At 43.4% G+C, this 56,841-nt stretch carries 58 protein-coding genes and 1 tRNA gene (1 of these 59 running past the window's edge); 9 read left to right on the forward strand and 50 right to left on the reverse strand.

What is annotated here, in order from left to right:
- Nucleotides 1–59: 59 nt before the first annotated feature.
- Entirely contained in the window at nt 60–1,103 is a 1,044-nt protein-coding gene (tsf, locus tag HMPREF9389_RS09350; protein ID WP_002928238.1) for a translation elongation factor Ts, read from the reverse strand.
- Between the two features lie 72 nt (nt 1,104–1,175).
- Nucleotides 1,176–1,958 carry a 30S ribosomal protein S2 gene (gene rpsB, locus HMPREF9389_RS09345; RefSeq protein ID WP_002894015.1) on the reverse strand — a complete coding sequence of 261 codons (783 nt, stop codon included), beginning with the start codon at nt 1,956–1,958 and terminating at the stop codon, nt 1,176–1,178.
- Nucleotides 1,959–2,264: 306 nt separating this feature from the next.
- Between rpsB and HMPREF9389_RS09340 the strand changes: the two genes are divergently transcribed.
- From HMPREF9389_RS09340 to HMPREF9389_RS09330, 3 genes are all read left to right on the forward strand, one after another.
- Nucleotides 2,265–2,335 (forward strand) — tRNA-Cys (locus tag HMPREF9389_RS09340).
- A 134-nt stretch (nt 2,336–2,469) separates the two neighbouring features.
- Complete coding sequence (locus tag HMPREF9389_RS09335) at nt 2,470–3,222, forward strand: hypothetical protein (protein WP_002928239.1); 753 nt, start codon at nt 2,470–2,472, stop codon at nt 3,220–3,222.
- Between the two features lie 342 nt (nt 3,223–3,564).
- Nucleotides 3,565–4,095 (forward strand): hypothetical protein, encoded by a 531-nt coding sequence (locus tag HMPREF9389_RS09330; protein ID WP_032906211.1) that lies wholly within the window; start codon nt 3,565–3,567, stop codon nt 4,093–4,095.
- A 105-nt stretch (nt 4,096–4,200) separates the two neighbouring features.
- On the opposite strand, the gene nusG is transcribed toward HMPREF9389_RS09330, so the two are convergent.
- Nucleotides 4,201–4,737, reverse strand: a complete 537-nt coding sequence (nusG, locus tag HMPREF9389_RS09325; RefSeq protein WP_002894018.1) for a transcription termination/antitermination protein NusG — start codon at nt 4,735–4,737, stop codon at nt 4,201–4,203.
- 788 nt (nt 4,738–5,525) lie between these two features.
- Between nusG and HMPREF9389_RS09320 the strand changes: the two genes are divergently transcribed.
- Entirely contained in the window at nt 5,526–5,882 is a 357-nt protein-coding gene (locus HMPREF9389_RS09320) for a hypothetical protein (RefSeq protein ID WP_002928242.1), read from the forward strand.
- 493 nt (nt 5,883–6,375) lie between these two features.
- Here HMPREF9389_RS09320 and secE read toward each other — a convergent pair whose 3' ends face one another.
- From secE to pbp2a, 3 genes are all read right to left on the reverse strand, one after another.
- Complete coding sequence (gene secE, locus HMPREF9389_RS09315) at nt 6,376–6,555, reverse strand: preprotein translocase subunit SecE (protein WP_002894022.1); 180 nt, start codon at nt 6,553–6,555, stop codon at nt 6,376–6,378.
- A 9-nt stretch (nt 6,556–6,564) separates the two neighbouring features.
- On the reverse strand, nt 6,565–6,717 hold the full coding sequence (gene rpmG / locus HMPREF9389_RS11540; protein WP_002894024.1) for a 50S ribosomal protein L33: 153 nt from the start codon (nt 6,715–6,717) through the stop codon (nt 6,565–6,567).
- 68 nt (nt 6,718–6,785) lie between these two features.
- Nucleotides 6,786–9,014 (reverse strand): penicillin-binding protein PBP2A, encoded by a 2,229-nt coding sequence (gene pbp2a / locus HMPREF9389_RS09310; RefSeq protein WP_002928245.1) that lies wholly within the window; start codon nt 9,012–9,014, stop codon nt 6,786–6,788.
- 176 nt (nt 9,015–9,190) lie between these two features.
- Here pbp2a and HMPREF9389_RS09305 point away from each other — a divergent pair, with 176 nt between their 5' ends.
- Nucleotides 9,191–10,063, forward strand: a complete 873-nt coding sequence (locus tag HMPREF9389_RS09305; RefSeq protein ID WP_032906213.1) for an RluA family pseudouridine synthase — start codon at nt 9,191–9,193, stop codon at nt 10,061–10,063.
- A 271-nt stretch (nt 10,064–10,334) separates the two neighbouring features.
- Here the strand turns inward: HMPREF9389_RS09305 and HMPREF9389_RS09300 are convergent, their stop codons facing one another.
- The 34 genes from HMPREF9389_RS09300 to HMPREF9389_RS09145 all read right to left on the reverse strand — a co-directional run bounded on the left by HMPREF9389_RS09300 (nt 10,335) and on the right by HMPREF9389_RS09145 (nt 41,839).
- A complete protein-coding gene (locus HMPREF9389_RS09300) occupies nt 10,335–11,309 on the reverse strand; it encodes an acyltransferase family protein (protein WP_002928260.1) in 975 nt (324 codons plus the stop codon).
- Between the two features lie 153 nt (nt 11,310–11,462).
- A complete protein-coding gene (locus HMPREF9389_RS09295) occupies nt 11,463–12,872 on the reverse strand; it encodes a flippase (protein ID WP_032906216.1) in 1,410 nt (469 codons plus the stop codon).
- A gap of 10 nt (nt 12,873–12,882) precedes the next feature.
- Nucleotides 12,883–13,968 (reverse strand): NAD-dependent epimerase/dehydratase family protein, encoded by a 1,086-nt coding sequence (locus HMPREF9389_RS09290; RefSeq protein WP_002928267.1) that lies wholly within the window; start codon nt 13,966–13,968, stop codon nt 12,883–12,885.
- Complete coding sequence (gene ispD, locus HMPREF9389_RS09285; RefSeq protein WP_002928268.1) at nt 13,949–14,671, reverse strand: 2-C-methyl-D-erythritol 4-phosphate cytidylyltransferase; 723 nt, start codon at nt 14,669–14,671, stop codon at nt 13,949–13,951. The genes HMPREF9389_RS09290 and ispD overlap by 20 nt, the downstream gene beginning before the upstream one ends.
- Entirely contained in the window at nt 14,668–15,993 is a 1,326-nt protein-coding gene (locus HMPREF9389_RS09280; protein ID WP_002928269.1) for an O-antigen polymerase, read from the reverse strand. Before HMPREF9389_RS09280 ends, ispD begins: the two co-directional genes overlap by 4 nt.
- The gene (locus HMPREF9389_RS09275) at nt 15,993–16,916 is read right to left on the reverse strand and encodes a LicD family protein (RefSeq protein ID WP_002907804.1); all 924 of its coding nucleotides are present in this window, start codon (nt 16,914–16,916) and stop codon (nt 15,993–15,995) included. The genes HMPREF9389_RS09280 and HMPREF9389_RS09275 overlap by 1 nt, the downstream gene beginning before the upstream one ends.
- A 5-nt stretch (nt 16,917–16,921) precedes the next feature.
- Nucleotides 16,922–17,881, reverse strand: coding sequence for a glycosyltransferase family 2 protein (locus HMPREF9389_RS09270; RefSeq protein WP_002928270.1), 960 nt, complete (start codon nt 17,879–17,881; stop codon nt 16,922–16,924).
- A 91-nt stretch (nt 17,882–17,972) separates the two neighbouring features.
- Entirely contained in the window at nt 17,973–18,806 is an 834-nt protein-coding gene (locus tag HMPREF9389_RS09265; protein ID WP_002928271.1) for a glycosyltransferase, read from the reverse strand.
- 10 nt (nt 18,807–18,816) lie between these two features.
- Nucleotides 18,817–19,677, reverse strand: coding sequence for an NAD-dependent epimerase/dehydratase family protein (locus HMPREF9389_RS09260; protein ID WP_002928272.1), 861 nt, complete (start codon nt 19,675–19,677; stop codon nt 18,817–18,819).
- A 6-nt stretch (nt 19,678–19,683) separates the two neighbouring features.
- Entirely contained in the window at nt 19,684–20,289 is a 606-nt protein-coding gene (locus HMPREF9389_RS09255; protein ID WP_002928277.1) for a sugar transferase, read from the reverse strand.
- A 15-nt stretch (nt 20,290–20,304) separates the two neighbouring features.
- Entirely contained in the window at nt 20,305–22,107 is a 1,803-nt protein-coding gene (locus tag HMPREF9389_RS09250) for a polysaccharide biosynthesis protein (protein WP_002928279.1), read from the reverse strand.
- A gap of 38 nt (nt 22,108–22,145) precedes the next feature.
- On the reverse strand, nt 22,146–22,844 hold the full coding sequence (locus tag HMPREF9389_RS09245; RefSeq protein ID WP_002905547.1) for a polysaccharide biosynthesis tyrosine autokinase: 699 nt from the start codon (nt 22,842–22,844) through the stop codon (nt 22,146–22,148).
- Between the two features lie 10 nt (nt 22,845–22,854).
- Nucleotides 22,855–23,550: a Wzz/FepE/Etk N-terminal domain-containing protein gene (locus tag HMPREF9389_RS09240; protein ID WP_002894051.1), complete on the reverse strand. Its 696-nt coding sequence runs from the start codon at nt 23,548–23,550 to the stop codon at nt 22,855–22,857.
- 7 nt (nt 23,551–23,557) lie between these two features.
- The gene (gene cps4B, locus HMPREF9389_RS09235; RefSeq protein WP_002928282.1) at nt 23,558–24,289 is read right to left on the reverse strand and encodes a capsular polysaccharide biosynthesis protein Cps4B; all 732 of its coding nucleotides are present in this window, start codon (nt 24,287–24,289) and stop codon (nt 23,558–23,560) included.
- A complete protein-coding gene (locus HMPREF9389_RS09230) occupies nt 24,286–25,794 on the reverse strand; it encodes an LCP family protein (protein ID WP_002928285.1) in 1,509 nt (502 codons plus the stop codon). Before HMPREF9389_RS09230 ends, cps4B begins: the two co-directional genes overlap by 4 nt.
- A 204-nt stretch (nt 25,795–25,998) precedes the next feature.
- On the reverse strand, nt 25,999–26,598 hold the full coding sequence (gene nrdG / locus HMPREF9389_RS09225) for an anaerobic ribonucleoside-triphosphate reductase activating protein (protein ID WP_002928290.1): 600 nt from the start codon (nt 26,596–26,598) through the stop codon (nt 25,999–26,001).
- Nucleotides 26,595–27,113 (reverse strand): GNAT family N-acetyltransferase, encoded by a 519-nt coding sequence (locus HMPREF9389_RS09220; RefSeq protein WP_002928293.1) that lies wholly within the window; start codon nt 27,111–27,113, stop codon nt 26,595–26,597. Before HMPREF9389_RS09220 ends, nrdG begins: the two co-directional genes overlap by 4 nt.
- A 9-nt stretch (nt 27,114–27,122) precedes the next feature.
- Nucleotides 27,123–27,629 (reverse strand): GNAT family N-acetyltransferase, encoded by a 507-nt coding sequence (locus HMPREF9389_RS09215; protein ID WP_002928296.1) that lies wholly within the window; start codon nt 27,627–27,629, stop codon nt 27,123–27,125.
- Nucleotides 27,630–27,638: 9 nt separating this feature from the next.
- Nucleotides 27,639–28,136 carry a GNAT family N-acetyltransferase gene (locus tag HMPREF9389_RS09210; protein WP_002928299.1) on the reverse strand — a complete coding sequence of 166 codons (498 nt, stop codon included), beginning with the start codon at nt 28,134–28,136 and terminating at the stop codon, nt 27,639–27,641.
- 52 nt (nt 28,137–28,188) lie between these two features.
- On the reverse strand, nt 28,189–28,329 hold the full coding sequence (locus tag HMPREF9389_RS12125) for a hypothetical protein (protein WP_002894059.1): 141 nt from the start codon (nt 28,327–28,329) through the stop codon (nt 28,189–28,191).
- A 1-nt stretch (nt 28,330) separates the two neighbouring features.
- A complete protein-coding gene (nrdD, locus tag HMPREF9389_RS09205) occupies nt 28,331–30,526 on the reverse strand; it encodes an anaerobic ribonucleoside-triphosphate reductase (protein ID WP_032906681.1) in 2,196 nt (731 codons plus the stop codon).
- 221 nt (nt 30,527–30,747) lie between these two features.
- A complete protein-coding gene (locus tag HMPREF9389_RS09200; RefSeq protein WP_032906222.1) occupies nt 30,748–32,295 on the reverse strand; it encodes a hypothetical protein in 1,548 nt (515 codons plus the stop codon).
- Between the two features lie 38 nt (nt 32,296–32,333).
- Complete coding sequence (locus tag HMPREF9389_RS12130) at nt 32,334–32,477, reverse strand: hypothetical protein (protein ID WP_002928311.1); 144 nt, start codon at nt 32,475–32,477, stop codon at nt 32,334–32,336.
- 177 nt (nt 32,478–32,654) lie between these two features.
- Complete coding sequence (cls, locus tag HMPREF9389_RS09195) at nt 32,655–34,190, reverse strand: cardiolipin synthase (protein WP_032906225.1); 1,536 nt, start codon at nt 34,188–34,190, stop codon at nt 32,655–32,657.
- Between the two features lie 194 nt (nt 34,191–34,384).
- Nucleotides 34,385–34,864, reverse strand: coding sequence for an SP_0198 family lipoprotein (locus tag HMPREF9389_RS09190; protein WP_002928314.1), 480 nt, complete (start codon nt 34,862–34,864; stop codon nt 34,385–34,387).
- Nucleotides 34,865–34,921: 57 nt separating this feature from the next.
- Nucleotides 34,922–36,154, reverse strand: coding sequence for a bifunctional folylpolyglutamate synthase/dihydrofolate synthase (locus HMPREF9389_RS09185; RefSeq protein WP_032906228.1), 1,233 nt, complete (start codon nt 36,152–36,154; stop codon nt 34,922–34,924).
- Between the two features lie 181 nt (nt 36,155–36,335).
- Nucleotides 36,336–36,647 carry a DUF1292 domain-containing protein gene (locus HMPREF9389_RS09180; RefSeq protein WP_002894073.1) on the reverse strand — a complete coding sequence of 104 codons (312 nt, stop codon included), beginning with the start codon at nt 36,645–36,647 and terminating at the stop codon, nt 36,336–36,338.
- Between the two features lie 24 nt (nt 36,648–36,671).
- Nucleotides 36,672–37,091, reverse strand: coding sequence for a Holliday junction resolvase RuvX (gene ruvX / locus HMPREF9389_RS09175; RefSeq protein WP_002928320.1), 420 nt, complete (start codon nt 37,089–37,091; stop codon nt 36,672–36,674).
- Nucleotides 37,091–37,357 carry an IreB family regulatory phosphoprotein gene (locus tag HMPREF9389_RS09170; RefSeq protein WP_002894075.1) on the reverse strand — a complete coding sequence of 89 codons (267 nt, stop codon included), beginning with the start codon at nt 37,355–37,357 and terminating at the stop codon, nt 37,091–37,093. The genes ruvX and HMPREF9389_RS09170 overlap by 1 nt, the downstream gene beginning before the upstream one ends.
- A gap of 177 nt (nt 37,358–37,534) precedes the next feature.
- Entirely contained in the window at nt 37,535–38,077 is a 543-nt protein-coding gene (locus HMPREF9389_RS09165; RefSeq protein WP_002928322.1) for a hypothetical protein, read from the reverse strand.
- Between the two features lie 105 nt (nt 38,078–38,182).
- Entirely contained in the window at nt 38,183–38,755 is a 573-nt protein-coding gene (locus tag HMPREF9389_RS09160; protein ID WP_002928324.1) for an SP0191 family lipoprotein, read from the reverse strand.
- Nucleotides 38,756–38,890: 135 nt separating this feature from the next.
- Nucleotides 38,891–39,289, reverse strand: coding sequence for a transcriptional regulator Spx (gene spx, locus HMPREF9389_RS09155; protein ID WP_002894078.1), 399 nt, complete (start codon nt 39,287–39,289; stop codon nt 38,891–38,893).
- 85 nt (nt 39,290–39,374) lie between these two features.
- On the reverse strand, nt 39,375–40,523 hold the full coding sequence (gene recA / locus HMPREF9389_RS09150) for a recombinase RecA (protein WP_002928325.1): 1,149 nt from the start codon (nt 40,521–40,523) through the stop codon (nt 39,375–39,377).
- A 59-nt stretch (nt 40,524–40,582) separates the two neighbouring features.
- On the reverse strand, nt 40,583–41,839 hold the full coding sequence (locus HMPREF9389_RS09145) for a competence/damage-inducible protein A (protein WP_032906230.1): 1,257 nt from the start codon (nt 41,837–41,839) through the stop codon (nt 40,583–40,585).
- Nucleotides 41,840–42,108: 269 nt separating this feature from the next.
- Here HMPREF9389_RS09145 and HMPREF9389_RS09140 point away from each other — a divergent pair, with 269 nt between their 5' ends.
- Complete coding sequence (locus HMPREF9389_RS09140) at nt 42,109–42,519, forward strand: helix-turn-helix domain-containing protein (RefSeq protein ID WP_002928327.1); 411 nt, start codon at nt 42,109–42,111, stop codon at nt 42,517–42,519.
- A gap of 71 nt (nt 42,520–42,590) precedes the next feature.
- Here the strand turns inward: HMPREF9389_RS09140 and HMPREF9389_RS11560 are convergent.
- From HMPREF9389_RS11560 to ruvA, 3 genes are all read right to left on the reverse strand, one after another.
- A protein-coding gene (locus HMPREF9389_RS11560; protein WP_155114662.1) for an IS3 family transposase occupies nt 42,591–43,945 on the reverse strand; the annotation gives its coding sequence in 2 pieces (ribosomal slippage) (nt 42,591–43,504 and nt 43,504–43,945; 1,356 coding nt in all).
- Between the two features lie 133 nt (nt 43,946–44,078).
- Nucleotides 44,079–44,633, reverse strand: a complete 555-nt coding sequence (locus HMPREF9389_RS09125) for a DNA-3-methyladenine glycosylase I (RefSeq protein ID WP_002928338.1) — start codon at nt 44,631–44,633, stop codon at nt 44,079–44,081.
- 9 nt (nt 44,634–44,642) lie between these two features.
- Nucleotides 44,643–45,233, reverse strand: coding sequence for a Holliday junction branch migration protein RuvA (ruvA, locus tag HMPREF9389_RS09120; protein ID WP_032906231.1), 591 nt, complete (start codon nt 45,231–45,233; stop codon nt 44,643–44,645).
- Nucleotides 45,234–45,402: 169 nt separating this feature from the next.
- Here ruvA and HMPREF9389_RS09115 point away from each other — a divergent pair, with 169 nt between their 5' ends.
- Nucleotides 45,403–45,909: a helix-turn-helix domain-containing protein gene (locus HMPREF9389_RS09115; RefSeq protein WP_002928347.1), complete on the forward strand. Its 507-nt coding sequence runs from the start codon at nt 45,403–45,405 to the stop codon at nt 45,907–45,909.
- Nucleotides 45,863–46,312 carry an RDD family protein gene (locus HMPREF9389_RS09110; protein WP_080560736.1) on the forward strand — a complete coding sequence of 150 codons (450 nt, stop codon included), beginning with the start codon at nt 45,863–45,865 and terminating at the stop codon, nt 46,310–46,312. Before HMPREF9389_RS09115 ends, HMPREF9389_RS09110 begins: the two co-directional genes overlap by 47 nt.
- A 35-nt stretch (nt 46,313–46,347) precedes the next feature.
- Here the strand turns inward: HMPREF9389_RS09110 and mutL are convergent, their stop codons facing one another.
- The 5 genes from mutL to argR form a co-directional block, all read right to left on the reverse strand.
- Entirely contained in the window at nt 46,348–48,294 is a 1,947-nt protein-coding gene (mutL, locus tag HMPREF9389_RS09105) for a DNA mismatch repair endonuclease MutL (protein WP_032906232.1), read from the reverse strand.
- Nucleotides 48,295–48,498: 204 nt separating this feature from the next.
- The gene (locus tag HMPREF9389_RS09100; protein WP_032906233.1) at nt 48,499–49,806 is read right to left on the reverse strand and encodes an SPFH domain-containing protein; all 1,308 of its coding nucleotides are present in this window, start codon (nt 49,804–49,806) and stop codon (nt 48,499–48,501) included.
- Nucleotides 49,807–49,846: 40 nt separating this feature from the next.
- Nucleotides 49,847–50,554, reverse strand: coding sequence for a zinc ribbon domain-containing protein (locus HMPREF9389_RS09095; RefSeq protein WP_080560737.1), 708 nt, complete (start codon nt 50,552–50,554; stop codon nt 49,847–49,849).
- 178 nt (nt 50,555–50,732) lie between these two features.
- A complete protein-coding gene (mutS, locus tag HMPREF9389_RS09090) occupies nt 50,733–53,282 on the reverse strand; it encodes a DNA mismatch repair protein MutS (protein WP_002928353.1) in 2,550 nt (849 codons plus the stop codon).
- Nucleotides 53,283–53,360: 78 nt separating this feature from the next.
- The gene (gene argR, locus HMPREF9389_RS09085; protein WP_002928354.1) at nt 53,361–53,798 is read right to left on the reverse strand and encodes an arginine repressor; all 438 of its coding nucleotides are present in this window, start codon (nt 53,796–53,798) and stop codon (nt 53,361–53,363) included.
- Between the two features lie 300 nt (nt 53,799–54,098).
- On the opposite strand from argR, the gene argS reads away from it, so the two are divergent.
- Nucleotides 54,099–55,787: an arginine--tRNA ligase gene (gene argS, locus HMPREF9389_RS09080; RefSeq protein ID WP_002928355.1), complete on the forward strand. Its 1,689-nt coding sequence runs from the start codon at nt 54,099–54,101 to the stop codon at nt 55,785–55,787.
- Between the two features lie 32 nt (nt 55,788–55,819).
- Here the strand turns inward: argS and nrdI are convergent, their stop codons facing one another.
- Nucleotides 55,820–56,308, reverse strand: coding sequence for a class Ib ribonucleoside-diphosphate reductase assembly flavoprotein NrdI (gene nrdI / locus HMPREF9389_RS09075; protein WP_002928356.1), 489 nt, complete (start codon nt 56,306–56,308; stop codon nt 55,820–55,822).
- 62 nt (nt 56,309–56,370) lie between these two features.
- On the reverse strand, nt 56,371–56,841 hold the 3' portion of the coding sequence (locus tag HMPREF9389_RS09070) for a hypothetical protein (RefSeq protein WP_002928357.1). Its footprint extends 48 nt past the window's final position; 471 of the gene's 519 nt are visible here — the last part of the coding sequence; its start codon lies off the right edge, out of view; it ends in the stop codon at nt 56,371–56,373.

The following is a 56,841-nucleotide window of genomic DNA, read 5'->3' on the forward strand; positions in this document are numbered from 1 at the left end:
AAAAGGTCTGAGATTTTTTCTCAGACCTTTTTATCATTCTATTTCTAAGCTAAAAACGATTAGTTTTGACCAAGAGCAGCAGCCATTGTTGCCGCTACTTCGTTTTCAAAGTCGTTAGCAGCTTTCTCGATACCTTCACCAACTTCAAAGCGAGCGAACTCAACTACTGAAGCATTTACTGATTCAAGGTAAGCTTCAACTGTCTTGCTGTCATCCATGATGTAGACTTGTGCAAGAAGTGTGTATGCTTGGTCAACTTTAGTGTTATCAAGCATGAAGCGATCCATTTTACCTGGGATGATCTTGTCCCAGATCTTTTCTGGTTTGCCTTCAGCAGCCAATTCAGCCTTAATGTCTTCTTCAGCTTGTGCAACGACTGCATCAGTCAACTGAGCTTTAGAACCGTATTTCAAGTGTGGAAGAGCTGGTTTACCAACCATTGCACGGCTTTCGTTATCTTGATCGATGACATGGTTCAATTGAGCCAATTCATCTTTGACAAATTGCTCATCCAATTCTTTGTATGAAAGAACAGTTGGTTTCATCGCAGCGATGTGCATAGAGATTTGCTTAGCAAGAGCATCGTCTCCACCGTCAATAACTGAGATAACTCCGATACGGCCACCGTTGTGTTGGTAAGCACCAAAGTGTTGAGCATCTGTCTTTTCAATCAAAGCAAAGCGACGGAAAGAGATCTTTTCTCCGATAGTTGCAGTTGCAGATACGTATGCAGCTTCAAGAGTTTCACCTGAAGGCATTGTCAAAGCAAGTGCTTCTTCGTTGTTAGCTGGTTTGCCTTCAGCGATTACTTTCGCAGTAGCATTTACCAAGTCAACAAATTGAGCATTTTTCGCAACAAAGTCAGTTTCAGCATTTACTTCAACAACAGCGGCAACATTACCGTTTACGTAAACACCTGTCAGACCTTCAGCGGCAACACGGTCAGCTTTCTTAGCTGCTTTTGCCATACCTTTTTCGCGAAGCAATTCAATCGCTTTTTCGATGTCACCATCAGTTTCAACAAGTGCTTTCTTAGCGTCCATGACACCAGCACCAGATTTTTCACGCAATTCTTTGACAAGCTTAGCTGTAATTTCTGCCATTTTTCTTCTCCTATTTTTTAATGTAAATAAAGGAGCTGGGCTGAGCCCTGCCCCTTTAGGTTAGTTTACTGATTATTCGTTTGAACCTTCAACAACTTCAACGATTTCTTCGATAGAATCTGCTTGAGTCTCAGTTGCAGCCAATTCTGCTTCTACTGATTCAACGCTATCTTCACCTTGACGGCCTTCGATAACTGCATCAGCCATTTTCGCAGTGATTAATTTAACCGCACGGATTGCATCGTCGTTAGCTGGGATAATCACATCGATATCATCAGGATCAGTGTTAGTATCAACCATAGCAACCACTGGGATACCTAATTTCTTAGCTTCCTTAACAGCGATTTGCTCTTTATGAGGGTCAACTACGTACATCACATCTGGGATACGAGGCATATCTTCGATACCACCCAAGAATTTTTCAAGACGAGCGCGTTGTTTGTTGAGAAGAGCGACTTCTTTCTTAGGAAGAACTTCGAAAGTTCCGTCTTCTTCCATACGTTTGATTTCTTTCAAACGAGCCACACGTTTTTGGATAGTAGACCAGTTTGTAAGAGTTCCACCCAACCAACGGTGGTTGATGAAGTATTGACCTGAACGTTCTGCTTCTTCTTTGACAGCGTCAGCAGCTTGCTTCTTAGTACCAACGAAGAGGATAACTGCATCGTTAGCAGCAGCATCACGCATAAAATCGTAAGCTTGGTCAGCATACTTTACAGTTTGCTGCAAGTCGATTACGTGGATACCATTACGCTCAGTGAAGATGTACTTAGCCATCTTAGGATTCCAGCGACGAGTTTGGTGACCAAAGTGAACACCAGCCTCAAGAAGTTGTTTCATTGAAATTACTGCCATGAGTAAATTCTCCTTTTTTGTTTTTTCCTCTTTTAGATTTCAGCTCGCAGGACCACCCGAGGGCAACAGTCCCACAATTCATCTAAAATGAGTATTTCGCCATTTACACGGCACCCACTATTATAACAAAAGCGCAGCTCTTTGACAAGGTGTTTGCCAGATTTTCTGCCACTAAGTATGAATTCTACTTCTCAGCTGAACATTTGTTCCCGAAGCGTTCAGAATGGCAGCGTCTAACATTTTCTGTTTTGACTATGAAAGACTCTTGACGAAAGCAAGTATTTACGATAGAATAATAAGAGTTGTGGCGGTATAGCCAAGTGGTAAGGCACGGCTCTGCAAAAGCTTGATCGTCGGTTCAAATCCGTCTACCGCCTTCATAAATATATTTCTAGAAGCCCACCAAAGGGCTTTTTTAATTTCATCTCCTATTGTTTCTAGCAAATTTTGCTGATATAATGTTGATTGTAAAAATATCATTCATCATCAGCGAAAGGAAAAAAGATTAATTATGAAAAAAGTCAGCTTCTATGCCCTCAGCCTTCTCTCTCTGCTAGCTCTCTCAGCCTGCATGCCTGCCAAGCAGACGCAGCAAAGAAAAAAGACACCTAGCTCCCTCAAAGCTTCGAAAAGTTCATCTTCTAAGGAAACATCCAGCAAGTCATCTAGCACCTATGAAAGTAAAGATGAGGTGTTTCGAAAACGTGCTACCTTTGATCCAGATGATGCTTCTTCGCTGCAGGATGTACCAGATGCAGCTTCTATCCCTGAATTAGAAAAAATAAGAAATTTTCATATTTCCACTGGCTTTGTCATTCAGGTAAACGGAGAGGATATCAATGGTGACAAACCTAAAACGTCTTACGATGAAGTAACAGCAGCGCTAGGCCAACCTACATTCAGCACTGATGAGAATGACCCTGGCAACTCTGTCAACATCTGGCACACAGACAACGGAGACATTATGTGCTACTTTACCAATAATGTCCTAACAAATTTGAGTTTTAGGTTAAAAGACGCTCAACCAGCCAAAAGCAGCTATTCTAGCATCACCACATCCGACACTCCCAAGACAGCTTTCGACAAGCTTGGTCGTCCGGAAATGATTATGCGTTCAGAGCGCGATACAACCTTTGTCTATAAAAATTCCAATGACGAACAGTTTAGTTTCTCTACTCAGAACAATCAAATCGTTGGGGTAATGTCTACCTATCAAATGAAACAAACCAAAGACATTATTGACTCCGTCATTAAGGATAAGTAATCTTCTAATCAGTTCCAAAAACATAAAAATCCAAGATCTTTTTCAGTCTTGGATTTTTGTAGCAAAATATCATCTGTAGCGATTGACTTAGCATTAAACTGGAGAGAGAATCAGATTAGTTCTCTCTTTTTTGACGTTCAAAGCTATGAAAATCTCAGTTTTAACGCTTTTCATTATAAGTCATACGGGACTTTTTTTGCAAACAGATAAGACCTTGTTCTCAAGGTTTCTTAACATCTTTTTCTCTTCCCATTTCCTTGCCGTCAATTCCTTGCTGTAGCTTACAAAAAGGATTATAATGCAAGTGAAAGGCCTTACTTTTCTGTAGAAAGGAAGATGTTTATGAAACGTTTCAGCTTGATCCTGACCATTATTCTATCCAGCTTTTTCCTAATTTCCTGCCAATCCCAGCGTGCCAGCACTCAAGCTTCGGATCCTAGCAAAGACTTGGCTTTGATACCGGATATGGAATCGGTAGATAAGTGGGAACAATTCCAGCAAATCCGTACTCAGGGTCAGTCCAGTACTATTCAAGAACTGGATAAGCTGCTAGGAAAGCCCAGCCAGACTAAGAAAGAGAATAAGCAAACAATACTGACCTGGAAACTGGCCAAGCACCTAGAGATTCATATTCATCTCGATGAGGATCAGGTGCGAGAAAAAGAGCTAGTCTTTGAACACACGCGGGGTACCTGTATGCTCTTTCCAAGCATAGAGGATGGCACTCCCATTGCTGAAGCCTTTGAAAAAACTGGTCAGCCCTATGCCATCCGTGAGAAGCAAGGCCAAATCATTACTTCCTGGTATATGGCTGGCAAATTCCACTACCTATGCTTAGAAAACGGGAAAGTCTATCAGATTGCCGAACCCTAAAAAGTAATCTTGCAATTCGTTCCAAAAACACAAAAATCCAAGACCTTTTCAGTCTTGGATTTTATTTTTAACGAGGATAGCGAAGAGTTCATCCTCCTTCGTCAATTAAAGCTCTGCAATCTGACTAAGATTAACTTCGGCCACGGTGTCATTGCCAAACATGGAAATAATCATCTTGACCTTGTTATTATCAATTTCCGTAATCTTACCTGTATAGTCAGTAAAGGCACCATCAATGATACGAACAGTATCCCCAACCTTGACATCCAAGTCAAACTCCTGCACTGTTTGACCCATGGAGATGAGAATGTTGCGAATCTCTTCTTCCAAGAGTGGCGTTGGTTTAGAGCGGTTTCCGTGTGAACCGACAAATCCTGTTACATTCGGAGTATTCCGCACGACAAACCAGGCTTCGTCTGTCATTACCATTTCCACCAAGACATAACCAGGGAAGCGATTTTCTTCGATTTCCTTGGTCTTGCCATTTTTCTCTACTTGCACGGTCTGAGTAGGGATTTCCACGCGCAAGATATTTTCCAGCATATTATAAGTCTGAGCGCGCTGCAAAAGATTTTCTTTTACCTTATTTTCATAGCCTGAGTAGGTCTGCAGTACAAACCAGCCTTTGTCAAAACTGTCCATGAGTTCATCCTTTCCTAAATAAAAAAGCCTGCGGGCTTCTGCTTCTTTCTAGCCCTATTATACCATAATTTCCTCAAATGCAAAGGAATTTAACAACTATTTCCCAGACAAATCAAAGCCTTGTAATTCTGCTTCAAAATCCTTGACAAGGGAAAACAAAGTGGTATAATAAATCTATAATTTAATATTTTTACTTTTCAGTTGGGTATGAGGCCTGTCGGCTTCATTCTATCTTTAAGAACTGACTTTCTAATCTTTACTGAGACTTAGATTGCTTAAGAGATAGTGCCAAAATACAGAAAAACAATCTACGAAGCTAAGGGATTGGTATTTTGAAAGATTTTATGTAACAGCTTAGACATTTATGACTATCGGTAATATTATGACTTTTCGGGCTATGGCTTGAAGAACACTAAGAAAGATTTTCTCAAAACTGACTACATAGGATGTTTTGTTATTAGAATCGGTTTTTGGTGTGCTTTGAACTTGTTTGAGAGGTCTTTTTTTGCTGAACAAATGAATGTCGAATCAGAAGGTATTTCCAGTTGGAAAAAATTCTGATTTCACAGGTGTTCAACTGGCAAGCTACAAGTGTGGCTTTTTTGTTTGGACAAATTATTAACATCTTTAAGGAGGCGAGATTATGAAGAAAGAGACTGCAGACCAGCAGCCCATCAACTAATCTTCTCCTTAGAGTACAAGCAAGCCTGACAAGCCGTTAAAGAAGACATGTATTCTTTAGCAGCATTCAGGTACATCCGCATGTCCTATGAAAGGAGACGATTGACATGCTCAATACTATCACGGACGCCATCCACTCTCTCGCTCCCAATATCTCGGTTGTTATCACCGTTGTCCTGCTCTACTTGGGCAAGAAGACGGCTGATAAGCTCGTTGACGAGGTCCTCAAGGATCTCATCGCTTCGGGAAAGAAGCTCCTGAAGAAGCGCAAGCAAAAGCGTCAGCAGAGCCTGCGGAAGCAGATCAGTCTTCTTCGAAAGGAGAATGCTGAACTTCGCAAGCTCTCCAAGCTGGACGAGCGCAAGCTCGAGGAGCTTTTGCTCAGCAAGAACGAGCAGCAGCGCAAGCAAAACCGCAGCAATAAGAAGCGGGGAAAGCACAACAACAAGCGCCGGAAGAAGTAATTCCAGTGCAACCAAGAAGCCCTCATCTACGCCAATAGATGAGGGCTTCGGCTTTATTTCAATAAGATTTTCATCAAAAAACTCTCACCTACGCCAATAGATGAGAGCCCTCGATTGTACATGCATACAACCTATCACGGAATTATATTATAACTTATTTTTTATACCTTGTCAAGTGTTTTATAAAAATAGTATGTGTCATAGATTTTGAGAAGATAAAAAATCTAAACTCATTAACAACTATTTAGAAAATTATATCCTGCCAGAATTGTTCATTAAAAAACTCTCATCTACGCCAATAGATGAGAGTTCTAGATTGCACATGCATACAACCTATCCTAGGTATACTATTTTAGCCCCTTTTTTTATACTTTGTCAAGCTTCACCCAGAATAGAATAACTACATAGGCCAAAAATCCCACCTACTCACAATAGGTGGGACTTTTGAATAATATGTTTGTCCTCGTATTCTTCTCTATTTCTACTTCAGTTATTAAGAGAAAATATTCAGAATCTGGAAAAGACCGCTTGCCACTACTTTGTCAAAGATATAGATGATGACTACAAAGAATGCAGTGTATTCCATGACAGAGATAAAATCTGTCCATCTCTCTTTTCGGGTAGGCCAAGTTGTATCTTTCAATAGTTTAAAAACATCTTTAAAGAATTTCACAACAATCTCCTATCTAGTTTCTTTATGCAGCGTATATTTACTGCAATGCTTACAAAATTTATTAACTTCTAAACGCGTTGGTTTTGGAGTGCTACTGAGCTTAACCGAGTAGTTCCTAGAACCACAGACTGTACACGCTAGACTCGCTTTTTTTAATGCCATAACGCCTCCATCTTTCTTATTATAACAGGATTCTATGCTTTTGACAAGCCGTTCAGCTCTTTTAAATCCTATTGAAACCAGCTGGTAACAGTATCCCAGAGATTCTTAGCTTTCTCAGGAATACCAGTGTCATCAATGGCTTTCTTGGCTTCATCCACCAGATTTTGAGCTCGGTCCTGAACGTCCTGCAGGAAGTCTTTGTTTTCAGTTGTAGTACCCGTTTCCTCCGTACCATAGGTGTCCACAGGGGCAATACCGTTGGCAGCATAGGCATTCTTCTGCCCTTCAAAGGAAGTTCCTTCTGTATATGGCAGGATGCTATTGGCAACATTTCGGAAAACAGCCGAGGCTTCATTTGCGCTGGTTCCAGTCAGATAGTGGGTTTCGTCAGTTTTTGGAAAACCTAGCCACTGGCTGATAACCACATCCGGCGTATAGCCAATGACCCATTGGTCGCCTGATAGATCTGGGTTAAAGTCCGTTTCAGTCGTACCGGTCTTACCAGCCATAGTATAACCATACGGAGCCGCATAGATACCTGTACCGTTCGAGAAGGTCCCCAGCATCATGCTGTTCATCTTGTCAGTAGTTGAGCCATTAAGAACCCGAGTAGAGGTTTGACGGTGGGTCTTGACGACCTGACCACTGGCATTTTCAATTTTTGTAATGAGATGGGCATCATTCATCACGCCGCCGTTGGCAAAGACTGAGTAGGCCTGAGCCATCTGCATTGGATTGGTCGTGACTCCGCTTCCTAGGGCTACTCCCAAAGTCTTATCAACCTTGTCCATATTCAGACCAAACTTTTTCCCGTATTCAAAGGCCTTGTTGATTCCCAGTTCGTCCACAGTTGAAACAGCCGGAATGTTCAGAGATTCTGCCAAGGCTTGATACATAGGAACTGTAGGTGAACTTTGGATATTGCCATAGTTGTTGATGGTATAGTCGCCAAAGGTGGTTCTGGTATTATCCAGCTCCTTATCTGTCGGCCAACCAGCAGCAACGGCCGGACTGTATGCAACCAAGGGCTTGATAGTAGAGCCGGGACTACGAGAAGACTGGGTTGCATAGTTGAAGCTTCTGAAGCTCGAGCCTTCTGCACTATTGACTCGTCCAACTAATGCCCGGACACCGCCAGTTTTTGGATCCAAGGCAACACTGCCTGATTCAGCCATAGTACCATCTTCTGCTACAGGAAAGAGAGAGACATTGCTGTAAATAACCTGCATGCTGGCTTGGTAGTTCTGATCCAGTTCAGTATAAATGCGGTAGCCATTATTAACAATCTCTTCTTCTGTCAAGCCGTAGTCATTGACTGCTTCATTGATGACCGCATCGAAATAGGATGGATAGCGGTAGTCTTCTGACTTACCAGCATAAGCATCAACTAGCTGACCACCAATTCCTACAGCGGCAGCCTGGTCGGCCGTCCCCTGATCAATAAAGCCTGCAGCCACCATGTTTTGCAGCACCGTATCGCGGCGATTGGTCGCATTTTCAACCGAATACAGCGGATTATAAATCTCTGGTCCCTTGAGCATACCAGCCAGAACAGCCGACTGGTCCAGACTGAGCTGACTAGCCGAGACTCCGAAATATTTCTTAGAGGCATCTTCCACACCCCAAACACCATTCCCAAAGTAGGAGTTATTGAGGTACATGGTCAGGATTTCCTGCTTGCTGTATTTCTTATTGATTTCCAGAGCTAGGAAAAATTCCTTGGCCTTCCGCTCAATGGTCTGGTCCTGAGACAGATAGGCATTCTTGGCCAGCTGCTGGGTAATGGTCGACCCCCCACCCGAGCGACCGGCTGTCAGGATAGCTAGGATAAAACGACTGTAGTTAATCCCGCCATTCTCATAGAAAGTCCGGTCCTCTGTTGCGATGACAGCATTCTGCAGGTCTTGGCTAATCTCGGTCAGCTCGACATAAGTTCCTTTCTGACCAGACAGGCTTCCCGCTTCATTGCCATCCTTGTCAAAGATGAGCGTGGTAGCTTTGAGGGCATTCTGCAAATCCTTGACATTGGTCGTCTTAGCCACATAAAAGAGATAGCCGCCGACTACCAGACCAAAGGTCAAACCGAGAATCAGGAATATCTTGGTCAGATGAAACCTGCGCCAAAAACGGCGGATAGGGTGCTGAGAGAGAGGTTTCTTCTTGGTCTTGCCCGAACGGCTGAGACCAGACTTAGCCTGCTCTTCTGTCAGCTCTACCTCCTCTGCTGCTTCTTTTTGAGGTTTCTGTATGGTAAAATAATCTACTAATTTTTCAAATAAATCTTTTAAATTCTTCATAAACCTTATTTTATCACCTTATTTAGGTGCAGACAAGAAAGTACCCTATTTCCCGTCTGATTTTTAGTTATTTTTAAGAAAAAGAGTATATTAAATAGCCTTTTAAAAGCCTCTGCAGCAATCCTTATCCGACACTGCCTATTTCCAAAGTTCTGGCTTTCTGCTACAATAAATGTATGAAATTTACACTGACTATCCCAGATGGACTGCCCGCCATGACGATCAAAGAGCTGCTGGAAGAACAATTTCTCATTCCACGAAAGATCCGGCACTTTCTGAGGACCAAGAAGCATGTGTCCGTCAACGGCCTAGCTATCAACTGGCAAAGCTTGGTCAAAGCCGGAGACGAGATCTGCCTGATATTTGATGAAGAGGATTATCCTCAAAAGACAATCTTGCTTGGAAATGGCGAACTCGTAGAAGAGCTCTACCAAGACCAACACCTCATTATCGTCAATAAACCTGAGGGCATGAAAACCCACGCTAATGAGCCAACGGAACTAGCCCTGCTTAATCATGTTTCTGCCTATGTCGGTGAGACCTGCTATGTAGTTCACCGGCTGGATAAAGAAACCAGCGGTGTAGTCCTCTTTGCCAAGAACCCCTTTGTCCTGCCCATCCTCAATCGACTGCTGGAAAAGCGAGAAATCAGCCGCCAATATTGGGCTCTGGTCCAAGGCAAGTTCCCAGCTAAAAATCTTATCTATAAAGACAAGATTGGCCGCGACCGCCACGACCGCAGGAAACGGCTGGTCGATCCCCGGAAAGGACTCTATGCAGAAACTCATGTGACTAGGCTCAAGCAGTTTGGACAGGCTACCTTGGTCCAGTGCCAACTCAAGACTGGCCGCACCCATCAGATCCGTGTCCATCTGGCTCATCATGGCCACCCTCTGGTCGGCGACCCACTCTATCATCCGCAACCCCAAGGGCGGCTTATGCTCCATGCCCATCGGCTGACTTTCACGCACCCTTTTACGCTAGAAAAAATCACCGTCGAAGCCCACTCTGACAGTTTTGAAAAGGTCTTAAGCAGCCTGAAATCATAAAATCTCTACTCTGAGAGATAGACTGTAACCTTATCCTAGATAAACCACGAAAAGAGGCTGAGACAAAAGTCCTAGCCTCTCAATTGTCTTTGGATCGTCGAGCAAGACGCAGTGGTTGAGTGTGCTCTACTCGCTGATTTCATCAGCTTTTACAGCCCTACTCAACTGTGTGGAGGTGGGACGACGAAATCGAATTCTAACGAATTCCCGATTTCTGTCCCACTCTCTTTTGGTTTGGAGTGAATGTGAGAATAAGCTATGCTAGCTTACATCACTGAGCCGGAAGTGCACTGATAAGTCTGGGCCTGATGGCTTTCTGAAAAGCTATGCTCAGCAAGTAAGATAGTAAGAATATGATAAAAAAGCCAAAACTGTAAATGCTATTCCGAGGCATAATCGACCTGAAAATGAAGATAATGAAAGGATGAATGATATAAATCATGGTGGCGTACTTCTTAGCGATATTATTCAAAATCGGAATATCAATATCAGTCCCATTTCTTATCGCATAGAAGAAAATTGCACTGGATGAAAAAAGAGTGCTGGGATAGAGGTCATATTCCGTACCCATGAAACAGTACTCAAGTAAAATCAAGCCTGCTATTCCCAAGCCAATAGCCCATTTCCTGACAGAAGACAAGTCGTAGGCTAAAATCCGATCCCGATGCTTAGCAAACTGCATCCCTAGAATGAAAAAGGGAAGACCCATAAACAGGAAGTTGCGATAGTAAAATTCGCTATCTGTATTGAACTCGATACAAAAGGCCAGGATCAACAAGAACAATGACACACCCAAGCTAGTTAAGCGGTGAAAATGCTTATAAAAAACCAAATAAAGCGTGTAGATATAAGAAATAGCCAGCAAATACCATGTCGGTGTAGCAGCTGAGCCAATCAAGTCTCTGGGACTGTTAAAAAGGAAAAAGTCCGCAAAATCAGATAGGTCTATAGCTGCCATCTTTTCTGTTAACTCTCTGGTCAGCACTAGGTTGACAAAATGCACAATCGTGTAAAATAGGAGACTGGCAGCTGTCAAAAGGAGCATCTGCTTGAGACGATACTTAACCTTATCTCTGGAAATATTAAAGGAAAAATAGCCCGACAGCATCATGAAAAAGGGAACTGCAAAGCGGGCCACAATTTGATAAAAAACGCCAAATTGCCCCGGCAGCAGAAAGTGTAAGGAAACAATACTAAAGCAAGCTAGGGCCTTGAAAGCGTGCAAAGTTGTGTTTTCAGTCTTCATGCAGACATTATAGCATGTTTATTATTACAGCTCATCAAGACCAGATTACACGCCCATTAAAAAACATATCAATTGATGACAGTTGAGTGCATATAAAAAGCCCAGACAGGGCTTAGTATTTAGATTGTTAAACTATTTATAATTTCTCAAGCATCAACGAGTCCGCAATTGTTGGAGCAGGCCTTTCAAACTTTGGTATTTGTATATACTGTAGGTCAGATAGACAAATCCATAGGCTGCTGCAGCAAGATAAACTGATAAAAACCAATTCGAAGCAATAAATACAAGCGTCATTAGCAACTCAACCCAGATATCTTTGACGACCTCAATCTGCATCCTCTTGGCTAAGATTAGCTCTGCCAATATACTCCTAGTCGCAAGCAACAGCACGATAGACAGCACTGTAGCATTCAGATTGCGCAGAAAAACTGCAAAAATCAAGGTAGTAGCGAAACTTAAGAGCATGGCAATTACATTTACTTTAAAAATCTGCCTCTCCATTCGTAAGGCTTTTAAGTAGGTATTGATAAGCAGAGCCATTTTTCCCTCGTAGACAGACATAGGAAAGACTAGAGCCATAAATATCAAAGACTCTCTGTAAGCCGGCAGCCAGCTGTCCAAAGCTATTTTCAGGGGATAATACAACAAAAGCACTCCAAACATAAGAACCATAAGGACATTCCGCAACTGATTATAAATCTTAGGCAACTTGCTTTCGTTCGTCCGTTTCAAAATCGGAAAGATGACCAAACCGATAGCGTTGATAAAGGTCATAAGCAGATTGGAAATACTCAGAGTCAAAGATACTTTCCCAAATGTAGCAATGTTCCATACCTTTTGAATCCCCATTCGAACCGTTCCTATAATGAGCATACTGGCTACATTTGATAGCATCAGATTGATACCAACAGCAATATTGCGAACCGTTTCCTTTATATCAAGCTTAAACTGATTGAGGGGTCGCAGGGCCATATCTCGGCACAGATACATGGCATAAAAAAGAGAAACAACTCTACCAATCAAATCTGCATAGACCATAATCTTGAAATCTCGAAAACCCACGAAAATAAAGACCAGTAAAAGCAGTAAATAGAGGAGTCGGTCTCCACTAACAACATAGGAACTTTCCTTTAGTCGATTAGTCATCTGCAGAACGTAAACAAAGAGAAAACGCAGATTGGTGACCAACGTGGTATAAACCAAAAGTGTAAAAACAAACTGACTGCTCTCATCTCTAATAAAGGCAGAAATCCCTAATAAAAATAAAATTCCAATCCCTGTCAGATAGATCAAAAGCATGAGAAACTGAGAGAAAAACTTTTCTTTATCCAGATCAGCATACTCCAAACCACCGTAGCGAAGGTAAATTCCGTCCACCCAACCCAGATGAACAAAACCGGCATAAGATAAATAAAAAATATAGAGTTGCCAGTATCCATACTCCTCTACACCCATGATCTTAGGCAAAATCAAGACAACCAGAGAAGAAACTATTACTGTCAGCAAATTGGACAAGACAACATAGGAAAAATTAGCTACTATTTTTTTAAATCCACCAGACAAATTTTCCCTCCTATTTCTTCCTATCTGCTGCCATGCTCTCAATCAAACGTAAAAACATGGTTTCTAAATCAGTATGAGCATGCCAGCCTAAACTCTCAATCTTGTCCGTATTGAGACGAATCTTAACTGTCGGATTATATCCTAGCTTTTCCACATCCTCTGCCAAATCAAAGACCAACTTCGATTCATTGCTACCGCTTAGTTCAATAACCATTTCCGCCATCTCACGGATAGAAATAGCCGTCTCTTTATTGGCGACATTATATGCTTGACCTGCTTGGCCTTTCAGCAGAATGTAAAAAATAGCTTCAATGGCATCTTTGGTATAGCAGTAGTTCCGAACAGTTTCCCCTTTAGTCCGGAGAACAATATCTCTCTTTTCAAGGATAGCACGCGCAAACTGCGCAAAAACTCTGTTGTCCTCATAGCTCACACCTGGGCCAAAGGTTTGTGACAAACGAGCCATTTTCACTGGTACCTGATACTGATGACAATAGCCTACACACAAGGACTCTGCCATGCGCTTGCTTTCCGAATAACTGCTGCGGATACTGGTTGGATCCAAATAACCGTAATCTTTCTCGCTAATGCTAGAAGCATCAGGATTTGTCGTCCCATAGACTTCCAGAGAAGAGAGATAGACCATACTGTGAACCTGCTTATTTTTAGCCAGCTCCAGTAGTTTTTTCGTTCCATTTACGGCTAGATCAATTGTCTCCACAGGATGCTCAACGAAAAAAGAGGAGTCCGTCGCACTGGCTCCATGGATAATATAATCCAAATCCTCCTCTATCTGCCAATCTGACAGCAAGTCAGCATACACTAGCTTCAAATTCTCACTATGTAAAAAATCTTGAAATAGATCTTCCGCTTTTTTCTGATTTCGTGCCAAGGCCACTACTCTGACATTAGCTTGGTACAAATCATTTAAAGCCATCAAGGCGGAAATGCAGTGTCTGCCTATAAGTCCCGTTGCTCCGGTTACCAAGACTGTGACATTTCTCAGTCCTCTAAGAATAGGACTGACAGTAGCTAGATCTACCATATCCTTTTGTAAAATTGTATTATTTCCCATATCAACCAAAAATTTGTGCATTTTCACGCGCTTCGTAAATTGCTCTAAAAATATAAAAATCAGATGGAGTCGTAATTTTGATATTTTCGCTGCCCCCCATGACTGTATGCAGAGGGAGACCAAAATAACGAGCCAGTGTCGCAGAATCCGTCATATCAAACTGATTCTCTGCCTGAGCTTTTAAATGCAGGGAGTGAATCTTCGAAAGCGCGAAGGTTTGAGGGGCGACAGCTGTCTGACAAGTGGAACGCTCGATAACCTGATTAATAACATCCGCCTCATCGACCTGAATGACCGTTTCGATAACCGGCTTAACCGTAATAGCTGCCCCATACTTTTTGGCTGTTTCAATATTTTGAGAAATAATCCCCCCGTCAATCAAGGGGCGAACACCATCATGAATCAAAACATAGTCGTCATCGTTCTTGTACTTTTCCCGTAAAACAGCGAGACCATTAAAAATAGACATTTGTCCAGTCTCTCCACCAGGAACCACTTGACTGACTTTTTTAATATTGAATCTAGCTAATAAATCTCTGCAGTAGTCCAGCCAGCCGTCTACACAGACAACTACAATGTCCGATACTGCTGGATGGTCTTCAAAGTGCTCAATCGTATGAATAATAATAGGCTTACCGTGCAACTCTAAAAACTGCTTGGGCAAGGTCTTAGTATTCATGCGGCTACCTGTGCCGCCTGCGAATATCAGAGCCGATGTCGTCATACCGATACTTTCCTTCCTCTCCTTGTAAATCGTACTCTACTCAGTAAATCAGCTGCCATATAAATCACAAAAGCATAGATAATCCGATTAATATGGGTTGTCAGCAATGACAGCAACGTTTCCTGAAAGAATGAAATGACCAAAGGATACGCAAATAAAGCGAAAACAATAACCTTTAGCGGGGTGAAATAGCGTTTTTTGATAGAATAGTAGAAACTTCCGTAAAAGAAGCCATATAAAAGCTGAAAGATAAGGACTGAAAAATAGCCAAAATCCTTGATAAAGTAGTAATAAATTGTGTAAACATTGGTTTTATCGTCGTTGAAATGAACAACAGGCAAGAAAGGTGTCAGCTCATGGCTAGACAGACCGAGGGATTTCAATGTTCCATAGATAGCAATAAGAGTATTTTCTCCAAAGACTTGATTATCGCTATAAAGAGTAGGATTTTTCAGATAGTAGTCTAAAGCCTGAATGGGTGAACCCATATATTTAACCAAGTTATCCAAAATTCCAAACTCTGCTCGACTATCCACTCGATTGAGAACAAAGGTTCCAACCGCCATGAATAAGACAAGGAATACAAAGCCAATTATCAGCAAAGAGCGAAAAAGCTTCACACCATACCTACTGTCTCTCCACGAATAATACTTCGAGAAAAATAACATATACACAATAGCATATCCTGCAACCAAGCCCAGCAACTCCGTACGTCCGGTAGACAAGAGGGAAACACCTAAAGAAAGCAGACTAACCAGCAGTAACTTGCCCTTGTAAAAAATGCCATCTTTTCCCGAAAAAAGAGACTCGCAGAAAAAGTAGAAGAAAACAATTCCTAAGGAAAAGTTAACTCGCAACAAATTAAGGCTAAGACGACTAAGAGAGAAATCATAATTTGTAGTCATATGCCGAGCCAATTCAATGGTTTTAAACAATCCCCCCGGTACCTGCTTGCTCTGCGCCGCCAAATAAAGCAAATCGGAATAAATAAATCTGACCGCATAAGCCAAAAACAAGAGAACTAAAATAATGAAAAAAGTACTCACCTTTATTTGACTAGGTTTAGCATCCAACTTTTTCTCAGCAAACAAATTCGATGACAACAGGACCCCCATTAAAAAAATGGCATTCCCAACAAAGATCACCGTGACCGTTATCAGAGAAAGTCCCTCTCCCCATTTGGATGAATAAAATGCAGTAAAAATGCTTGCTATCATCCATATTGCCAGATATATAAAAGCCGGGTTAGCATAGTCTCTTCCTACCGTTTTGATTGTCAAAAACAATAGGAAGAGGCCTCCCAAAATTAGTAAAAAAACCATTATCTTCCTTCTATTAATTCAACCCAATTATCTCTCAGTCTGACATGACGTTCTGTCTGTTCTTTTCTTTCAGGCGGTGTCATGTAATCACCGTAGCGATTAGTCAGATACTTGTCCGCATCATTAGGTCCATCGAACTCATAGCCTTCAAAGGAATACTTCTTAGCTGGATAGAAACTTTCATAGTCAATAGTCTCTCCCAGATAGCCTTTTACACCATAAGCAATTGTTATTTTTGAAGTCTTCTTATTAGACTGAATGAGTTTTTCCATCAACTTATACATATTAGCTGGCCCCATGATAAAAGAAGGGAAGCCTATCAGTCTTCTGATCCAAAGATTTTGTCTGAGTTCTTTGGATTCTTTAGCCATATAGGTCAGATGCGGAGTAAACTTCGTATAGCAGCGTGAGCTATTGTGTGACAAATCCAAGGCTCTGAATAGAAGACCCTTGAGCTTGCGAAGCATGTTATTCTCTGGGACAAAGTCAATTGGCAGCATATCAAGATAAAGATGTTTCTTTTTACTGAAACCTTCTCCCAAAACATCATAGTAAGTCAGTGACTTGCTCTGCAGCTTTAGAACCTTAAAGACACTGTCTGTCGCATCCGCAGGAGAGATCAGCTCGAAGTCCTCGCTGTCCGCAAAGATTTCCTGAAGACGATTGTAGTCCTCTCGGAACATCACTAAGTCGATATCATCGTCCCAAGGGATATACCCCCCATGTCGCAAAGAACCAATCAAGGTCCCTGCAACCATATAGGAATGAATATGATGCCGACGACACTCTGCATCAAATTTTTTATACATTTGTAAATAGGCTTTTTGCAAAACCTTTAATTTATCATCCGTAATTTTCTGATACATGGGGCTGAAGCGTTCTCCCAAAGCCAACTCCCATTCAATCTTACTGGTTCCTCTCATTTTTCTTACCTCCCAAACTTTTTCAATAATCTCCTAGCAAGTCCATTCAGTGAGTAGGTGTATACCAAATCACTGATGAAATCTTTTATTGTTCGATACTCCCTTATTTGAAACATCAGGCCCAAAGCCCAAAATGGATTTCTAGACTGTAATAATTTCAGTCTAAGATTGGTCAAGGCCAAAGCCTTAGTAACCTGGCGATGGTCCCCTTCAGAAATCTGTCGCTCCTCTGCGATTTTTTTCACGGACTCATAGCGACTGATGACCTTCTGTAAATAGTTAATCCTAGATAACCTCGTTTTGTTAAAACTGAGCGACGACGCAGACTGGGTTACATTCGCCTGATGAATGCGATGCTGATCTAAAAGCTGGTCCAAGCAAACAACTTTTCCATACAATGGAGCCAGCATACCAAATAAAACATCATGATAGTCAAATCCAGGATAATCCATATACTGCTGCTGCAAAATATCCGTCAGTACCGACTTTCTAAAAGTTGTCTGATAACCTGACGGCCATTTTTTCAGAAGCCAAGCTAGATTTCTTTCTTGCCTTTCTCCTGAAACCTTGGGCTCCTTGATGACCTGACCATTTTGATCAATCAAGTAAGACCGGCCATACACCATAGCAGCGTCCGTTTCTAACAGCACTTTCTGCAAGGCAGCTGTTTTATCAGGCAGCCATTTATCATCCTGATCAGCGAAAAAAACAATATCGTGCTCAGCTAAACTCGCTAATTTTATAAAAGTTCGATAATGGCCCAAATTTTCCTGATTTTCAATCAGCTGCCAATCAGTCAGTTGATGCTTGATGATGTAGTCCTTGATTAGCGCCACTGTCTGATCTGTCGAACAGTCATCACAGATAATGACCTGATCAGGCTTCAGCTTTTGAGTGCGGATAGAGTCTAGTTGCTCCAAAATAAAATCCGCCCCATTATAGGTCGCCATCACGACAGAAATCATTTCTCCCTCCTTCCTAAACTTTTCATCCTATATCCCCCTAACTTCTAGCTTTCTCCCTGTCTAAGCTAGACTGCTCTGTCTGGAAAGAAGATTACTTCCTTCTAAGCAGATACTTATAAATAAACGCTTTTATCCAAATAGGCGTTCCCACAAAAGCGCGAATCATCAACATATTTTGATAATATTGCCCTCGGTTCAACATACCATGTGACAGCAAAAAAGTATTGACTACTTTCCAGCTGGCAATCTGCTCTGTCTGGCTTCTTCTCGTATGCATGCCATTTCCGACGCGAGCATAAACCAAGACCCGATTAAGATTGGCGAAACGACAGCCCTGAGCAGCCATTCTCGCCCAAAGATAATAGTCTTCCACTAAAGGCAAGGGCTTGTAATTGCCTGCTTTTAAAACAGATGATTTCTTGAAAAATACCGTCATGTGACAGAAAGGATTTCTCCGCTGCAACCTTTTGATAATCTCTTCATGAGAAAGCGGCATCTGTTTCTCTGCCACTATTTGATCTGGTTCCGAATCAAATTCTATGATATTTCCCCCCAGAACATCTAACTGCGGATGCTGCTCAATATAGTCCACTTGTTGCTGGAAACGGTCCGGTGTCGCAATGTCATCTGTATCCATTCTAGCAATCCAGTCATAAGAACAAGCCTCAACTCCCCGATGCAAAGCTTCTCCCAATCCGACATTCTCCTTTAAGTGTAGAACTTTCATCTCTGGAAATTTTTCCTTGAAATCTTGAATCGTCTGATACAGCTCTTCTGTCAGCGGCCCATCCTCTACAAGGACAAGCTCATCTGGCTTGCGACTCTGCTCTATAAGAACGCTATTTAGACTCTTCCTTAAGAAATCCGGATTCTCCTTCTGATAGACAGACATCAATACCGAAAATTTCACTAACAATCCCCCCATTCATCCTAAACTAGTTTCCCTTCTCCGTCTTCTCAATAGACCTCCTAAAATCTGCCACCTGATAAGACTGAGGATAGCTAGACATCTCTTTTTCATAAGTTAAGTCTGAAAATAGCTTATTCAGAGTCGAAACATGGCGAGATAGTCTTTTTAAAATCCAGTTAAATGCAGGCAGCAAGACTACTCTCTGGCCATGAGTCCTTTTTATTTCTTTGACTAGCTGAGAGGTGTTGACATAGTCCTGATTTTGAGGATAGAAAACACCGCTGTCTTGATTCTGAACAATCAGTCTGATAAACTCACAAAGGTTATCAATATAAATCATACTACGTTCATTCTGAACCAAAGGGAAGACTGGTAGCTTCTGAGCCAACTTTGACAGTCGCTTATAATTTCCCTTAGCTTGATGACCATAAACCATGGGCGGCCGTAAAACTGCTAATTTGAAATCTTCGCTCTCCAATTCCGCTAGAAGTTGCTCAGCAGCTAGTTTGCTTTTGCCATAAAAAGAATCAGGACTCTCTTGTGTCTCCTTTGTGATAACACGATCTCCCAAAATTTCGCCATAGACGCTCATGCTGCTCATAAAGATAAACTGTTTGACACCTTCGCGTTTAGCCTTTTGAGCCAATTCATAAGGTAGCTGAGTATTGACTTGCTTATATACCGATTCCATCTCTTTTGATGGGTTGGAGATATGGACAATCGCCGCCAAATGCAAAATTACATCAAAAGACGAAAAATCTTTCTCCTTCCAGGTTTCTCCGCGGACATCCAGCTCATCAACCTGAACATCCTCCCGTGAAGAAACATACCTCTTAAAGCTCCGGCCGATATAGCTACCCTCTCCCGTAATTAATATTCTTTTCATCAGCCTTTAATCTTTCTTTTCCATATTTCTCGTGCCGCCTTCAACAACACCTTCGCTCTTGACCACACTCTTAATGGTGCCAAAGAAACAGCGGACATCTAATCCAAAAGACAAATGCTGGACGTAGTAGCCGTCCAATTCAGCTTTCTTGGAGATTGGCAACTCATCTCGCCCGTGAATCTGAGCCCATCCCGTCAGACCTGGCAAAACATCATTTGCTCCATAGCGGTCTCGCTCTTCAATCAAATCATACTGATTCCAAAGAGCCGGTCTTGGACCTATGATACTCATGTCACCAACAAAAATATTCCAAATCTGAGGCAACTCATCCAGAGATGTCTTCCTTAGAAATTTCCCAACCTTTGTAATCCATTGCTCAGGATTTTCAAGTAAATGAGTTGGAGTATCCTTAGGTGTGTCAATTCGCATCGTTCTGAATTTCAAAATATAGAAGTGTTTCTTATGCAGACCGACCCGCTTCTGTTTGAACAAAACTGGTCCTTTTGAATCCAATTTAATAGCGAGTACTAGAAGCAGAAAAAATGGTGATAAGACAAGCATTCCTAAGAATGACAAGACTATATCTAATGTTCGTTTAAAAAATTTATACATGATTATCCTAAAAACTTATTGCTGTGCAAACTTTACCAGGCTGTCCTTGAGGTCATTTGCACCAAGAGTCAGAAGAGAGTCCACATAGGAATCTACCTCGGTCTTGGGCAACGACTGAACATTCCCTACAAAAATCTTTTCATAGACTTGATCATTGACCTTTTCCTTGGCAGACAAGAGCTCTTCATAAAGCTTTTCACCCGGTCGAATGCCTGCTTCCTGAATCTGAATCTCCTCTTCAGTATGGCCACTGAGCGTAATCATCTTTTTAGCTAGGTCCAAAATTTTCACAGGCTCGCCCATATCCAAGACAAAAACCTCTCCCCCTTGCATCAAGGCCCCAGCCTGAATCACCAAGCGGCTGGCTTCTGGTATCGTCATGAAATAACGTGTCATTCGAAAGTCCGTCACGGTGATAGGACCTCCCTTGGCAATCTGCTCCTTGAACAAAGGAACAACACTACCTCGGCTGCCCAAAACATTCCCAAAGCGGACAGCTGAGAAAAGAGTCTTTCCTTCTTCATTTAAACTGGTCACGACCATTTCTGCCACACGCTTAGTTGCCCCCATAACATTAGGTGGGTTGACTGCCTTATCTGTAGAGATCATGACAAATTTCGCGACACCAGCTGCCTTTGCTGCTTCTGCTACATTTCGTGTACCATAGATATTGTTTTTGACTGCTTCTGTCGGATTGTACTCCATCAAAGGGACATGCTTGTGAGCTGCTGCATGATACACTCGATCAGGACGATAGGTTTCCATAATATGGAAAATCCTCTCTCTATCTTGAATATCTGCAATGATTGGAATTAACTCAATATCATCTTTATAACGACTTGACAGCTCCTTGTGAATCAAATAAATGGAATTTTCTCCATGACCTAGAAGCAGGAGCCTAGCTGGGCAAAATTGAGCAATCTGACGGCAAAGTTCCGAGCCGATTGACCCACCTGCCCCCGTAACTAGCACTGTCTTGCATTTAATATTGGACTTCAAACTTTGCTGATCCAGCTTAACTTCTTTACGTCCCAACAGATCTGCAATATCAATTTCCTGAAGTTTGCTGACAGATAATTTCCCCGTAATCACCTGTTCATACTTAGGCATGGCATTGACCTTGACCTCCGTCTGTTGGCAGTACTCTACGATTCGTTCGTAATCATCCGGAGCCAACGAAGGAATGGCAATGACAATTTGTTCAACTTCATAATTCCCTACAATTTCAGGTATCTGCTCAGTTGTTCCTACAACTTTTACTCCATGAAGATAAGTATTTTGCTTATTCTTATCATCGTCTACAATCGCGACTATTTTTAAATCTTTTGATTTTTGCTGGGCTGTCTTGATAAAGAGACTAGCACCATCCCCTGAACCAACAACAAGTGTCTTTGTCCCATCCACTTTCTTACCCAACAAGGCTGAAGGGTGCTGCACGAATTCATGAATTTCCCGCCAAGTCAGCCTTGAAGCAATAACCAACAAAAACGATAGCAGCATAGAAAGAACAATATATCTACTGTTTGTGGATTCGTAAAAAATTTTCTCTACAATGTATACAATCGAGTAAGCTCCTAAAATTGAGCCCCCCACTCGAAACATTGTTTTGTAATCTGTATACCTTGTAATCGTAGAAAAGACATTCGACAGTGTTGCAAATGTCAAATACAGTACAATAATCCCCATTAAAATAGAGACAAAAGATAAATCCGTTATCCCGACATATTTTGCTAAGAAGAATTTTGAAATCCCCTGACTTATACTGAGCAAAATAATATCAACAATAATTAAGATGACTCTTTTTCTCGCTCTTGTCATGTTCCTAATCTCCCAATTATCCTAAAACTCTTTATTCCCTATTTCCCATAATTGCCATAGCTGCCATATCCCCCATAAGTTCCGTAGGCACCATAGCGTTCCAAATCAATGTTATATTTATTGAGGACAACACCCAAAAAAGGAGTTCCCGTTTGTTCCAACTGCTCTTTAGCTTTCATGACTGCTTTTCGTTTGATATGGCCTGCTTGTGTCACCAAGAAGCTAGCATCGCATTTCTGAGCGATGATAGCCGCATCAATGACCAGACCAATCGGTGAAGTATCTACGATGATGTAGTCATAGCGGACACGCAGGTCAGTCAAAAGCGCTTCAAACTGCTTGCTTTGCAAAAGCCCAGTCGGATTAGGTGATACTGGACCAGATAAGATCACATCTAGGTTATCCAGATCTGTATCGTTGATGACTTCATGCAGGGCAGCCTGTCCTGACAGATAGTCCGTCAGTCCTGATACTTTTCTCTGACTGCTAAACACACCGGACATGACTGAGTTGCGGATATCCGCATCGATCATCAAGGTCTTATGACCAGCTCTGGCAAAAGCGGCCGCGAGATTCACTGAGGTTGTAGACTTTCCTTCATTTGCCGTCACCGAGCTTATTTCGACCATCTTGATATTAGCGCCGCTCAGCTGTACATTAGTACTTAGAGCATTGTAGTATTCCTCGGTTAGTTTGACAAGGTTCCTTTTTTTCCTAACTAATTCTAAGGTTGCCATTTTCTCTCCCTTACATTCTGTTCATATCTGGGATAACGCCCAACAGCGTCAAGCCCATAACTTCTTCAATGTCTTCTGGCTTCTTCACCCGATCATCCAAGATTTCTACCGCGATGATAAAGATCGACATCAGGACGCTGCCCCCTAAAAATCCTAAGATAACATTACGTCGAATATTTGGTGAAGAAGGCTCTGCTGGGACTGTTGCTTCTTCCAAAGTTGTCACATCAGAAACTTTTGTCACTTCGATAATTTTCTCAGCAGCAATATTACGGAAGGCATTGGCAATGCGAGCCGCTTCCTCCGGATTGTCATCTTTAACTGTAATCGAAACGATACGAGTATCCGCCGGAACGGAAACGGTGATGTGACGCGTCAGCTCTCTTGGTGACGTTTGCAGTTTCAACTCACTAATTGCCTGTGATAGAACCGCCTGTGACAGAATGATTTCCTTAAAGTCCTTAACGAGGTAAGAACCCGCCTGCAGGTCCTGATTAGTCAAAGCTGCCTGCGTTTCGTTCTGACGGCTAACCACATAGATGCGTGTGGTACTCTGATACATTTTCTTAGCAATAAAGACGCTGTAGCCAAAAGCCAGCAAAGAAAAGAGCACAGCTCCCAATACGATGGTAAATTTCTTCAGCCATAAGGCTCTCAGCAAGGACAGAATATCGATTTCTACGATTTGCTTTTCTTGTTTTTCCATTTTTCCCCTAAATCAATTCATTTTTCAATAATAATGCTTGGTTGCCGCCAAAGAGAGCCTCAGCCCGGCGGGAACCGTATTTCTTAGCGACGATGTCAAAGGCCTCTTTCATAAAGGGCGGTCTCTGGCTTAGATTGTGCATGTCGCTGGCAACAAAGTGGACCAAGTCCTTCTCCAAAAAGAACTGAGCCCGTTTTTTCATAAATTTATGCGAGTCTCCAAGCAGCCTAGGCTTCAGAACACTGGAGCTATTAATCTGAGTATAGCAGCCCATATTAATGAGTTCCTGCACCTTCTTTTCATCATTTTCCAGGCAGTGATAGCGCTCAATATGAGCAAGGACCGGTGTTAGACCTAAGCGCAGAATCTGAGCCAAGCCTTTATGGATGTCTTTATAAGGCGTTGCCATGCTAAACTCAATCAGCACATAGCGTGTGCCAGCTAGACTGGGGAAAATCCCCTTTTCCAACTTATCCGCCACATCACTGGTGTAATAAATCTCTGCCCCATAGAGAACCGTCAAGTCAGGCGCCACAAGCTCTGCCAGTTCTTTTACCATTTTAAAGTTAGCTCTAATGGTCTCCTCAGGCGTTTCAAACATGCCCTTTCTGCGATGAGAGGTAGAGATAATAGTCCGAACTCCCTGTCGATAGCTTTCTTCCAGCAGTTTTTTGGAATCATCAAAATTCTTAGGACCATCGTCCACATCAAAGATAATATGAGAATGGATATCAATCATGGTGTTTTTCCTTCCATTACCTGCTGAATCGCTGCCTTAGCATTGTCAAGGCTTTCTGGCTGGATTTCCATCATGTAGAGATTGGAATCTGGCATAGCATAGGATGGTAGATCCATACGACCGTTTCCGCTGATGGCTTGTGACTGAACTTGATAGCTTCCACCTGACTCCAGCTGGGTATTGACCAGATTCATAAGAACTGGCAGCTCCATATTGGTCTGGATAGAGTCCTGCAAGCCGGAAATAATCTCGTTGTAGTTCTTCAAAGCACTGGTTGAGGTCAGCTTTTTAATGACTGCTTCGATAACCTTTTCTTGATTTTTCCCGCGGTCATTGTCGCCCCCCTGAAGGGAGTAACGCTCGCGAACAAAGCCTAATGCCTGATCTGAGTTCATATGGACTTTCCCTACTGGGAAATGATGATTACCATGTCGGCTGGTAAATTCTTGGTCATTTTCAACATCAATCCCTCCTAACAGGTCTACCAGCTTGAGGAAGGAAGTGAAGTTCAGACGAACATAGTAGTCAATGCGAATGCCGTAAAGATTTTCCAGCGTGTGGACAGAAGCATCTACTCCGTAAATCCCTGCATGAGTTAGCTTGTCCATCTGCCCGGCCCCTCCATCCGCAATGGCCACATAAGAATCACGAGGAGTTGTAGTCAAGAGGACTTTCTTGGTCTTGCGATTGACCGTCATGATGATATTGACATCGGAACGTGAGACAGATGAGATAGATCCATAAGTGTCAATACCGCTGACATAGATATTGAAGACATCCGCATTGGCATCGTCGCTGCGCTTGCCGGTCTCTACTTGACGGGTGATTTTATAAGTATAGATTTTCTTTATCTTTGAAGCATAGTCAGCATCGTGAGAAGCCAGCATATCTCCAAACGAACTATTGAGGGCAATGGCCTCAGTCTCTTGATTGATGAGGGCCTTGTAGGCTGCGATATAAGACGAGCTGTTTTCTACAGTGAGCTCTGTCTTTTTAGTCTTCTTGATGTGGTCAACAAGAGCCGTCACATTGTCCTTATCCCCATTTTCAGTCGGAGCCGTCAGCTTCTGCAGCTGGGTCACATCTGATTTGTCGCTGTCTGCTCGGACATAAACCGCCATTTCAATTTCAGAGTAATTTGAAGTGGAGTTCACACCTCTAGATAAGTCCATCAATTCCTTGACCCCGTACATGGCTCCTGAAGATACCAGCAAGGTCACAAGCAAAAGCACCGTGGTCAGGACTTTGAACTTATTTTTCCATATAAAGAAGGCTGCCAGTAAAATAACAGCCGCCAAAAGAGCAGACAAAATAAGGTTCAGGTGATGAAACGCCAGAACATTATTTTTAAATATAGAAAAAACCAGCAAACCTGAGACCAAGCTTACCAATGTCAGTAAAGCTACATTAAAGAGCCTAAGCTTCTTCCCCTTTTTAGAAGCAGGCACATTTCTCCTATGATGATTCATAATTCTCCCTTTTTCTCCCCTGAGATATAAATACATTTTATTATATCATAAATGCATTATGATACACTAAAATATTTTAAAATATTTTAGTTTTTTCCAAAATTTGTTGACAAAAAAGGACAGTCTGTATTAATTTTCGGTAAATTCCTTCTTCCTTCTCGAAAAACCAATATTTTATACTGTTTTTGGCAATAGAAAAAAGAGGTGAAACCTCTTTTATATCAGTATTTTGCTTGTTTTTTAAAGCATCTTATCTCTATCAACTTGCTCATAGGCTTGCAAACCATCATTCAGCTTGTCCCAGATGACTATCTGCCCTGATTGAAGGGACTTCTGCACATCTATAATGCGCTGATTGGAAGAGCCGCGGAACTGCAGCATGAGATTCTTCTTGGTAAGGTCAAAACGGCCGTCCACTAGGATATCAATCAGACTTAGCAGCTCCAGCTTATCCTCCGTTTCCAGCATCATCTCCTCCCAGGTGTAGCCCGTCCAGGACCAGATATCCTTGTCCGGTAGCTCTCTCCGAATCCGCTTGACCAAGGGCAGGAGAATGCCTGTATTGAGAAAAGGCTCGCCGCCTAGGAGGGTCAGCCCCTGCACATAGGGTTCTGCCAAGTCTTTCATAATCTGTTCCTCCAACTCTTGGGTATAAGGAATGCCAGCGTTGAAAGACCAAGTTGCGGCATTATAACAGCCCTCACAGTGAAACATACAGCCACTGACATAAAGAGAGTTGCGGACGCCTTCGCCATCCACAAAATTAAAGGCCTTATAGTCAATGATTCGCCCCTTGCTCAGCTCCTCACTTTTCCATTCTTGAGGTTTGGGATTGTTCATGACACCTCCCCATCTAACTCTATCCAGTAGCGCTGACTTCTATCGATTGTATTTTCGTAAACACCGCCAGCGGAGAGAATGGTGCGACGGCTGGCTTCGTTGTCTTCATCGCAGGTAATCAGCACTCGTTCCAATCCTTGCTTTCGAGCCTCTGCTAGTCCTAATCTCAACTGCTCCTTCCCATATCCTTTGCCTCGTTGACTGGGACGGATAGAGTATCCAATATGACCGCCTTCCACAAATAATTTGTCATTCAAGGACAAGCGCAAGGCTAAAAATCCCAAAGGAAAGCCAGTCTCATCAAAGGATAAAAATTTGATAGCGGGAACCCAGCCTACTGGCAGGTTGACAGCATCCTCCTGCTGCTCTACAATCTTTAACCAATCCTCATAATCCTTTGATTGCTTCCAAGCGGAGCCCATGTCACCGTGCATAAAGGATTTTGCAGCAGCAAACTCCGCAATCATCTCTAAAATCGCATTTTTATCCTCCAAAGTTGGTCGCCTTAGCTCCATGCTCCCTCCTTAATCGACATCAATCCAGTAGCGCTGACTTCTATCGATTGTATTTTCGTAAACACCGCCAGCAGAGAGAATCGTGCGTCGGCTGGCTTCGTTGTCTTCATCGCAGGTAATCAGCACTCGTTCCAGTCCTTGTTTTCGAGCCTCTGCTAGTCCTAGCTCTAGCTGCAACTTAGCCAAGCCCTTTCTGCGTTGACTGGGCCGGATAGAATAGCCAATATGCCCACCCTCCACAAATAATTTGTCATTTACGGACAAGCGCAGGGCTAAAAATCCTAGAGGCAGGCCAGTCTCATCAAAGGATAAAAATTGAATGGCAGGAACCCAACCTGCTGGCAAGTGAGCAACGTCTTCCTGCTGCCCTATAATTTGTAGCCAGTCTTCATAATCCTTTGCTCGCTTCCAAGTGGAGCCCATGCCACCGTGCATATAGGATTTTGCAGCGTCAAACTCCGCAATCATCTCTAAAATTGCGTCTTTATCTTCCAAAGTTGGTCGTCTTAGCTCCATAGTACCTCCTTAATCGACATCAATCCAGTAACGCTCTTTTCCGCATCGAACATCCTCTAAAGCTCCGCCATTAGCCAGAATCACTGCTCGACTGGCTTCATTGTCACTATCGCAAGTCACTAGGACTCGTTTAATATTTTTACTTTTGGCTACTTGCAAGCCTTGCCGCAGCTGCTCTTTTGCCAATCCTTTCCCACGCGCAGAGGGACGAATACTGTAACCGATATGCCCGCCTTCTTGGAGCAAATAGTCATTAAGTCGCAAGCGCAGATTGAGAAAGCCCACAGCCTGACCATCCGCAGCAAAAGAGATTAGCTGGATGTAAGGAACAAAACCTTGCGGCAAGCTTAGACCTACCTCAGCTAGCTGAATCGTCTCCAGCCAGTCCTCATAAACAAAATCCACTCCGCCAAAGAAGCCGTCCTGCCGGCTGCCAGCCGCTTCAAAATCAGCCAGCATCTCTAAAATCTTTTCTTTGTCTTCTAGTTTCGGTCGTCTCAGCTCCATAGTGCCTCCTGATACGAAGAGAGTGAGACCGCCTTGCGCCCCACTCTGACTTCTATTGTTTCTTGTTTTTTTCTAAAAATTGCTGACGCAGTTTGGCTAATCGTTCTTTTTTGCCGCTGCCGCCCTGCGAATGTTTTTCATGGAAACGCTGCACCTGAGCCTTTCCTTTGTCGTCCAATTGATACTTCCCCATCTTAATTTCCTTCGTACTTAATAGTCGAGCCATTCATGTGCTTGACCCGAGCTGATATTTCCTTGTGACGGCCATTGACCATTGGGCGGGCTTGCGGATTTCCTAAGTAGCCGCAGGTCCGCTTGACCACATCGACCGTCTTGGGATCGCTGTTGCCACAGTTTGGACAGGTGAAGCCCCGCTCGGTCGGCGTGAAATCTCCCTCAAAGTTACACTTGTAACAGCGGTCAATCGGTGTATTGGTACCCAGATAGCCGACCCGATCATAGGCATAGTCCCAAACAGCCTCCAGTGCTTTTGGATTTTGCTGCAACACAGGATATTCACAGTAGTGAATAAAGCCACCTGAGGCTCCCACTTCAGGATAAATCTTCTCAAAGTCCAGCTTTTCAAAAGGCGTTGGATTCTTGCGCACATCGTAGTGGAAAGAGTTAGTATAGTACTCCTTGTCAGTAATATCCGGAACGACCCCAAACTTCTCTGTATCCAAACGGCAGAAGCGGTCGGTCAGGCTTTCAGATGGCGTCGAGTAGACAGAGAAATGATAGTCATACTGATCTGACCACTCTTGCACCCTACGCTTCATATCTTTGACAATGGCAATCGTAAAGTCCTTGGCTTCAGGATTGGTCTCCCAATTACCGCCGTAAAAGACTGCTGCCACTTCATAGAGACCGATATAGCCAAGGGAAACCGTTGCACGACGGTGAGTAAAGAGCTGGTCCACCTGATCATACTTGCCCAAGCGTTGGCCAAAAGCCCCATACTGATAAAGAATCGGCGCATTGGCTGGACTTGCTTCCTTGGTCCGCTCCACTCGGTAGACCAAAGCATCCTCAGCGATATTCATCCGCTCGTTAAAGAGTTCCCAGAATTTATCCAAATCCCCCTCGGATTCAAGCGCAATCCGTGGCAGATTGACCGTAACGACACCTAGATTCATACGGCCGGAGTTAACTTCCTGACCATTTTCATCCTTCCAGCCTTGTAGGAAAGAACGGCAGCCCATCGGTACCTTGAACGATCCAGTCAAGTCGATAATCTTGTCATAGGAAAGCACATCTGGATACATGCGCTTAGTGGCACACTCCAGAGCCAGTTCTTTAATGTCATAGTTAGGCGTCCCTGGCTCAAGATTGAGCCCACGCTTAAGGGTGAAAATCAGCTTAGGGAAAATTGCTGTGCGGTGCTCGCTTCCCAGTCCCTTAATACGGATATTGAGAATAGCCTTCTGAATTTCTCGCTCAAAACGATTGGTGCCAAGACCAAAGCCCAGCGAGGTAAAAGGAGTTTGACCGTTTGAGGTAAAGAGAGTATTGATCTCATATTCCAGCGACTGCATGGCATCGTAGATGTCCTTCTTGGTCTTTGCCCAGGCGTACTCTTCCTGCTTATCCGGCAAAACCCACTGCTCCGCATCCTTGAGGTGCTTCTGATAATTAAGCTCAGCATAGGGCGCCAAGACTTCGTCAATTCGGTCGGCCGAGCAACCTCCATACTGGCTAGAAGCTACATTGGCAATAATCTGTGAGATTTGCGCCGTCGCAGTCTGGATAGACTTGGGACTCTCTACTTCTGCATTCCCAATCTTGAAGCCATTTTTCAGCATGCCGTCAAAGTCAATCAGACAGCAGTTAGTCATCGGTGTATAAGGGCTGTAGTCCAAATCATGGTAGTGGATATCCCCCTTCTGGTGGGCGTTGGCCACATGAGGCGGCAACATCTTAAGCCCAATGGACTTGCCGACAATCCCTGCTGTCAAATCCCGTTGGGTATTGAAAACATCACTGTCCTTATTGGCATTCTCGTTAACCACCGTACGATCTTTGTTAAGGAGCTTGTCAATAGTAAAGTTGATATCTGTCGCTTTTGAGCGCTCAAAATCCCTTTGAGTACGGTAAGTGATGTAGTTCTCCGCAATAGCGTATTCCTTGGCATTTAAAAGCTCGTGCTCAACGATGTTCTGAATCTCATAGATTTTGACATACTTAGCGAAGCGACTGCTGATTTCTGCCACAATGCGGTCTGTGATAGCTTCTAGCTTAGCTTCCAGCATCGGATTCAGCGGACCGACTTCTTGAGCTGCCCGCACCATAGCCTTATAAATCTTAGCTACATCAAAAGCCACCCTGCGACCATCCCGCTTCTCCACATAAATCGCTGGAGCAGTTTCAAACTTCTCTTCCCTTAAAATCATCATGAACACTTCCTTTTCCTGCCCTTAGGACAAATCAAGTCTCTTCAGACCAGCCACCTGCCAAGAAATTTCTAGGAAATCTCCGACAGCGGTTTATCCAAAGAACAGTATTTTTTAAATAAGTCGATACAAGTCTCATTATAGCACGTTAAAATTAAAAATCAATATGTTGTGGAAAAAAAGTTAATTTTTAACTTTAGACACAACATATTGATTTTTTACTATTTAAGTTGATAAAGCTTGAAACGGTCGAGTTTGAGGTCAGCTTCCTTGTAATTTTGGGAAATTAGCTGCTTCACATCTGACAGCAATTTGACATCATTGTTAACCAAAATATACTTGGGCTGGCTGTTTTCAAGTCCATTCTGAAGACCTAGACGATTTTCAGCCGTTCCCACATACAAAGTTGGAGACAAGAGAGAGACAGTAGATAGGCGGCCGCTCTTTTGATATAGACTAGCCGAGGTATCCCAAGCATAGATAGTATCCCCATCCTTGGTCTTTTCCTTAATATACTGAGCCGCTTCACTTCTTTCAGCAGATACAGCGCTGGAAAGGATATACTCATTCACCAAAGGATAGCCAATCAGATAAAAGATGGCTAGGAGCGGCAGAAAGAACTGGCCTGAAAGATAGGAAGTCCACATCGTAGGGCGACGGCGATCCCGGCGGTGACGCCCAGGTGTCTGCTGCTTGCCTTTATTGAACCACAAAGCAAAAAGAATCATGGCAAAAGGCAGGGCAGGAAGCAGTTGATAACTGCCCTGATCTGGCAAGATAAAAGCCGCAAAGACAGTAATGAAGAGCCCTAGCAAACCGATAAAGCGCAAGACGCGCAGGCTGGTTGCTTGCCCCTTTTCTCTTGAGAGGAGATTGGCACCCAAAGCAGAAATGAAACCTAGACCGACCGTCAGCAAGCCATAATAAACCAAATTAGAAATACTATGACTGCCAATCAAGCTGATGGAATCCCAAGCATAGGTCACCTGACTGATAGCCTGGCCAAAGGTTCGATTAGCAACAGTAAAGTAGCCGATAGGATAAAAAATCACTGAGAAGCCAAAGAGACCAGCTAAAAGCTGATAGAAGCCTCGAGCCGCACGCTTGGCTGCGATATTGTAGACCAAAAGCACCAGAGCAGTCAAAGAATAGAAGACTAGGCTGGAAACCGGATCAATCATAAAAGCAAGAGCTCCGAAAGCTCCATAGATAATGAACTTTTCATCCTTGATCGAATCCTGCAGATAGCGCACCAAAAAAGATAGATTCCAAAAAATAAAGGGCAGAACAAAAATACTAGAATAAAGACCGCCAAATCCAAGGGCAAAGACTAGCAGGTAAAAGAGCAGCAGGAGGCTGCGCGATAAATCCTGTTTAGGCTGTAAGAGCACCAAGGTCTTGTGCAGAAAAAGTCCGGCCAGCCAAAGAGCCAGCGTCTGAAAGACCATCCACAAAAGCTGGCCAAAAGCCAGGCTGCTGGTCCAAGCCATCAGATAGTAAAGCAGACCACTGGTCCCATATATTTGCGAATAAGGCACCTGCCCCTGAGTCATGGCCCAACCAGCATAGAGATTCTGACTTTGTAAATTCGTTGCTAGATTGGTCAAAAAAGGATTGACCACACTTAGCAGGCTGATAGCCAAACTGCACCAGAGCGTCAAAAAATAGGGCGTTGGCTCTGGCTTGGTAATTTTTTGCTCAGACCTTTCAGCCCTAGTTAGCTGCTCCTCTGAAACCTCTAAAACTTTTTCTTCCGTTGTATCATGCATATAAAATATTCTCCTTGATATCAGTCCCATCTAGTATATCAAATTCCTGTCATCCTGTCAGCTTTCTCTTGACCCTTCTTCTGAGCATTATAGCTTCTAGCCAGCTCCTCCAATTCCCGAAAACAGCGATATTCTCTCGTTTCATAAGCAAGCGGCTGACTGGAAATTTTCTCCATTGTCATTTTAAAAAATTCCTTTATTTTTTACATTCGTAAAAACAGAGCAAAAATCCGTCCCCCTATAAAAGCAAAAATGACAAGAACACATCTCAACACGATTAGAAAAAGCACAAGCAAAAAATCTGAGACTTCCGCCTCAGATTTTCTGTATATTGCTGCAGAACTTGCCCACCTCTAGCATTAGAGCATGGGTGCAAAGAGCTGCATGATTTCTTTGATAAAGCGACGATACCAGCTACTATCAAGATTTTCAGGAAGAATTTCCTCAGAAGACTCAAAAATGGCTTCAAAATCTTCCTTGATAGCTGGGATACTCTCCGTATGATACATCAGGACTGCATTTTCATAATGGTGCACCAGACTGCGGTAGTCAAAATTAATCGTCCCTACCACAGCAAATTCATCATCGGCCACCACGTTCTTACTGTGGATAAACCCTGGCTTGTACTCAAAGATCTTAACCCCTGCTTCCATTAGATCTGGGTAGGCTCCACGGGTAACAATCTGAATCAGCTTCTTGTCCGGAATGAAAGGAGTCACGATGCGGACATCCACTCCCCGCATAGCAGCATTCTTAATATCCTCCGTCAGGTCATAATCAATAATCAGATAAGGCGTGGTAATGTAGACATAGTCCGTAGCCTGACTGATAATATTTTGATAGACTGTTTTGCCAACCTGACCCTTATAAATGGGCTTAGGCCCGCTGCCATAGGGAATGTAAAGACCTCTGCCTTCGACAGCTTTATTTTCCAGATGGTACTTGTCAAAGTCTGTAATTTCCCCGCGGTTGATATACCAGTTCATGAGAAAGAGTCGCGTCAGAGCCTTGACCGCCCGGCCTTCCAAGCGGACACCGCCATCTTTCCAGTGGCCAAAACGGACGATATGATTGATATACTCGTCAGCCAGATTGATACCGCCAGTATAGCCAACCTGACCATCAATCACCAAAATCTTACGGTGGTCACGGTTATTATAGGATACCGTCATCCGCGGAATCACCTTGTTAAACTTATAAGCCTCGATGCCCATCTTGCGCAGCTTACGGGTATAATCGCCCGGCAAAGTAGCCATGCAGCCAATATCATCATAGAGCAGCTTGACTTCAACGCCCTGCGAGGCTTTTTCGACCAAGATATCCAGAACACTGTTCCACATCAGTCCTTCATCGATGATATAAAACTCCAGAAAAATGAATTTCTCAGCAGCCCGCAGGTCCGCCAGCATGGCCTCAAACATCTCCTCACCGATGGGAAAATAGCGAGAAGCTGTACCGTCATAGACATCCGCATTATTGTCCATACTCAGCAGCGACTTGATAATACCATAAGCCGACTTGTTTTCCTTTTTCAGCTGGACGCGAAGATCATAGCTGTTGTCCTCTCGAAATTTCATAGAGTCCATATTTTCCAGCTGAATCATTTCTTTTTTAGACAGCCGTCGCTCGCCAAACATCAGATAGAGCAGGAAGCCAAAGACCGGCACGACAGCAATTAAGAGCCAGGTCACCTTGCTCTCAGGCGGCATATTGCGGTTGACAATTGCTAAAATGGTCCCAATATACAGGAAGACAATCATCGCCACTGACAGCCAGTTGGGTGCAATTTCATTAAAATAGAAAAACGCAACAAAGACAAAGACCAGCTCCAATAGCATGATAATAATGCTGAAACCGTATTTTGACATTAATAAGCGGAATTTCCTGAAAGTCATACACTCTCCTATCTCATTGCATATATTCTAGTATATCAGTAAAACTGCCTTAAAACAACGTTTATATCAATGCAAATCGTATTTCTAGCTGATGAAAAACCAAGAGCAGCATTTAAACACCGCTATCCTTCTAATTTCACTGCAAAATTAGAACCGATAAAATGAAAAGCCCTATTCAAGACAGGGCTCTTTCATCATTGTTTCGTAAAGACCAGTGTGTCATCATCATAAGGCTCTTGGGAAAGGTCCTCAATTGTCAGCTGATTGCCCTCAATGCGATAGCGCTTGACATCATCTCCAATGACCATAGTCTGGTTGGTAGCATCAATCTGAACCTGTTCGATTTCCTGATCGCCATCAGGCTCGATCTTGGTCAACTGGCCAGTAGTTCCTGAAATCTGTAAGGTCAGCTGATCACCTTCATGACTTGTCTGATAGCTGCCATCCAGCTCGCCATTGGCTGCTTGCTCAGAAGAGGATGCAGAAGCAGATGAGCTGTTATTGGCCGCACTAGACGAGCTAGCTACCGACGAAGAGTCCGATGACTTGCTGGAAGCGACTGACTGAGACTGAGAGGAAGGTGCCGTCTGGTTCTGATTAGAACCGCAAGCTGCCAAGGCCAAAATAGCCGCAGCAGTTAGACCTGAAAAGATTAACTTTTTAGAAATTGCCATAGTATTCTCCTTTTTCTTCTGTCTTTATTGTACCAAAGCGGGACTCTGGCGGTCAATTTATATACTTGTCAAATAAGCTCTGACTTCTGCAATAAAATAGAGAGAGCCCGTAATGAAAAGCAGCTGATTATCGTTTTGCCTCTCCTTAAAATTCTGAATAAGCTGCCGATAATCCTCTATGTAGAAGAAGCCTTCCACTTCAGCTTGACCAAGGGAATCTCCATCAGAAAAGGAAGTCACCGTCAACTGAACATCTGGCAGAGCCTCTCGCAGATAAGCCAGCATAGCGCTATAGTCCTTACGCTTGAGAGCACCGAAAAGAAGCTGGCACTCTTTGTCATTCTGGCTTTGTATAAACTCTACTAACCTCTCCAGCGCAGGAAGATTATGGGCCCCATCTAGATAAATACCTGGATCGGCTTCTTCCAAACGCCCTGCCCATCGAGTCTCCTGCAAGCCTGTCCGAATCCTAGCAGAATCTATTTCCCAGCCCTGCTGCTGCATAAAGAGCAGAAAAGCCTGTAGAGCCAGCGCTGCATTTTCCTCCTGATAGCCCCCCTTGAGACCCAGTTCAAGATTGGATAGGGTCATAGTCGAATTGGAAAAAATCTGATTTGCCAGAGAAAAATCGCAACCATACTGATAGAGTTCTATTCCCAGCTCCTGAGCTCGCTGCTCACAAACCAATCGCGCTTCTTCTGGCAGCGGTCCGATGACCGCTGGCCGCCCCGGCTTGAAAATCCCTGCCTTTTGCTCCGCAATCGCCGTCAAGCTCCTTCCCAGAGTCTCTTGATGGTCCAAGCCTACGGAGCTGATGACCGCTATATCTCCCCTAATGACATTAGTCGTGTCCAAGAGTCCGCCAATCCCTACCTCAATCAAGGCCAAATCCACTTCCTGCTCCTTGAAATAGAGAAAAGCAATCAAGGTCAGAATTTCAAAATAAGACAGCTGGTCATGGCTTTTGAGCAGTTCTTGCTCCATCTTTTGCACCTGCTGACCCAGACGGATAAAGTCAGCCGAAGCAATCGGTTGACCGTTGATACAAATCCGATCATGAATACTAATCATGTGAGGCGAGGTAAAACTTCCTGTCTTGCGAACATGCCCCGCAAACAGCTGACGCATAAAAGCAATAGTAGAACCTTTGCCATTTGTACCAGTTACATGAATCGTTGGATAGCTCCGCTCAGGATTCCCTAAAAGAGTCACTGCCTGCTGCATGCGCTCTAGTCCCGAACGAAAGTTTAGACCAATTCGGCTGTTCAGCCATTCTTCAATTTCATTCATTTTCTTACCCAAAAAAGAGCAGCGAAGCAGAATTCAAATCTGAATTTCAACTCGCTCCTCTTTCTAATCTTTATGATACGAGATAGAAAATAACCGAGCCTTGGCTACTCCCTTCTTCTGTCAAGTTTAGCTAACTTTTCGCCTGCGCTTGTCCATTTCTGGAAACGAGACTAGGCCAGTCTTACTCTTCCATAAAGCTGTTGAAGACTTCCTCAATCATATCCCATTCAGCATCTGAGTCTTCTGGGATTGGCTGCAGGTCGCCTTCTGTGCCATCTTCATTTTCAGTAAAGGAATAAGCTTGAATCTCTACTTCACCGTTCTCATCTTCTTCCGCATTAGCCGGAATCAAAAGAACATAATTCTTGCCAAACTCTTCCTTACCATCAATGGTCAAAAGAATTTCAAATAAAGTTTCGTTCCCTTGCTCGTCAACCAAGGTGATTAATTCACGCTCTTCATGCTCGTGGTCATGGTTATGATCATGTGTCATACTAGTGTCTCCTTCATTTCTTTTCTAAAAATTTCGATCCAGATAATTCTGCAAAATCAGCTGCGCGGCTAGCTTATCAATGACTTTCCTACGCTTGCTGCGGCTAATGTCCGCCTGCTCCACCAACATGCGCTCAGCAGCCACCGTCGTCAGACGCTCATCCTGATAGTCAACCGGCAAACCAAACAGCTCAGCAACCCGCTGGCCATAAGCCTGACTAGCCTCCACTCGAGGCCCGCTGGTATTGTTCATATTCTTAGGCAGGCCAATAACAAACTTATCAACCTTATACTCTTTAACCAGCTCGCCCAAACGCTCTAGACCGAATTCGCCCTTATCTTCATGAATCGGAATAATCTCCAGTCCTTGAGCCGTAAAACCAAGAGGATCACTAATAGCAACCCCAACCGTTTTTGAGCCCACATCTAATCCCATAATTCTCATTAGAGATCGACGCCTTGTCCTTTCAAATAATAACGAACCAACTCCTCAACAATCTCATCGCGCTCATACTTGCGGATTTGATTGCGGGCATTGTTATAGCGAGGTACGTACGCAGGATCACCACTGAGTACGTATCCCACGATTTGATTGATTGGATTGTATCCTTTTTCATTGAGCGACTTGTAGACATCGGTCAAAGTCTCGCTAATTTCCTTTTTATTTGAATCATCGAGATTAAAACGTACTGTTTCATCTGTAAATCCCACAATTACACCCTCTTTCTTTAGAATATCCCTATTATAGCATAATTATAGGCTTTTCACAAATTTAATTCACCCGAATTCTCCTAATTTTTCAATAAGCTTTAGCTAATATTTATCCCAAGTCTGGCTCTGAAATCCAGCAAAAATCCAGCTCTCTTCAGAGAACTGGATGGAAACTTGCTAATTTGAAGACGGCACTTCCACACCGTCGCTTCCCTTAAACTTGTTAAGCAATTCTTCCGGACTCAGGGTCTCGATTTGCTCAAACAGCTGCGCGTAGTTTGGAAGCTTTTTGGCTGCTTCGTAGTCTAGATTCTCAGGATCGATAGTCATCTCCAGAGAAATCTCTTCCGCTGTCATATCTGTTTTTAAGTCAAGACCGGTGATATTCACCGCTTCTTTCAGACCCAGTGCTTCCTCGATCAAAGACAGCATTTCTTTCTTCACAGTGGAAACATCCTGCTTTGACAAAGCTTCCTTGATGTTGTCAGGAATAGCCTTACTAACATGCAGGATAACCTTATCATACTTCTGTCCGCTGTAGCTGACTGTTAAGATTCTGGTTTCTTTTCCATGTTCTAATTGCTTCTCAGTTTTATAGGACTTAGTGACAATATCTCCTTTTCCAGCACCTCCCTGTGAGGATGAACTGTTATTTGACTGCTGACTGCAAGCTGTTAAGATTGCCAAAGCTGCCAGCAAAAAGACAATTAATTTTCTCATGTCTTATCTCCTTCAATATTGAGCTGATTTTATCATATCATTATAAAAACGGCGCTGTCAAACTGATTGTCACTCTGTCATTAAAATGTAATAAAAAAGAGCAGCTTATTTCTGCTCTTCCGCTCCATTCATCAGGAGATTGTTGATGTATTCTTCTGGCGTCAGCTTAATCATTTCTTTGAGCTTGAGATTTTGAAAATAAGGCATAGCCGCCGCTTTTTCGATATCCAAACTCTCAAAATCATAGGTAGACGTCATTTTCAGCTCGTTCTCATTCAAAATTGTCACTGAACCGCTGAAGCCTTGAAGTCCACGAGCCTGCACATAGTCTGCATCCTGCTCCAGTGACTCATTGAGCGACTTCTGAGCTTCCTCCAGCCCCATTTGCTTGATGGCTTCTTTCATCTCATCATCAGTCGTAGTCAGCCTTTCAATGACCAAGCGTTTAAAATGCTCTCCCTGATAAGTCACCGTCTGACTCTGCTGGTTTCCTCGTTCATCCTTTGGAAAAACAAGCGTTCGAGTAATCACTTCCTGCTGCTTGGCATTATCAATGATAGGCAGATTATTGCTGATTTCTTTCTTGTCAGCCGCATTCGAATTCGTCTCTGTCTTTTTATGTCCACAGCCTGCTAACAGTGCTACACTCAATCCCAGTCCTAATAAAATTTTCTTCATCTTCCATCCTCCTCAGAGATATTGTATCACAGTTCTGCTCCTTGTCAATCCATCCAGTCGCTAAAGACTGCTATCAATCCGAACAAAAAGAAGAGCCGAGATTCTCTTCCCGACTCTTTCAGTTATATTCAAAGATTAGAGAGCTGCCCGCAGACGAGCTTCTGCATTTTCAACATTACGAACAGAACGTGGCAGAAAAGCACGGATATCATCTTCTTTGTAACCAACTTGGAGACGTTTATCATCCACTAAGATAGGACTTTTCAAAATACGTGGGGTCTCCATGATGATGTCAAGAACTTCGTTGACACTTAATTCCTCAATGTCAACACCCAAACCTTTAGCATAGCGGTTTTTTGATGAAACAATGCTCGCGATACCATTTTCCGTTTTGGTTAAAATATCCAGAAGTTCCTCTTTGGTGATGCCTTCTTTGCCTAAATTTTGTTCTTTATAAGTTAATTGATGAGCGTTTAGCCAGGTTTTTGCTTTTTTACAACTAGTACAACTTGAGACAGTATAGATTGTGATCATGTAAGTACTCCTTTCGCTACACGATACTAATATCGTAGTCTATTATATCACAAAAACCATCGGTCTTGCGACCTATTTTGCAAAATTACTCTTCAATTTCGATGGCATCGTCCAAATCCAGAGTCACTTCTTCCATCGTTTCCACAGGGCTGTCAGCCTTGCTGCCAACCGCTTCTGCTAGCTCACCGCCTTCAATCAAACCATAGCGGACACGAACCTGACGGTCAATTTCGTCAAAGACTTCTGGATGATCTGCCAAGTATTTCTTGGCATTTTCAGATCCTTGCCCGATTTTTTCATCATTATAGGAGTACCAAGCACCAGCTTTTTTGATGATATCCAAGTCAGTCGCAATTTTAATCAGCTCACCTGTCTTAGAAATACCTTCTCCGTACATGATTTCCACGAAAGCTTCCTTGAATGGCGGAGCCACCTTATTTTTAACGACCTTGATCTTGGTTTCTTTACCAACATTGGTATCCTTCTCATCACCAGTTCCCTTGATTTGAGTATTACCACGGACATCCAGACGGACAGAAGCATAGAACTTCAGTGCACGGCCACCTGGTGTTGTTTCAGGATTACCAAACATAACACCAACTTTTTCGCGCAGCTGGTTAATGAAAATCGCAATTGTCTTCGTTTTGTTGATAGAAGCAGACAGCTTGCGCATAGCCTGGCTCATCATCCGAGCCTGCAAGCCGACATGGCTGTCACCGATATCGCCATCGATTTCTGCACGCGGTACAAGGGCTGCAACTGAGTCTACAACCACCAAGTCCACCGCACCTGAGTCAATCAGCTTACCAGCAATTTCCAGTCCCTGTTCTCCAGAATCAGGTTGAGACAGCAGCAACTCATCAATATTGACACCCAGAGCAGCTGCGTATGACGGATCCAAAGCATGCTCAGCATCGATAAAGGCAGCGATACCACCTTCTTTTTGCGCTTGAGCAACAGCGTGAAGAGCAACGGTTGTCTTACCAGAAGACTCCGGACCATAGATTTCAATAATCCGTCCCTTAGGGTAACCACCAGCACCAAGGGCAATATCCAAGGCCAAAGAGCCAGAACTCATAACTTGAACCTTTTGCTCTGCCCGCTCGCCCAGACGCATAATGGCTCCCTTACCGAAGTCCTTTTCAATATTTTTCAGAGCATTATCCAAGGCTTTTTGGCGCTCATCGCCGAATTTCTTTGAGATTTCGTCTAATTTTTTTTGTTTCTTTGCCATTTATTTCTCCTATTTTTTCTAAAAATGTCTTTTGGCCATCTTCGTCATTATACCAAAAATCAGCTATTTAATAAAGTTTTTCGTACTAGGTTGAAGGCATGCAGAACAGCAATTTTCCGCACATCACGCCGACTGCGTCCAGCAATATTGACCTTAATAGTTTCTGTTCCTGAAGCACTAGCTAAGCCGATAAAAACAGTCCCTGCTGGATGCTCTTCCAGTGACTCTGGGCCAGCCACACCTGTCAGACTGACAGCTAAGTCGCTTTCGGTCAGCTTTCTAGCCTGCTCTGCCATTTTCCCAGCCGTAAAAGCTGAAACGACACCGTGCTTCTCCAGGTCTCCCAGCGGGATATCCAGCATCCGGCTCTTTTCCTCCATGCTGTAGGTGACAAAGCCACCTGAAAAAATAGCTGAAGCTCCAGCAAAATCTGCCAAGGTCGCTTGAAAGAGGCCTGCTGTCAGACTCTCCGCCGCCGAAATCGTCTTCCCTTGACTCTTCAGCAACTCAAAAGCCACCTGTGCCAAGGAATTGTCATCGCCATAACCGTAGAAAATCTCAGACAGGGATTGCCCCTCAAAAGTCTTATGAGACAGAATTGACTTTTCCACAGCCTCAAACTTGGTGTCGGCTTCTGCCTGACTCAGAGCCTTGGTGGACAGTCGCAGGGTAACTTCCCCTGTCTTTGCATAAGGAGCAATGGTGGGGTCACTCTGCTGCTCAATCATCTTGGACAAAATAGTCACTAGCTGACTCTCACCGATACCAAAGAAACGCAGCACCCGTGAATACAGTTTTTGACCTGTGGATAAGAGGGGAACTAGCTCGTTATTGACCATGGGCTTGAGCTCGCTTGGAGGACCTGGCAGGACCACGTAGCTTACTCCATCAACTTCTAGCAAGCCACCGACTGCTAAGCCGGTTGCATTGGGCAGCGGAGTTGAGCCTTCGACCAGCTGGGCCTGACGCTCATTATTGGGCGTTCGAGCATAATCTGCCCGGCTAGCAAAAAATCGATCCAGCTTTTCCACAGCCTGTGAGTCAAAATTGAGCTCACGTCCTAAGAACTTAGCCAAGGTCTGCTTGGTTAAATCATCCTCCGTAGGCCCCAAGCCTCCTGTTAGGATAATTAGATTACTGCGTCCTTGAGCAATTTCCAAAACAGAGAGGAGACGATTTTCATTGTCCCCTACTGCTGTCTGAAAATAGACATCAATCCCCAGACTCGCCAGTTTTTCAGATAAAAATTGGGCATTGGTATTGACAATCTGACCTGTCAGAATCTCGGTGCCCACAGCAATAATTTCTGCTTTCATAGAACCTCCTACCTTACTATTCGGAATTGGCTTTATTTTATCACAAAAAATCTTAAAAAAGTTGATTTTCATTTCAGGAAATAAAAAGAGCTGTCAAGTTCGTTGACAAACTTGTCAACATGCTGTGGAAAACTTTTAAGAATGACTTGTGTTATGCAGAATAACTAGATTGTTAGGGAAATGCTATTGGCAAATGGTTTCATTATTTTTATAATGAAGATGAAAAAGGAAATCATCTAACTATTAATATTTAAAGAAAGGGGACCATCATGAAAATTTCTCAAGTTCTCAAAGATATTCGTCAACAAAATCAACTCACTCAGGAGGCTTTGGCAGAAAGACTCAAGGTTTCCCGCTCCGCCATTGCCCGCTGGGAAAGCGAAAAAGGTATCCCTGATATTGGAAATCTCATCGCTATCAGTCGGGAATTTGATATCAGTCTGGACACACTCATCAAGGAGGATGAGCGCTTGGAAAAAAAGGTCATCGAAGACAGTAAGGCTAAGAAATGGCATTATTTAGTCATCTTCTATCTCTTCTCCGTTTTGGTTGAGATTGCGATTTTTGCCTATTTGCATCATATCTTTATGGCTGGCTTCCTCATATCTACCCTCTTTATGCTTTTCTATGAATTACGCATCTTTATCAAGGAAAAGATTTGGATGCAGAAAGGAGAGTAAGGATATAAAGAGAATAATAAAAAAACCTAGAGGTCTGGAATGTACTGACCCCCAAAAGTTGGACAAATAATTTAAGCGAAGGATTTAGTTCTGTATTGCACAGGGCTAAGTCCTTTTAGTTTGACTTTGATTCGTTTGTTGTTGTAGTAATCAATGTAGTCCACAATAGCTTGTTCAAGGTCTTCTAAAGACCTAAAGTGCTTCTCATAACCGTAAAACATCTCCGATTTCAAAATACCAAAGAAGGACTCCATCATGCCATTGTCTGGGCTATTGACCTTACGTGACATGGATGGCTGAATTCCCTTATTCTCTAGAAACCGATGATAAGAATCATGTTGGTATTGCCAGCCTTGATCGCTATGGAGAATAGTATGCTCGTAGTGTTTCTCTGTGAATGCCTGTTCCAACATTGTTTTTACTTGTTCTAAATTAGGCGAAGTAGAAAGATGATAAGCGATAATTTCGCTGTTAAAGCCATCCAGAACAGGGGATAAATAGAGTTTCTGCGTGCTATTAGGAATGGCAAACTCCGTTACATCTGTGTAGCACTTTTCCATTGGTTTTGATGCTTCAAACTGGCGTTGAATGAGGTTATCAGCCTTCTTTCCAACTTCTCCGTGATAAGAGGAATACTTACGCTTACGACGAATACGAGCGCTTAGTCCCATGCCTTTCATCAAACGCTGAACCTTCTTATGATTCACTACAAAACCACGATTTCTGAGTTCGAGAGTTACTCTACGATAGCCATAATTTCCTTTATGCTCACTATAAATTGCCTGTATTTCAGCTTTGATACCTTGATTTTTATCATCGCTCCTACCCAGCTGTTTCAAGTGGTAGTAGTAAGTTGAGCGAGGCAAGTCAGCCGTTTCAAGAAGTAAATCTAGTCGAAATCCTCCTGAGACCATCTCTCTAACTGTCTCTGCCTTTCTCGCTTCAAGGCTTCGTCCCGGTCTTCCAGCTCTTTTGACTTTTTTAGGTAAGCTACCTCGGTACGTAAGCGTTCATTCTCCTCTTGAAGTCGCTCAAGTTCAGTCATTTCTTCCCATGTTTTCTTACGTTTACGTCCCATTTTAGATGGCCTCCCTCTTGTTTTCTCAACAATAGTATACCCGTTTTTCTTGTATTGTGCCAGCCAATTAGAAAGCACTCCACGATTCGGAAGGCCAAATTCAAGAGAAACACTCAGTTGCGAACGACCTGCAATTAAAACTTCACCCATCATTTCTTGTTTTAATGCAGGAGAGTAATAGCTGTTCTTCCCTTTTTTAACAATCTCTGATCCATAACGATCCATCAATCGAATCATGTATTGAAGGTTAGAAATAGCTACCCCAAATCGATTTGAAAGCTGTTTGAAGCTTTGCCCTTGTTTTCTGAGTTCATAGATTTGAACTTTGTCCTCATATGCTAATTTCATTTAATTATGGTCAATAAGGAAATGAAGCAGATAATTCAGCCATTTTTGACCAATAAGCTGCAACCCTCTGCCTATAAATAGAATTGAATAGAGAGAGAGAAAAATAAGCTGAAATTTTCTGGTTTTCATCATTCTACTTCCAGTCACAATCATTTTCATGATCATTGATAAGACCAGCTGCTTCTAGGAATGAATAGACACAAACAGGACCGACAAACTTGAAGCCTTGCTTTTTCAGCGCCTTGGACATAGTTTCTGACAGCGCTGTCTTAGTAGGTGCTTCCTTATAGTTCAAAATTTCATTGTCAATCGTTTTAAAATCGACAAAGGACCAGATATAATTATTAAAAGAGCCAAACTGCTTTTGAACAGCCAAAAAAGCTTGGGCATTGGCTCTGGTCGCATAGATTTTCATCTTATTACGGATGATATTAGGATTATTTAAAAGACTATCCAAGTCAGCATCTGTCATCTGAGCAATTTTCTGGGCATCATAGAAATGAAATGCTTCCCGAAAAGCCTGGCGTTTATTCAGAATGGTCTCCCAAGAAAGTCCGGCCTGATAAGTCTCCATGCAGAGCAATTCAAATAATTTCTGATCATCATGGAGGGGCTGGCCCCACTCCTCATCATGGTAGGCTACATACAAGGGGTTATTCATTTTTACCCAGCCGCAGCGTTTGGTCATAACTTTCTCCTATTTCACCAACATCTTGAGAGCTGACTTGATATAGTTTTCTGCTGTGTCAGTTGTGCCTTCAAAGACTTTCTTGATTTTCTTGAGCTCAGCAGCTTTGTAGCCCAAAGCCAGCATGGCTTCCATGGCTTCTTCCAGCTCCTGATTATCCACAGTCTGGATGGGTGCCTTGCTTTCTGACGGACCATCCGCAGCCACTACCTTGCCTTCTAAGTCCAGCACCATCTGCTGGGCTGTCTTCTTGCCAATCTTAGGAAACTTGGTCAGGTAGGTGATGTTTTTCTGCTCAATGGCTTGCACTAAGCCCGCATTATCATCTGCCGCAATGATGGCTAAGGCAGACACTGGGCCAATACCTGAGACTGAAATCAAGCTGAGAAAGAGTTGCTTCTCCTCCTCGGTCGCAAAGCCGTAAAGGAGCTCCGCGTCTTCTCTCACCACCTGGTGAACATAGACCTTAGCTTCCTGATGGAGATACCCTGAATAAGCATAGGGGTTGGCCACATGAAGAATATAGCCGATAGAGTTGACTTCCAATACGATGTACTTGGCTGTAATTTTACTGATGATTCCTTTAAAATATTCGTACATAATCTTCCTTCTTTTTGTATCATTTTGCCTATCTAGTATATCATATTTTCTAACGGAAAACTGCAAACTCAAGTGCAACCGGTGGTTGACAAAATGTACAGGAAGCTGTATTCTCAAGATGACTAAAAGCTGTTAGGATAGAGTTAGCAAAGAAAAGGAGGCCGTCACGATGAAACTCGCCGATAAATTATTTGAACTAAGAAAAGAAAAAGGCTGGTCACAAGAAAAGCTAGCTGAACAAATCAATGTCTCTCGCCAGAGCATTTCCAAGTGGGAGTCTGGCCAAGCGCTACCAGAGCTAGAAAAAATTGTAGAGCTGAGTAAGATTTTCCAAGTGACGACAGATTATCTGCTTTTAGAAGACGGCGACAAGCCGGAAATAAAATCCATCCTCTCAGAAGACGAAAAAGATCGCTACTACAAGGAAGTAAAATCTTATGGCTTCTGGCAGGTTCTATATATTTTTGTATCAGCTCTGGCTATCTTTCTCTTCTTCGCAGGTTCTAGCTTTCCAGCAAAATTCAGTGCGCTGGTTTGGTTAACTTTTTTCCTCTTAATCGCATCAGCAATGGCTATTAACAAGGCGCTAAAAATTAAGAAAAAGTATCTGGACAAGGTTATAGGCCTTGATGAAGATTCTAAGAAAGAAGATGCTAAAGATGAAACTAAAAACTGACAATCTAGTTCTAGGAGACATTCCTGTATTCACTGAAGCCCAGAGCCAGCTTCTGGCTTTTTCTACCTCAGTCCTGCCTCTAACTATCATCTTTGCTTGGCTAGATTATAGAAAAGGCAGTTTTGGCAAACGTTGGGCAGGTTTACAGTTGGTTTACAAGCGTAGGAGCCTTGCCCACAGCCTTTTGCGCTCAGCTATTAAGTTTTTCCCTTGGCAGCTGGGACATATAGGAGCTATCCGTAGTGCTTATCAAGCAGATGCTCTGTCAATTTTCTTGTCAACTTCAGCAGGGATTCTCCTCCTGATCTTTCTGCTGATGGGACTGCTTCGCAAGGACAAACGCCATCCAGCTGATTTGCTTGCTGGAACACAAGTTCAGCTCAAACATCAAAAACAGCTCTAGTTCTATGACTAGGGCTGTTTGATCTTCTATAAAGTTTAGTATTTCCCCAACTCCCGCAGACTAGTGTGATTTTCCTGAATGCGGCGGAACATTTTTTCCATGTCCGACTTGGTAAAGTTGACCAAGACTGGCCGACCGTGTGGACAGTTGTAAGGATTATCACACTGGGACAGCTGAAAGAGCAAGTCGCGCGCAGAGTAGTCATCCAGACTGTGATTGGCCTTGATGGAGCGTTTGCAGCTCATCATAATAGCCAGCTCTGCTCGATATTTCTTGATGGAAACTTCCTTGGTCAGGAGAAGCATATCACACATCTCATAGATGCCGGCTTCAATCTCCTCTTCCTTGAACCAAATGGGATGTTCACGGAGGATAAACTGGTTGGCTCCGTACTCTTCTAAAAAGATGCCAGCATCTTCTAACAGCTCCATCCGCTGCTTGATTCGCAACATATCGTCCGCTGGAAATTCAAAGATATAGGGCACTAAGAGCTGTTGCTGGCTATTGTCCACATCCCCAATCTTCTCCCGATAATACTCATACTTGACCCGCTCTTGGGCAGCATGCTGGTCAATAATGTAAAGCCCACCCTTGCCCTGAGCAAAGAGATAGGTACCATGCATCTGACCGAAATATTCTAACTCTGGGAAGCTTGACTTCTCTTCCTGTTCCAACTTATCCACAACCCGCTCCAGACTAGCCTGGTCTAGCTCTGGATGGTCTAGTTGGTCATAGCTAGCAGGCTTTCTCTCTGCGAATTTGACCGAAGTCGATTGTGGCAGTTCTGCTTTTTCATCTGTCGCTTCATGACCAGGCTCCGCTGATTCTTCAAAGGATAGCTGCTGCTCGGCCACCTGTGGCTTGAGGAAAAAGTCATTCTGCTCCTTATCGTAGTAGAGGCGATTTTCTTTAAGGGGAAGGGTGATCTGTTCGGGCTTAGTCACACGCTTAACTGTTGATTTAGCTAGATTTTCCAAAGCATCTGGGATAAGGTCCTGCTCCTTGAGACTGGTCACAATGGCTTGCGAAATCAAAGCCATGAGTTCGCGTTCTTTAGAAATCCGCACCTCTTGCTTGGTCGGATGGACATTGACATCGGCCAGATAGGGATCAATTTGAATATTGATGATCGCTAGTGGAAAGCGGCCTACCATAAGCTTGCTGCCGTAGCCGTCCAAAATAGCACGATTGAGCAGGAAATTCTTGATATAGCGGCCGTTAATGAGAATCGTAATATAATTCCGATTCGCGCGAGTCAGTTCAGGCAGACTGACATAGCCGCTCACTTCAAAGTCCAGATCTGAAGCAGAGATTTCCACCATTTTCTTGGCTGTTGCCAGACCATAGATGCCTGCAATAGCCTGACGCAGATTACCACTGCCGGCAGTCCGTGTCATTTCGCGGCCGTCGCTGATAAGGGTGAAAGCCACTTCCGGATGGGCCAGACTAAGCCGATTAATCACATCAACGATATGGGACAGCTCAGCCTGCTGGCTCTTCATATACTTGAGCCGTGCGGGAGTATTGAAGAAGAGATCTTCTATCTTGATTTTCGTTCCCACCGGGCTGCTAGTAGGCTCATGCTCTTCAATCTCACCACCTTGGGCAACCAGCCGAGTTCCGTGCTGGCCGGCTTCCGTCGCTGTTTCAATGGTAAAACGCGAGACAGAAGCAATAGAAGGAATGGCTTCACCTCGGAAACCCAGCGTCCGAATCCGAAAGAGATCCGCCTGTTTCTTGATTTTACTGGTAGCATGGCGGCGAAGAGCCAGAGGGACATCTTGGTGGTCTATGCCCTCGCCATTGTCCGTCACCTGGATAGTCTTGAGTCCGGCCTCCTCAATTTCGATGGTAATTTGGCTGGCACCCGCATCAATTGAATTCTCCACCAGCTCCTTGACCACGCTGCTAGGCCGCTCAATGACTTCACCTGCCGCAATCTGATTGGCCAGAATTTCTGGAAGTTCGATAATTTTTGACATCATTTTCTCCGTATTTGTTCTGCTATCTATTATAACACATTGGGCTTTTTCTATCAGAAAGCAGCCTTTTCTCAACCACTCTGCTCGTCATTCAAACCATATAGACATAAATAGCTACCACACTTACCGCAACATTCAAAAAATTAACAGTGGTTTATCTGGAGAATCATGAGAAACAAAAAACAGTTCAAATTTGAACTGTTTTTATTCTACTGGCGGAATTGGAGGCATAAACAGCTCTTTCAAATCATCAACTGTATCTGCTCTCATCCATTCTGCCATTCCTGGTTTCCAGACTAAGGTTGAAGGGAGGAATTGCCCTGATAGAGACATTTGTGTTAGGGTATTTCTATCATAAGGTCCAGATGCTTGTCCATTGACAGCAATATGGTAGACTGTAGTTGGAATCGGAGGCGGTGAAACAACTGACTGTTGTTGGGAATTGCCTGACATCGTATTATTCATAGCTCCAGCAATATTTTGGCCTACAGCACCTCCTACTGCCATTCCTGCCATCATAGCAGCGGGGTTGAAGCCTGCATCGCCTCCCAAAGAAACTGTTCCCGAACCATTAGCGCCCATTTGGCCCAATGCATCAGCACCAGCAATACCAACTTCGGACTGCTTTTCGACTTGAAATGCACCTAGGTTTGCAGATTGTGTTTGCTTATGTTGCGCATATTGCCCTTCTTCACGTTGGATACGTATCCGTTCAACATAGTCAGTAGTTTCCGCTTGTATTTTAGCTGTGGTAACATCCTTGGTAATCAACATAAGCTGTCGATAGCCTTGACTTGATTTATCTATCTCTATTGCAGCTATATCAAGACTTGAAACAGTAACACCAAAATTCTCCTTTAATCTTTCCATGACATCATGTTCAAGAGCTTCATTAATTTGTGAAATTTTGCTTTCAAGATTAATGACAGGAATGTTATTCTCTGTAGGAGCATTTGTTACAATATGTTTAGCATATCGGGCTACAGCATCCCGAATTTGCTTTTGAAAATCATCAAGATTAAAAGTATTCAACCTGTGTAACTTGATAAATTCTTTATAATCAGTAATTTTAAAATTAATCGTACCACGAACCGCAACAGGAACACTAAAGTCTAAAAACCTTGGATCATAGACATCAAAAAACGGTACTGCAAACTTGACTTGAATAATTTGCGCAAGATTGATGAAATAGACTTCTGCCGGAAATGGTGTGCCACCTTCATAAGCCAGACCTACTATGCTTGCCAGCACAGGAAAGTTAGAAGTCTTGATAGTCTGATCATATGGACCTACAATAAAGTCCTGCAGTGTACCATCTTTTTGTTTATAGACAAAGACAGCAACCTCTCCATCTTTAACCCGCAAAGAAGATCCCCAACGAATGGCATTTTCTCTATTACCTACACCCTGTTTCACTCCTGCAGGATGCCATTTCCATATCAAATAAGACCCTTCATCGCAACGGATTTCATCCATGAAACCGCCCGCTCTATGTCTGCTAAATACGCTCATACTGCTCTCCTTTAACTCATTAAGTCTTAAATACATTAAATTATTTATCTCTTTTTTCTACAAGAAATGCATAGTAAAAAGAGCCCATAAGCGGAAAAATGCCAACTAACGCAATCATATATAGAGGAGAATCACTATCTCCTGTAAGTCCTCCTAAAACTGAACCAACTACCATCATAATTATACCAACAGCTCCCAAAAATAAACATTGCAGTATCTTGGAACCCATGATAGTCTTTGTAAAAGATTGTAACTTTTTCTGTTTTTTAGTTTTAGTATATAATTGGTTAATATATTGAAATTCCTCTGTTTTTCCAAAAGAAAGAGTTGCTTTCTGATAAGCTTGTTCTAATTTTGAATTCCACGCTTCAAAATCATAATCATATGAATTCATATTTGAGGTTGCAAGGATAACAAACTCGTAAATATCCTCTTTAGTATTAGGGATATAGAAATTTCGAATAAGATCAATTTTCTGTCCTTTATTTTTAGTAGACTCTAATTTTTTCGCTAATTTCTCAACTTTGCTAGCTCCCTTTGCTCCCCTCAGTTCATATCCACAAGTTGGACAAAAAGACTTAAACGAGTCTAGTCTTTCAGCACAATTCGGACATTTATATAATTCTCCATCATATACTGTTTTCCGTTGTAATGTCCCTGTATTTGTTTCTCCCACTGCAATGCCGCAATTACTACAAAAATGAGCTCCCTCAGCAAGAGTTTGCCCACAGTTTATACAAAATCCCATTCCCCTTTTTCTCCATTCTCCTTTTTTATATTTGAAGTTATACAACTTTATTATACAGCATTCCCACCACCATGTAAATATGAATTATCGCCTCAGTAACAAGCTTCTAAGCGATTACAAGAAAATTAATTAGAACGAAAAAGAGCTTGATTTAGTATCAGGCTCTGATTTGTCTATTTTACAACTTCTTCTTGAGCTCGGCCACTGCTGCCATGACTTCCAGGGGGGTCATATTGTAGATGTCCAAGTCTCGGAGTTCAGTCAGGACTGGATTTTCCGTTCCTTCTGCAAAAAGAGACATCTGCTCCGCCACTTGCGACTGCTTCGGTCTGGATGCAGTAGGAAGCTCTGAGCCTAGTCCTGTATCCTGACTCTCCAAATGACTCAAAATGCTATCCGCCCGCTCCAGCAATTTCTTAGGAAGTCCGGCAATCTTCGCCACATGAATTCCGTAGGACTTGTCAGCCGGACCTGGCTCAATTTTATGCAGGAAAGTCACCTGTCCGTCCTTTTCCAAGGTTGCCACATGGACATTTTCCAAATGCTCCAAGCTATTCTCTAAGGCTGTCAGCTCATGATAGTGGGTAGCAAAGAGGGTCTTGGCCCCAGTATAGTGATGAATATGCTCGATAATAGCCTGAGCCAGCGCCATCCCATCGTAAGTAGCCGTCCCACGGCCCAGCTCATCAAAGAGGATGAGCGAACGCTCGCTGGCCTGCCGAATGGCCCGATTGGCCTCCATCATCTCCACCATAAAGGTGGACTGGCCGGACACCAGATCATCCGCCGCACCGATGCGAGTGAAAATCGCATCGAATAGTGGCAGACTGGCAGACTGAGCGGGCACATAAGAGCCCATCTGTGCCATAATAACGATGATAGCCAGCTGGCGCATATAAGTTGATTTCCCGCTCATATTAGGCCCGGTAATCAGCTGGATGTCCGTTTTCTGGTCCAGCAGAATACTATTTGGAATGTAGCTTTGGGCACCCATGACCTTTTCCACAACAGCATGCCGGCCTTTTTCAATCTGCAGACGGCGCTCTGCAGTAAAGACAGGGCGCACCAAATGCTGCTGTTCAGCCACCGCAGCAAAGCTCTGCAGGACATCTACAGCTGCCAGCGTTTGTGCCAAGGCCTGCAAGCGCTGGATGTATTTGCCAGCTTCCTCGCGAATCCGCATAAAAATTTCGTATTCCAAATTAGCAGATTTTTCACGCGCCTCCAACATCTCTCCCTCAATCCGGGCCAACTCCTCTGTTCCGAAACGCTCAGAATTTTTCAGGGTCGCCTTGCGGAAGAAATGACTAGGCACATGAGCCAACTGAGAATTGGTCACATGGAAATAGTAACCATCTTTTTTATTATAATCAATCTTCAGATTGCTGATGCCGCTGTTAGCACGTTCTTTGACTTCCAGCTCCGCAATCCATCCAGTCCCCTCCCTCAGCACAAGCCGATACTGATCCAAGGTCTCATCAAAGCCTGTCCGAATGATATTGCCCTCGGTGATGATATGGGGGGCATCCGGCGAAATAGCCGAGCTAATCAAGCCCGCCAACTCTGGAATAGGATCTAAGCCCTCAATCAAACGAGCTAGATGCGGGCTGCCGATTCCTTGCAAGATAGCCTTAATCTGAGGCACATTGCCCAATGTTGCTGCCAGCTGCAGCAGATCCTTGGGATTGGTCTTGCCAAAAGAAACCCGACTAGCCAACCGCTCGATATCATAGACTCCCTTGAGGCTCTCCGTCAAATCACTCCGCTCAAAGAAATGATCCAGAAAAACCTCGACGACATTCTGCCGCTGGCTAATTCGCGCTTCATCAATCAGCGGACGCTGGATCCAAGAGCGCAGCATGCGGCCGCCCATGGCTGTCTTGGTCTCGTCCATCAGCCAATAAAGACTGCCGTGCTTCTTGCCCGAGCGAGCATTTTCTGTCAAATCCAGACTCGCCTTGGTGGCATAATCCATTTGCAGGAAGTCCTTGATTTCATAATGATGGGCCTTCTTCAAATGGCTGAGCTCCCTCATCTGGGTCCGGTGCACATACTCCAGCAATTTCCCCGCTGCCTGACGTTCCATCGGAGACAGTTCCTCTCCCAGCAGCTGGACATCATCCAAGGCTGTCTGTACATAGGACAGCAAAAGGTTCATCTGCCCAGCCAAGACCTGCTCCTCAGCTTCTGGCAAGGCATAGCCCAGCACCACTTCCCTAGCCTTCAAATTACGGATTTCCCCGCAGACCAAGGCAAAGTCCTCTAAACTAGTCACCTGAAACTCACCGGTCACCAAGTCCATATAAGCCAGACCATAGAGGCCCTCTGAGTAATCCAGAGCCACCAGAAAGTTATTCGCAGAGTCCGGCTTACTGGAGTCCACCACCGTCCCCGGTGTGATAACCTGAACGACCTCCCGCTTAACAACTCCCTTGGCTTCCTTGGGGTCTTCCATCTGCTCCGCAATCGCTACCTTATAGCCTGACTCGACCAAAACATCAATATACTGCTGAGCCGAATGATAGGGAACTCCGGCCATGGGAATGGGATTTTCTGCATTTTTATTGCGGCTGGTGAGGGAAATCTCTAAAATCTGGGCGGCATTGACCGCATCATCATAAAACAATTCATAGAAATCCCCCATCCGAAAGAGCAAGAAAGCATCTGGATAGTCCTTCTTGATATCCAAATACTGCTGCATACCTGGCGATAACTTTTCTACTGCCATCTCTATCCTTTCTAAAAACAAACGAGGTCAGGACTTCCGTCTCAAACCTCTCCATTTTTCCTGAAAAAACTGTGATTCTTACATCGCTTCCTGTATTTGCTCTTCAATCTCCTGAGCAGCCGCCTGATCCCGGCAAATCACTAAAAGAGTATTGGCACCCGCAACGGTTCCCAGAATGCGGCTATCGAACGAGCTATCCACGACATTGGCCAGCACTGTTGCCTCTCCCAGGCCCGTACGAAGAACCAGACTAAACTCTGCCCTGGCTACACTCTCCACATGCTTGGCTAAAAACTCTATAAAATCAATCTCTTCAGTCTCATGCGCCAAAACATAATAAGTCAGCCCCTTCTTCTTAACTTTAGTCAGGCCGATTTCACGAAGGTCACGCGACAGGGTAGTCTGTGTTACATAAATCCCTTGCGCTTCCAGACGATCCTGAATCTCCTTTTGCGTTCCTAGCTTTTCCTCCTTAATCATCGTTTTGACTAACTGATGACGGTCATTCTTTCTCATTTCTACCTCATTATTGAATATTTAGAAGCTGCATTCATGAAGAATACTCCATCCGATGAAAAACTGCTTCTCCATCAATCTAGGCAAAGATTTGCAGGAATACTGAGAATAAACAAAAAACTTTAACCAAGAGTGTCAGGGAAGGAGGCATTTAGATGGAAAACTCATCTATAAATACAGGTTCTTATCCCTCTTATTATATCAGAAAAATTCCTATTAGCCCAAAAATTATTCCCAAAAAAATTGAAGATTCCTTAAAAAATGTGATAAAATAATAACAAAAGACACAAAGGAGCAAATATGGATAACAAACAGTTGATTGCCGGCGAATTGGCCAAGGTTATTGACAGCCTTGATCAAGACGCTATTTTAAATTTATTGGAGCAGCCAAAGAGCTCTGAACTTGGTGATATCGCCTTCCCTGCCTTTTCTCTGGCAAAGACTGAGCGCAAAGCTCCTCAGGCTATCGCTGCTTACATCGCTGAAAATATTGACACGGCGCATTTTGATAAAGTCGTTGCGACTGGGCCTTATGTCAACTTTTTCCTCAGCAAAGCTGAAATTTCTGGCCAAGTTATCAAAGAAGTCATCAAAGACGGAGCTGATTACGGCCAGCAAAACGAAGGAAATGGGGAAAATGTCACCATTGACCTATCCAGCCCAAACATTGCCAAGCCTTTCTCAGTCGGCCACTTGCGCTCTACTGTTATCGGTGATGCTCTTTCCAACATCTTCCGCAAGATTGGCTACAACACCATCAAAATCAACCACTTGGGAGACTGGGGCAAACAGTTCGGCCTCCTGATGGTAGCTTATAAGAAGTGGGGAAGCCAGGAAGCTGTTGAAGCCAACCCTATCGACGAGCTCCTCAAACTCTACGTGCGTATCAATGCTGAGATTGAAAACGACCCATCTCTAGATGACGAAGGTCGCCTTTGGTTCAAGAAGCTAGAAGACGGTGACCCAGAAGCGACTGAGCTCTGGCAATGGTTCCGCGACGAAAGTCTGATGGAGTTCAACCGTATCTACGAACTCCTAGGTGTCGAATTTGACAGTCTAAATGGTGAAGCTTTCTACAACGACAAGATGGATGAAGGGATTCAAATCCTCGAAGAAAAAGGGCTCTTACAGGAATCAAAAGGAGCTAGCATTGTAGACTTGGAAGACTTCAACCTTCCGCCTGCTATGATTAAAAAATCAGACGGTGCTACCCTCTACATTACACGTGATATCGCAACAGCCATCTACCGGGCTCGCACTTACAACTTTGTCAAAAATGTCTATGTTGTAGGTCAAGAGCAGGCCAACCACTTCAGACAGCTTAAGGCTGTTCTGAAAAAGATGGGCTTTGACTGGAGCGATGACATGATTCACGTTGACTTCGGTCTGGTGACTAAGAACCGTCAAAAACTGTCTACACGTAAAGGAAATATCATCCTTCTCGAGCCAACTCTGCTGGAGGCTATCAGCCGGGCTAAGAGCCAGATTGAAGCTAAAAACCCAGATTTGGAAAACAAGGAAGCTGTTGCTCGTGCAGTTGGGGTTGGAGCAGTTAAGTTCTACGACCTCAAAACTGACCGCCGCAATGGTTACGACTTTGATCTGGAAGCTATGGTTTCCTTCGAGGGAGAAACAGGCCCTTACATCCAGTATGCCTATGCTCGTATCCAGTCTATCCTGCGCAAGGCGAACTTCCAGCCAGATGCAGAGGCTACATACAGCCTGAACGATCCAGAAAGCTGGGAAATTATCAAGTTGCTCCAAGACTTCGGTCGCGTTGTCAAACGTGCTGCTGATAACTATGAGCCATCTCTGATTGCCAAATATGCTATCAGTCTGGCCCAAGCCTTTAACAAATACTATGCACACACTCGGATTCTGGACGAAAGCCCTGAGCGCGACAGCCGTCTGGCTCTCAGCTACTCAACAGCTGTCGTCCTCAAAGAAGCTCTGCGTCTGCTGGGAGTAGAAGCGCCAGAAAAGATGTAAACTTAATTTAGAAACATCAAAAAACGAAAACCTCACTGGTTTTCGTTTTTTTCAATATGATAGAGCTCCTCAATAATCCCTGCAACCTTCTTAATGTCTCCCAACATGCCACGCATTTCAAAATCGGCCAAAACCGGAAATCCGAAGCGCTCTGAATATTGCTTGGCAGTCAAACAGTATTGATTGTTAAAGTTACGATTACCGCTGCCAATGACACCTAGACACTTACTGGCATTCTGACCATAGGCGATAAAGTCCCCCACATCGGTTGTCAGAATTTCTACATCGCCATTGTCGACACCATTGCCACCCTCCAGATAAGTCGGCAGAAAAGCGATAAAAGGATTGTCCATTTCAAAAAAGGGCTGCCCTTCCTTTACTAGGTCTTTGATATGAATCTTCTCTACTTCTATACTTGTATGCTGCTCCAGCAAATAGTCTGTCAGCCGACGGACAAAACTCTCTGTATTGCCGCTCAAGCTGATGTAAACCAAGGAAACCTTTGTCATTTTACTCTCCATTCTAAAAAATAACAGATATTGCTTCTTAAAATTGTAAGCACTTATCTGTTATTTGTCAAATCTTATTCATTTGCAGCTAGTTCTGCTTTTTCAGCCTCTTTTTGCTGCTGGACTAGCTTAAAGATGACGATGGAAAGGAAGATTAGACTAATGACTACTGAAAGGAGGATGGAGAAATTCAGCCCCGTCATCTGTGCCGAAAGAAGAGTTGAGTCTGAAAAAGAAGAAGCTATAATTCCCTTTGATACCACATAAGCATAGGCTGTCGAAATCAAGCCCACAAGAACATCGGCAATGTAGATAAGATTGGCCTTAAATACATCTTTCCTAAAAAGGAAGAAAAGAGCCACTATTAAGAGAATGATGTGCCCGTAAAAAAAGAAATTATTGGCTAGCGAATTCGCCACTTCAGCACTCTTGCTAAAATAAGTTGCATACTGGGATTTTGCTGGTTCTTCTATCTGCTTAAGAATGCTTTTCACTCCAGCATCAGAAGAAGTGAACTTGCTAAAAAGTCCCCACAAGGTTCCTAC

This window comes from Streptococcus sanguinis SK355, from assembly GCF_000212855.1.
Taxonomy (GTDB): Bacteria; Bacillota; Bacilli; order Lactobacillales; family Streptococcaceae; genus Streptococcus; species Streptococcus sanguinis_A.

What these genes read in the sequence shown, in the direction of transcription:
- HMPREF9389_RS09240 (WP_002894051.1), bottom strand. Translation starts at nt 23,550, where the DNA reads ATGGAAAAACAAGAAAAGCAAATCGTAGAAATCGATATTCTGTCCTTG.
- HMPREF9389_RS09280 (WP_002928269.1), bottom strand. Translation starts at nt 15,993, where the DNA reads ATGGTTTTTTTACTAATTTTGGGAGGCCTCTTCCTATTGTTTTTGACA.
- nrdI (WP_002928356.1), bottom strand. Translation starts at nt 56,308, where the DNA reads ATGGAGAGTAAAATGACAAAGGTTTCCTTGGTTTACATCAGCTTGAGC.
- HMPREF9389_RS09095 (WP_080560737.1), bottom strand. Translation starts at nt 50,554, where the DNA reads ATGGGATTTTGTATAAACTGTGGGCAAACTCTTGCTGAGGGAGCTCAT.
- HMPREF9389_RS09275 (WP_002907804.1), bottom strand. Translation starts at nt 16,916, where the DNA reads ATGAGAGGAACCAGTAAGATTGAATGGGAGTTGGCTTTGGGAGAACGC.
- HMPREF9389_RS09330 (WP_032906211.1), top strand. Translation starts at nt 3,565, where the DNA reads ATGAAACGTTTCAGCTTGATCCTGACCATTATTCTATCCAGCTTTTTC.
- argR (WP_002928354.1), bottom strand. Translation starts at nt 53,798, where the DNA reads ATGAGAAAGAATGACCGTCATCAGTTAGTCAAAACGATGATTAAGGAG.
- HMPREF9389_RS09290 (WP_002928267.1), bottom strand. Translation starts at nt 13,968, where the DNA reads ATGCACAAATTTTTGGTTGATATGGGAAATAATACAATTTTACAAAAG.
- HMPREF9389_RS09300 (WP_002928260.1), bottom strand. Translation starts at nt 11,309, where the DNA reads ATGAAGACTGAAAACACAACTTTGCACGCTTTCAAGGCCCTAGCTTGC.
- mutS (WP_002928353.1), bottom strand. Translation starts at nt 53,282, where the DNA reads ATGGCAGTAGAAAAGTTATCGCCAGGTATGCAGCAGTATTTGGATATC.
- cps4B (WP_002928282.1), bottom strand. Translation starts at nt 24,289, where the DNA reads ATGATTGATATCCATTCTCATATTATCTTTGATGTGGACGATGGTCCT.
- pbp2a (WP_002928245.1), bottom strand. Translation starts at nt 9,014, where the DNA reads ATGAAGAATTTAAAAGATTTATTTGAAAAATTAGTAGATTATTTTACC.
- spx (WP_002894078.1), bottom strand. Translation starts at nt 39,289, where the DNA reads ATGATCACAATCTATACTGTCTCAAGTTGTACTAGTTGTAAAAAAGCA.
- cls (WP_032906225.1), bottom strand. Translation starts at nt 34,190, where the DNA reads ATGACTTTCAGGAAATTCCGCTTATTAATGTCAAAATACGGTTTCAGC.
- ruvX (WP_002928320.1), bottom strand. Translation starts at nt 37,091, where the DNA reads ATGAGAATTATGGGATTAGATGTGGGCTCAAAAACGGTTGGGGTTGCT.
- HMPREF9389_RS09110 (WP_080560736.1), top strand. Translation starts at nt 45,863, where the DNA reads ATGAAGATTCTAAGAAAGAAGATGCTAAAGATGAAACTAAAAACTGAC.
- HMPREF9389_RS09250 (WP_002928279.1), bottom strand. Translation starts at nt 22,107, where the DNA reads ATGACAAGAGCGAGAAAAAGAGTCATCTTAATTATTGTTGATATTATT.
- HMPREF9389_RS09125 (WP_002928338.1), bottom strand. Translation starts at nt 44,633, where the DNA reads ATGACCAAACGCTGCGGCTGGGTAAAAATGAATAACCCCTTGTATGTA.
- HMPREF9389_RS09140 (WP_002928327.1), top strand. Translation starts at nt 42,109, where the DNA reads ATGAAAATTTCTCAAGTTCTCAAAGATATTCGTCAACAAAATCAACTC.
- HMPREF9389_RS09115 (WP_002928347.1), top strand. Translation starts at nt 45,403, where the DNA reads ATGAAACTCGCCGATAAATTATTTGAACTAAGAAAAGAAAAAGGCTGG.
- HMPREF9389_RS09220 (WP_002928293.1), bottom strand. Translation starts at nt 27,113, where the DNA reads ATGGAGCTAAGGCGACCAACTTTGGAGGATAAAAATGCGATTTTAGAG.
- HMPREF9389_RS09180 (WP_002894073.1), bottom strand. Translation starts at nt 36,647, where the DNA reads ATGACACATGATCATAACCATGACCACGAGCATGAAGAGCGTGAATTA.
- nrdD (WP_032906681.1), bottom strand. Translation starts at nt 30,526, where the DNA reads ATGATTTTAAGGGAAGAGAAGTTTGAAACTGCTCCAGCGATTTATGTG.
- argS (WP_002928355.1), top strand. Translation starts at nt 54,099, where the DNA reads ATGGATAACAAACAGTTGATTGCCGGCGAATTGGCCAAGGTTATTGAC.
- HMPREF9389_RS09210 (WP_002928299.1), bottom strand. Translation starts at nt 28,136, where the DNA reads ATGGAGCTGAGACGACCGAAACTAGAAGACAAAGAAAAGATTTTAGAG.
- HMPREF9389_RS09100 (WP_032906233.1), bottom strand. Translation starts at nt 49,806, where the DNA reads ATGAGCGTATTTAGCAGACATAGAGCGGGCGGTTTCATGGATGAAATC.
- HMPREF9389_RS09255 (WP_002928277.1), bottom strand. Translation starts at nt 20,289, where the DNA reads ATGTATAAATTTTTTAAACGAACATTAGATATAGTCTTGTCATTCTTA.
- HMPREF9389_RS09245 (WP_002905547.1), bottom strand. Translation starts at nt 22,844, where the DNA reads ATGGCAACCTTAGAATTAGTTAGGAAAAAAAGGAACCTTGTCAAACTA.
- HMPREF9389_RS09190 (WP_002928314.1), bottom strand. Translation starts at nt 34,864, where the DNA reads ATGGCAATTTCTAAAAAGTTAATCTTTTCAGGTCTAACTGCTGCGGCT.
- HMPREF9389_RS09165 (WP_002928322.1), bottom strand. Translation starts at nt 38,077, where the DNA reads ATGAGAAAATTAATTGTCTTTTTGCTGGCAGCTTTGGCAATCTTAACA.
- HMPREF9389_RS12130 (WP_002928311.1), bottom strand. Translation starts at nt 32,477, where the DNA reads ATGACAATGGAGAAAATTTCCAGTCAGCCGCTTGCTTATGAAACGAGA.
- tsf (WP_002928238.1), bottom strand. Translation starts at nt 1,103, where the DNA reads ATGGCAGAAATTACAGCTAAGCTTGTCAAAGAATTGCGTGAAAAATCT.
- ispD (WP_002928268.1), bottom strand. Translation starts at nt 14,671, where the DNA reads ATGACGACATCGGCTCTGATATTCGCAGGCGGCACAGGTAGCCGCATG.
- rpsB (WP_002894015.1), bottom strand. Translation starts at nt 1,958, where the DNA reads ATGGCAGTAATTTCAATGAAACAACTTCTTGAGGCTGGTGTTCACTTT.
- HMPREF9389_RS09265 (WP_002928271.1), bottom strand. Translation starts at nt 18,806, where the DNA reads ATGGGGGGATTGTTAGTGAAATTTTCGGTATTGATGTCTGTCTATCAG.
- HMPREF9389_RS09260 (WP_002928272.1), bottom strand. Translation starts at nt 19,677, where the DNA reads ATGAAAAGAATATTAATTACGGGAGAGGGTAGCTATATCGGCCGGAGC.
- HMPREF9389_RS09305 (WP_032906213.1), top strand. Translation starts at nt 9,191, where the DNA reads ATGAAATTTACACTGACTATCCCAGATGGACTGCCCGCCATGACGATC.
- mutL (WP_032906232.1), bottom strand. Translation starts at nt 48,294, where the DNA reads ATGTCAAAAATTATCGAACTTCCAGAAATTCTGGCCAATCAGATTGCG.
- rpmG (WP_002894024.1), bottom strand. Translation starts at nt 6,717, where the DNA reads ATGGCATTAAAAAAAGCGAGTCTAGCGTGTACAGTCTGTGGTTCTAGG.
- HMPREF9389_RS09215 (WP_002928296.1), bottom strand. Translation starts at nt 27,629, where the DNA reads ATGGAGCTAAGACGACCAACTTTGGAAGATAAAGACGCAATTTTAGAG.
- HMPREF9389_RS09320 (WP_002928242.1), top strand. Translation starts at nt 5,526, where the DNA reads ATGCTCAATACTATCACGGACGCCATCCACTCTCTCGCTCCCAATATC.
- HMPREF9389_RS12125 (WP_002894059.1), bottom strand. Translation starts at nt 28,329, where the DNA reads ATGGGGAAGTATCAATTGGACGACAAAGGAAAGGCTCAGGTGCAGCGT.
- HMPREF9389_RS09160 (WP_002928324.1), bottom strand. Translation starts at nt 38,755, where the DNA reads ATGAAGAAAATTTTATTAGGACTGGGATTGAGTGTAGCACTGTTAGCA.
- HMPREF9389_RS09335 (WP_002928239.1), top strand. Translation starts at nt 2,470, where the DNA reads ATGAAAAAAGTCAGCTTCTATGCCCTCAGCCTTCTCTCTCTGCTAGCT.
- nusG (WP_002894018.1), bottom strand. Translation starts at nt 4,737, where the DNA reads ATGGACAGTTTTGACAAAGGCTGGTTTGTACTGCAGACCTACTCAGGC.
- HMPREF9389_RS09200 (WP_032906222.1), bottom strand. Translation starts at nt 32,295, where the DNA reads ATGCATGATACAACGGAAGAAAAAGTTTTAGAGGTTTCAGAGGAGCAG.
- ruvA (WP_032906231.1), bottom strand. Translation starts at nt 45,233, where the DNA reads ATGTACGAATATTTTAAAGGAATCATCAGTAAAATTACAGCCAAGTAC.
- nrdG (WP_002928290.1), bottom strand. Translation starts at nt 26,598, where the DNA reads ATGAACAATCCCAAACCTCAAGAATGGAAAAGTGAGGAGCTGAGCAAG.
- HMPREF9389_RS09230 (WP_002928285.1), bottom strand. Translation starts at nt 25,794, where the DNA reads ATGTATTTATATCTCAGGGGAGAAAAAGGGAGAATTATGAATCATCAT.
- HMPREF9389_RS09185 (WP_032906228.1), bottom strand. Translation starts at nt 36,154, where the DNA reads ATGAATGAAATTGAAGAATGGCTGAACAGCCGAATTGGTCTAAACTTT.
- recA (WP_002928325.1), bottom strand. Translation starts at nt 40,523, where the DNA reads ATGGCAAAGAAACAAAAAAAATTAGACGAAATCTCAAAGAAATTCGGC.
- HMPREF9389_RS09270 (WP_002928270.1), bottom strand. Translation starts at nt 17,881, where the DNA reads ATGATTTCTGTCGTGATGGCGACCTATAATGGGGCGGATTTTATTTTG.
- HMPREF9389_RS09145 (WP_032906230.1), bottom strand. Translation starts at nt 41,839, where the DNA reads ATGAAAGCAGAAATTATTGCTGTGGGCACCGAGATTCTGACAGGTCAG.